Origin of the sequence: Pedobacter jamesrossensis (assembly GCF_042650905.1) — a bacterium.
In the GTDB taxonomy this organism is placed as follows: Bacteria; Bacteroidota; Bacteroidia; order Sphingobacteriales; family Sphingobacteriaceae; genus Pedobacter; species Pedobacter jamesrossensis.
Map to the genome: position 1 here is coordinate 1 of NZ_JBHSBY010000018.1, position 47485 is coordinate 47485.

At 36.1% G+C, this 47485-nt stretch carries 37 protein-coding genes; 20 read left to right on the forward strand and 17 right to left on the reverse strand.

Annotated features, from left to right (window positions below; genetic code table 11):
* The first annotated feature begins 564 nt into the window (after positions 1-564).
* A complete protein-coding gene (locus tag ACFOUY_RS02745; RefSeq protein ID WP_378958919.1) occupies positions 565-930 on the forward strand; it encodes a helix-turn-helix domain-containing protein in 366 nt (121 codons plus the stop codon).
* The gene (locus tag ACFOUY_RS02750) at positions 930-1850 is read left to right on the forward strand and encodes an IS3 family transposase (RefSeq protein WP_378958920.1); all 921 of its coding nucleotides are present in this window, start codon (positions 930-932) and stop codon (positions 1848-1850) included. Before ACFOUY_RS02745 ends, ACFOUY_RS02750 begins: the two co-directional genes overlap by 1 nt.
* 299 nt (positions 1851-2149) lie before the next feature.
* Here ACFOUY_RS02750 and ACFOUY_RS02755 read toward each other — a convergent pair whose 3' ends face one another.
* Positions 2150-3439, reverse strand: coding sequence for an aminopeptidase P family protein (locus tag ACFOUY_RS02755; protein ID WP_378958921.1), 1290 nt, complete (start codon positions 3437-3439; stop codon positions 2150-2152).
* Between the two features lie 172 nt (positions 3440-3611).
* Between ACFOUY_RS02755 and ACFOUY_RS02760 the strand changes: the two genes are divergently transcribed.
* The 6 genes from ACFOUY_RS02760 (at position 3612) to ACFOUY_RS02785 (ending at position 9981) form a co-directional block, all read left to right on the forward strand.
* Positions 3612-4973 (forward strand): OmpA family protein, encoded by a 1362-nt coding sequence (locus tag ACFOUY_RS02760; protein ID WP_378958922.1) that lies wholly within the window; start codon positions 3612-3614, stop codon positions 4971-4973.
* 75 nt (positions 4974-5048) lie between these two features.
* Complete coding sequence (locus tag ACFOUY_RS02765; protein ID WP_378958923.1) at positions 5049-5189, forward strand: DUF6728 family protein; 141 nt, start codon at positions 5049-5051, stop codon at positions 5187-5189.
* Between the two features lie 19 nt (positions 5190-5208).
* Positions 5209-5589, forward strand: coding sequence for a RidA family protein (locus ACFOUY_RS02770; RefSeq protein ID WP_378958924.1), 381 nt, complete (start codon positions 5209-5211; stop codon positions 5587-5589).
* Positions 5590-5591: 2 nt separating this feature from the next.
* Positions 5592-6494: an EamA family transporter gene (locus ACFOUY_RS02775; protein ID WP_378958925.1), complete on the forward strand. Its 903-nt coding sequence runs from the start codon at positions 5592-5594 to the stop codon at positions 6492-6494.
* 5 nt (positions 6495-6499) lie between these two features.
* Entirely contained in the window at positions 6500-8605 is a 2106-nt protein-coding gene (gene recG / locus ACFOUY_RS02780; RefSeq protein WP_378958926.1) for an ATP-dependent DNA helicase RecG, read from the forward strand.
* Between the two features lie 89 nt (positions 8606-8694).
* The gene (locus ACFOUY_RS02785) at positions 8695-9981 is read left to right on the forward strand and encodes an MFS transporter (protein WP_452431341.1); all 1287 of its coding nucleotides are present in this window, start codon (positions 8695-8697) and stop codon (positions 9979-9981) included.
* A 526-nt stretch (positions 9982-10507) separates the two neighbouring features.
* Here ACFOUY_RS02785 and ACFOUY_RS02795 read toward each other — a convergent pair.
* The 5 genes from ACFOUY_RS02795 to ACFOUY_RS02815 form a co-directional block, all read right to left on the reverse strand.
* Positions 10508-10723 carry a PLDc N-terminal domain-containing protein gene (locus ACFOUY_RS02795; protein ID WP_378958927.1) on the reverse strand — a complete coding sequence of 72 codons (216 nt, stop codon included), beginning with the start codon at positions 10721-10723 and terminating at the stop codon, positions 10508-10510.
* 15 nt (positions 10724-10738) lie between these two features.
* Positions 10739-12493 (reverse strand): ABC transporter ATP-binding protein, encoded by a 1755-nt coding sequence (locus tag ACFOUY_RS02800; RefSeq protein WP_378958928.1) that lies wholly within the window; start codon positions 12491-12493, stop codon positions 10739-10741.
* 104 nt (positions 12494-12597) lie between these two features.
* Positions 12598-15753, reverse strand: a complete 3156-nt coding sequence (locus ACFOUY_RS02805; protein WP_378958929.1) for a TonB-dependent receptor — start codon at positions 15751-15753, stop codon at positions 12598-12600.
* Between the two features lie 164 nt (positions 15754-15917).
* A complete protein-coding gene (locus ACFOUY_RS02810) occupies positions 15918-17228 on the reverse strand; it encodes an amidohydrolase family protein (RefSeq protein ID WP_378958931.1) in 1311 nt (436 codons plus the stop codon).
* Position 17229: 1 nt separating this feature from the next.
* Positions 17230-20265 (reverse strand): amidohydrolase family protein, encoded by a 3036-nt coding sequence (locus tag ACFOUY_RS02815; RefSeq protein WP_378958932.1) that lies wholly within the window; start codon positions 20263-20265, stop codon positions 17230-17232.
* Positions 20266-20379: 114 nt separating this feature from the next.
* Between ACFOUY_RS02815 and ACFOUY_RS02820 the strand changes: the two genes are divergently transcribed.
* The 4 genes from ACFOUY_RS02820 (at position 20380) to trpC (ending at position 24553) form a co-directional block, all read left to right on the forward strand.
* Positions 20380-20826: a cytochrome B gene (locus ACFOUY_RS02820; RefSeq protein ID WP_378958933.1), complete on the forward strand. Its 447-nt coding sequence runs from the start codon at positions 20380-20382 to the stop codon at positions 20824-20826.
* A 718-nt stretch (positions 20827-21544) separates the two neighbouring features.
* Positions 21545-22942 carry an anthranilate synthase component I family protein gene (locus ACFOUY_RS02825; protein ID WP_378958934.1) on the forward strand — a complete coding sequence of 466 codons (1398 nt, stop codon included), beginning with the start codon at positions 21545-21547 and terminating at the stop codon, positions 22940-22942.
* A gap of 111 nt (positions 22943-23053) precedes the next feature.
* Positions 23054-23662, forward strand: coding sequence for an anthranilate synthase component II (locus ACFOUY_RS02830; RefSeq protein WP_378958935.1), 609 nt, complete (start codon positions 23054-23056; stop codon positions 23660-23662).
* Positions 23663-23731: 69 nt separating this feature from the next.
* A complete protein-coding gene (trpC, locus tag ACFOUY_RS02835; protein ID WP_378958936.1) occupies positions 23732-24553 on the forward strand; it encodes an indole-3-glycerol phosphate synthase TrpC in 822 nt (273 codons plus the stop codon).
* A gap of 161 nt (positions 24554-24714) precedes the next feature.
* Here trpC and ACFOUY_RS02840 read toward each other — a convergent pair whose 3' ends face one another.
* On the reverse strand, positions 24715-26208 hold the full coding sequence (locus ACFOUY_RS02840) for an IS1634 family transposase (protein WP_378958937.1): 1494 nt from the start codon (positions 26206-26208) through the stop codon (positions 24715-24717).
* 357 nt (positions 26209-26565) lie between these two features.
* Here ACFOUY_RS02840 and hflX point away from each other — a divergent pair, with 357 nt between their 5' ends.
* From hflX to ACFOUY_RS02865, 5 genes are all read left to right on the forward strand, one after another.
* Complete coding sequence (gene hflX, locus ACFOUY_RS02845) at positions 26566-27756, forward strand: GTPase HflX (RefSeq protein ID WP_378958938.1); 1191 nt, start codon at positions 26566-26568, stop codon at positions 27754-27756.
* Between the two features lie 86 nt (positions 27757-27842).
* Entirely contained in the window at positions 27843-28220 is a 378-nt protein-coding gene (rbfA, locus tag ACFOUY_RS02850; protein ID WP_378958939.1) for a 30S ribosome-binding factor RbfA, read from the forward strand.
* A gap of 4 nt (positions 28221-28224) precedes the next feature.
* On the forward strand, positions 28225-28911 hold the full coding sequence (locus tag ACFOUY_RS02855; RefSeq protein ID WP_378958940.1) for a peptidoglycan DD-metalloendopeptidase family protein: 687 nt from the start codon (positions 28225-28227) through the stop codon (positions 28909-28911).
* A 52-nt stretch (positions 28912-28963) separates the two neighbouring features.
* Complete coding sequence (locus ACFOUY_RS02860) at positions 28964-29617, forward strand: TonB family protein (RefSeq protein WP_378958941.1); 654 nt, start codon at positions 28964-28966, stop codon at positions 29615-29617.
* Positions 29617-30006, forward strand: a complete 390-nt coding sequence (locus ACFOUY_RS02865; protein ID WP_378958942.1) for a hypothetical protein — start codon at positions 29617-29619, stop codon at positions 30004-30006. The genes ACFOUY_RS02860 and ACFOUY_RS02865 overlap by 1 nt, the downstream gene beginning before the upstream one ends.
* On the opposite strand, the gene ACFOUY_RS02870 is transcribed toward ACFOUY_RS02865, so the two are convergent.
* Positions 30003-30857 carry a diacylglycerol/lipid kinase family protein gene (locus ACFOUY_RS02870; RefSeq protein WP_378958943.1) on the reverse strand — a complete coding sequence of 285 codons (855 nt, stop codon included), beginning with the start codon at positions 30855-30857 and terminating at the stop codon, positions 30003-30005. The two genes, ACFOUY_RS02865 and ACFOUY_RS02870, sit on opposite strands and share 4 nt — an antisense overlap.
* 60 nt (positions 30858-30917) lie before the next feature.
* On the opposite strand from ACFOUY_RS02870, the gene ACFOUY_RS02875 reads away from it, so the two are divergent.
* A complete protein-coding gene (locus ACFOUY_RS02875) occupies positions 30918-31892 on the forward strand; it encodes an App1 family protein (RefSeq protein WP_378958944.1) in 975 nt (324 codons plus the stop codon).
* A gap of 242 nt (positions 31893-32134) precedes the next feature.
* Here the strand turns inward: ACFOUY_RS02875 and ACFOUY_RS02880 are convergent, their stop codons facing one another.
* Complete coding sequence (locus ACFOUY_RS02880; protein WP_378958945.1) at positions 32135-32503, reverse strand: YccF domain-containing protein; 369 nt, start codon at positions 32501-32503, stop codon at positions 32135-32137.
* 110 nt (positions 32504-32613) lie between these two features.
* Between ACFOUY_RS02880 and ACFOUY_RS02885 the strand changes: the two genes are divergently transcribed.
* The gene (locus ACFOUY_RS02885) at positions 32614-32967 is read left to right on the forward strand and encodes a hypothetical protein (protein WP_378958946.1); all 354 of its coding nucleotides are present in this window, start codon (positions 32614-32616) and stop codon (positions 32965-32967) included.
* 155 nt (positions 32968-33122) lie between these two features.
* Here the strand turns inward: ACFOUY_RS02885 and ACFOUY_RS02890 are convergent, their stop codons facing one another.
* Both ACFOUY_RS02890 and ACFOUY_RS02895 read right to left on the reverse strand, forming a co-directional pair.
* Positions 33123-34322, reverse strand: coding sequence for a DUF1501 domain-containing protein (locus tag ACFOUY_RS02890; protein WP_378958947.1), 1200 nt, complete (start codon positions 34320-34322; stop codon positions 33123-33125).
* Between the two features lie 12 nt (positions 34323-34334).
* Positions 34335-35777 (reverse strand): DUF1800 domain-containing protein, encoded by a 1443-nt coding sequence (locus tag ACFOUY_RS02895; protein ID WP_378958948.1) that lies wholly within the window; start codon positions 35775-35777, stop codon positions 34335-34337.
* Positions 35778-35851: 74 nt separating this feature from the next.
* Here ACFOUY_RS02895 and aat point away from each other — a divergent pair, with 74 nt between their 5' ends.
* On the forward strand, positions 35852-36496 hold the full coding sequence (gene aat / locus ACFOUY_RS02900) for a leucyl/phenylalanyl-tRNA--protein transferase (protein ID WP_378958949.1): 645 nt from the start codon (positions 35852-35854) through the stop codon (positions 36494-36496).
* Between the two features lie 70 nt (positions 36497-36566).
* Here the strand turns inward: aat and ACFOUY_RS02905 are convergent, their stop codons facing one another.
* From ACFOUY_RS02905 to ACFOUY_RS02930, 6 genes are all read right to left on the reverse strand, one after another.
* On the reverse strand, positions 36567-37349 hold the full coding sequence (locus ACFOUY_RS02905) for a 3-keto-disaccharide hydrolase (RefSeq protein WP_378958950.1): 783 nt from the start codon (positions 37347-37349) through the stop codon (positions 36567-36569).
* A gap of 65 nt (positions 37350-37414) precedes the next feature.
* Positions 37415-37732, reverse strand: coding sequence for a YgaP family membrane protein (locus ACFOUY_RS02910; protein WP_378958951.1), 318 nt, complete (start codon positions 37730-37732; stop codon positions 37415-37417).
* Between the two features lie 268 nt (positions 37733-38000).
* Positions 38001-40892 (reverse strand): DEAD/DEAH box helicase, encoded by a 2892-nt coding sequence (locus tag ACFOUY_RS02915; protein ID WP_378958952.1) that lies wholly within the window; start codon positions 40890-40892, stop codon positions 38001-38003.
* Between the two features lie 189 nt (positions 40893-41081).
* Positions 41082-42482, reverse strand: a complete 1401-nt coding sequence (locus ACFOUY_RS02920) for an efflux transporter outer membrane subunit (protein ID WP_378958953.1) — start codon at positions 42480-42482, stop codon at positions 41082-41084.
* Positions 42483-42494: 12 nt separating this feature from the next.
* Positions 42495-45677, reverse strand: coding sequence for an efflux RND transporter permease subunit (locus ACFOUY_RS02925; protein ID WP_378958954.1), 3183 nt, complete (start codon positions 45675-45677; stop codon positions 42495-42497).
* A 48-nt stretch (positions 45678-45725) separates the two neighbouring features.
* Complete coding sequence (locus tag ACFOUY_RS02930) at positions 45726-46895, reverse strand: efflux RND transporter periplasmic adaptor subunit (protein ID WP_378958955.1); 1170 nt, start codon at positions 46893-46895, stop codon at positions 45726-45728.
* Positions 46896-47485 lie beyond the last annotated feature (590 nt).

Genomic DNA, 47485 nt, shown 5'->3' on the forward strand with positions numbered 1-47485 from the left:
ATATATGAAAATCAACACTTTAAACCAAAAAAATAACATAAAAAAATATAAAAAATTTAAGCAAAATAAAAGGGCTGATCATTTTATTTATGATACAGCCCCTTTAAAAGAAAGTAATTTTAATATTTATCGTTTTGCAGAGCAGTTTACACAATCTGTATAATCATTGTCCATTCTGTATACTTGGTTAACCCTTGATATACTATTGGTTAACCTTTTGTTAACCCTTTTTTCCTGACTTCAGCAATGCGTCACCCAATTTGAACTTGAAGCTTTTTGAATTGGATAAAAGTATCATGATTTTTAAAAACAAGCATCTACACGATTCTCAGAGCGTCAAANTTTTTATATGCAGAAAAAGCATGGAAAATTATTCAACATTACAAAATGCAAAGCATAGATAAAAAAAAGCTTCGCGAAGCTATTCGCGAAGCTTTAAAAGAAAGTAATTTTAATATTTATCGTTTTGCAGAGCAGTTTACACAATCTGTATAATCATTGTCCATTCTGTGTCCATTCCTAAAAAAAGTTTACATAAAAAGTTTTTCAAAACAGAAAAACATTATGATAAGAGAAAAAGCACTTAAAGGTAAGGGTGGTCGTGAATCTATCCATTCTGATAGTTTCAGAATCCAGATTGCCTTAGAATATCTGGATGGAGCGTTCAGCCAATCGCAAATAGAAAAAAAATATGGACTTGCCGAAAAATCCGTATATCGTTTCGTAAATTGGTACAAGGAAAACCAGATCGCCACTATGGATCAACACCCACCTGAGCAGGAATTGTGCACCAACAGTTCCGCAGATCAACGAGCACTTGAGAAAAAACTAGCGCTAGCAGAGCTGAAGATTGCCGCACTTGAAAAAGTTATTGCGATGGCCAACCAGGAGTATAATACTGACCTTAAAAAAAAAGCTGCTACCAAGTGATGGCTGAACTACGCGGAACACGCCGATATTACAGTATTGACAATCTATGCTGGGCATTTGGCTATACCAGACAGGCCTGGTACAACTATGTTAAAAGATCAGAACTTCATTCCTTTCAGGAACATATCGTACTTCAAAGAATAAAGGAGATCAGAAATGATCTGCCAAAAACAGGTTGCATCAAGCTGTATAAAGAACTCAATAATGGGTTCTTGCAGACCTTAGGGATAGCTATGGGCAGAGATGCTGTATTTGAACTTGTCCGTGAAAATGGTATGCTAATAAAGTCTAGAAAACGGTACGCGGTGACAACCAATTCATTCCACCGCTACAGAATACATCCAGATCTGGTGCAGCGCAGGCATGCGGAACGGGCGGAAGAAATATGGGTGAGCGATATTACCTACATCACTACGATGACCGGTTTTACCTATCTGTCCCTAATTACAGATGCCTACTCAAGAAAAATAGTTGGCCATTACCTATCCACAAACCTGAAAGCTTCGGGATGCTTAAAAGCACTCGATAAGGCAGTAATGTCCAGAATATATCCAGAAAGCAAATTGATACACCATTCTGACAGGGGAACGCAGTATTGTTGTGATGATTATGTTGGACAACTCAAAAAAAAGGAAATCAGGATCAGTATGACCCAGAATGGTAGCCCTTATGATAATGCCATCGCTGAGCGGGTTAATGGAATACTTAAAACAGAATTTGAGCTCTACCAAACCTTTAAGTCACATAGCCATGCTAGTGCCGCAATAGAAAATGCAGTCTATAAATATAATAACCTAAGGCTACATACAAGTTGCAACTATATGACCCCAGAAAACACACACAATAAGGAAAAAGTAAATCAAAATAAAATAAATCAAACCCATGTAAACAAATATCAGGAAGAAATAATAACATTGTAAACCCAATACAGTAAAAACAAATTCTATAGTAAACACAAATCAGTAATAAGACTTTTTACTGTAAACTTATTCCAGTATAGGACAAGTATAGGACACTGTATACTTGGTTAACCCTTGATATACTATTGGTTAACCTTTTGTTAACCCTTTTCTTACCCTCAGTTAACCCATTCTTTACCCTTTGTTAACCCATTAGGTAAAGAAATACTAAAGCTAGGGTTAACAAAAGGTGTGTGGTATTGCCTGGTTGTATAATCGAAGTGCATCAATCAAATGCAAATGGAGTGCATCAGTTTATACTATCCATTCATAATATCTTCAATTTCTGCTACTTCTAATGGGATATCGGCCATTAAATCTAGATTCCCGTTCGAAGTAATTAAAATATTGTTCTCTAAACGAATACCTAAACCTTCTTCGGGGATGTAAATGCCAGGTTCTACCGTTAATATATTTCCTGTTGCAAAAGGAGTATATCTTCCTGCAAAATCATGAACATCGATACCTAAGTGGTGCGAAGTGCCGTGCATAAAATATTTTTTATAGGCAGGATATGCCGGATTTTGGTTTTTAACATCTGCTGTAGATAGCAAACCAAGATTAACGAGTTGCTCTGTCATGATTTCCCCAACCTCCTCATGATAAATATTCCATACCGCACCGCTTACAATGAGTTTTGTTGCTTCTTTCATTACATGCAGAACGGCATTATATACATCTTTTTGCCTCTGGGTAAATTTGCCGCTTACTGGTACCGAACGACTCATGTCTGCGTTGTAGTTTGCATATTCTGCCCCAAAATCAAAAAGTATTACATCTCCGGCTTTACATTCTTGATTGTTATCGTTGTAATGCAGAATGTTTGCATTGTGTCCTGATGCTATTATTGGAGTATATGCATGCCCGGTTCCGCCCTGTTTTATAAACTCGTGTATAATTTCGGCTTCAATTTCATATTCCTTAACGCCAGGCTTAATAAACTTTAGAACCCTCACGAAAGCATCACGGGTAATTGCGCAAGCTTTTTTAGTTATCTCTACTTCAAAATCAGATTTAACTGCCCTTAAACCACGCATTATTGGAGCAGCACGTTCGTAATGATGCAAAGGATATTTAGAACGCATTTGTTCTATAAAACGAATATCACGATAAGGTACAATGTGAGCATACCTGTCATTTTCATTTGTGTTCAGATAAATGTTGTCAGCATAATTTACAATACCATGCAAGATATTATCGAAATCCTCTAGCCAAAAGATACTTTCTATGCCAGATGCAGCCTTTGCCTGTTCTTTTGTGTATTTATAACCTTCCCAAACTTTAATATGGTCGTTTGTCTGTCTTAAAAACAGGACTTGTCTGTACAAAGGATTAGGACAATCAGGGTAAAGTAGCAATATTGTCTGCTCTTGATCAATTCCCGATAAATAAAATAAATCTGGATTTTGCTTAAAAACGAAGTTTTGATCGCCGCTTCTAGGAAATTCATCTTGCGATTGAAATATTGCTAATGAGTTCTTTTTAAGCTCTTTAATAAAATTTTTTCTGTTTAAAACGAATAAATCCTGATTGATTTGTTGGTATTTCATAATGATTATGTGGTAATACAGGTAATGGCCAAATGTAAGAAAATCATTAATTATAGTGAAGTTTGGAACAGAGTTTGTATAAAAGTTTGAAAATTTAATATTTTGTTTAATTTTGCAGTTACTAAAAAATTAATCAATTAAATTGTTTAACCCTTAAAAAAGAAAAAAGATTATGAATTATTCTACTTTAAAGAAAAGTGTTGCACTTTCTTTAGTGGCATTAACAGGAGTTGCTACTCTTGCTGTCGCTCAAGATGCACCTGCAACAACTTCTTCAACCAAAGTGTTTGGTGGAAGAGGACAGTACAGAACTTGGTCAATCGGTGTTAACGGTGGTGTATTAGCACCAGTTGTTGCTATCGGTGGTTCTAATGACTACAACTCATGGGATGTTAACTTAGGTTACGGTTTAAATATCCGTAAACAATTAGGTCACTCTTTCGCTTTAGAATTAGCGGGTGTTCGTGGTAAAGTTTCAGGTTCAAACGTTTCTACAAACGGTCCTATCGCTCCTGGTAGTGCGACTGCTAAAGAATACGAAACTCAATTACAGTATGCTGTAGATTTACGTGGTGTTGTTAACGTTGGTTCTATTGATTTCTTACGTCGTGAGAACTCTGTAGGTTTCTTCGTTACTGCAGGTGCTGGTTACATGGCTTATGCTCCGAAAGTAACTTATACTAACGGAACTGTTGTTGATTGGAAAGGTAAAGCTACAGGTCCTGTTGGCGATCCTCATGATGTAAAAGATTACGTAAAAGGAATGTACATTCCAGTTGGTGTTGGTGTTAAATTTAAAGTTTCTGAGCGTGTTAACTTCAACTTAGGTTACACAATGAACTTTATCGATGCTGATAACTTTGATGGTGTTTACGCACAAGGTACTACTAAAGATAAATTCTCTTACGGTTATGCTGGTTTAGAATTCTCTTTAGGTTCATCTGCTAAACCTAGCTTAGAGTGGACTAACCCATTAGCTACTATGTATGATGACTTAAAAGATCCAACTTTACGTCAAGAAGTTGAAGCTTTGAAAAACCGTGTATCTGCTGTTGAAAAATCTGTTGAAGATTTGAAAAAAGATACTGATGGTGATGGTGTTGCTGATCAATTCGACAAATGCCCAGGAACTCCTGCAGGTACTGCTGTTGATGGTTCAGGATGTCCACTTCCTAAATTTGAAGCTGCTAAAGATTCTTCAACTGTAACAGGTTTCGAAAAAATCGGTTTTGATTTCAACTCATCAGTTTTAAAAACTGAGTCTTATCCAACTTTAGATAAATTATCTTCAGTGTTACGTGAAAACGGTGGTAAAGTAACTGTAAACGGTTACGCTTCAAGCGAAGGTACTGCTGCATATAACTTGAAATTATCTAAAGACAGAGCTAACTCTGTTAAAACTTACTTAGTAAACTCTGGTGTTAACGCTAGTCAAGTTGCTACTAAAGGTAATGGTGAAGCTAATCCAATTGCTTCTAACGATACTGAAGAAGGTCGTATCCAAAACCGTCGTGTTGAAACTGCTAGAAACTAGTATTTCAATATAAAATTTTAAAAAAGGGTTTCGACATATTGTCGAGACCCTTTTTTTATTTCATACATTTGTGTTATGTACTTCTTTAGAAAAAAAGACCCAAATAGGCCAAATAATATAAACATAAAAATTATGCATTTTATTAATGCATTGGCAATATTAATTTTTCTAGCAGGCATAATTTATAAGCTTATCGAATGGCTCAGTAAACCTTAAAACTATACCAATAATCAATATGAAAAAAATTATTAAAACCACAAATGCGCCTGCACCAATCGGGCCATATAGCCAGGCTGTACAAGCAGGCAACTTTTTATTTGTATCTGGCCAGGTTGCCATTAATCCAGAAAATGGCGAATTAAATATGGCTAATATTGAAGAGGAAACTCATCAGGTTATGCGTAATTTAAAGGCAGTTTTACTAGAGGCAGGTCTTGATTTCGAAAACGTTGTTAAATCGACTATATTTTTAACTGACATGGGAACTTTTGCCCAAGTAAACGAAATTTATGGTAAATATTTTACTTCAGATTTTCCGGCACGTGAAACTGTACAAGTATCTGTATTACCAAAAAATGTTAATGTAGAAATTTCTGTAATTGCCATTGTGTCCTAATTTTGGTATCAGGTAAAAGCAAATATTTTTTAGCAGGCATTATTCCGTACATTATATGGGGAACAATGTCTGTTCCTTTAAGAAATATAAAACATTTCCCGCCTCAGGAAATTTTATATTACAGGATATTTATCTCCATAATAATGGTTTGGACAACTATTCTATTATTTAGACGACCCGCACTTAAAAGCGATATTGCACATGTTAAATCCCTGAAAAAGGGTGAAAAAACAAAATTGCTTCTGCTTACAATTTTATCAGCATTTTTAATTACAGGCAATTGGTTTACCTATATTTTTGCTGTAAATAACGTTAGTCTTAAGGCGGCAGCATTTGCCTATATGGTTTGCCCTATTATAACTGCATTATGCGGATTTATAATTTTAAAAGAACGTTTAACAAGAATTAAAATCATTGCGATAGTAATTGCATTTATAAGTATTATCTTACTGGCAACAGGCTCATTATACGAGGTAGCCTGGGCAGTTGTTATTGCCTCCTTTTATGCGCTGTATGTGATTGTGTTGAAAGTGATTAAACATGTAGATAAGTTTAATTTTTTAGGTGTACAACTTATATTATCAGGGTTTATCATGTTGCCAATGTATTTTATTAATTCAAATACCTTTCCAACCGAAACCTATTTCTGGGGTCATATTCTCTTAATTGCCATCGTTTTTACCATAATTCCTCTTTTTTTAAATTCTTATGCTTTACTTGGCATGCCATCTTCTGCATTAGGAATTTTGATTTATTTAAATCCTATTGTTGCTTTTGCAGTTGCATTTTTCTATTTTAAAGAGAAAATAGATATAAACCAGTTATTTGCCTATTTACTTTTACTGGTATCGATAATTATTTTTAATGCGCAGTTGCTTAAAAGTGTTGTTTACAAGAAAGACTAGTTACTTTGTTTAATTCGGTTTTAGATACTCCTGTAGAATTTATTAAAGGTGTTGGCCCAAGTCGTGCCGATGTTTTAAAAAAAGATCTTGGTCTTTTTACCTTTCAGGATATGCTTGCGCATTACCCTTTCAGGTATATAGACAGAACAAAATATTTCAAAATCAATCAAATCAATCTCGATTCTCAATATATCCAAATTATTGGGCGGGTTATTAGTAAAAAGGTAATAGGCGAAAAAAGAACTAAACGAATCGTTGCCGTTTTTAAAGATGAAACAGGAATAATGGAATTGGTTTGGTTCCAGAGTTTGAAATGGGTTGAAGATAATATTATTGTGGGCACAGCTTATGTTGCTTTTGGGAAACCTACGCTTTTTAACGGTACCTTCAGTATTTCTCATCCAGAGATGGAACTTTACCAAAATAAACCTGTTGGTCGCGGAAATTTAACTCTACAACCCGTTTACAATTCAACTGAAAAGCTAAAAAAATTCAATCTAGATTCTAAAGGATTGCAGCGATTAATAGCAGGGTTACTAGATCAGGTTATTCCGCAAGTTCCGGAAAATTTACCTGCATATATTATCAATAAGTATCAGCTGCCAGATAAAAAAATGGCTTTGCTAAATATTCATTTCCCTAAAAACCAGAAAGATTTAAACGATGCGGAGCGAAGATTAAAATTTGAAGAGTTATTTTTTATCCAGTTGCAACTGTTGCATAATAAACAATTAAGGCAGCTAAAATTTAAAGGCGTAACCTTCGAAAAAGTTGGCGAAAAGGTTAACCGCTTTTATAAAGAATTTTTGCCATTTGAGTTAACTAATGCCCAGAAACGTGTTGTTAAAGAAATTCGGATTGACACACAACGGGGTGTGCAAATGAACAGGCTTGTACAGGGCGACGTAGGAAGCGGCAAAACCGCTGTTGCTTTGATGAGTATGCTCTTAGCAAACGACAACGGCTATCAGGCTTGTATGATGGCTCCGACAGAAATCCTGGCTCGGCAACACTATGCGTCCATAATTGAATTGGTTAGTGATGATTTGGTTAAGGTTGCTATTCTTACCGGAAATACGAAGAAGAAAGAAAGAACCATTTTACATCAGCAATTGGAGAATGGCGAAATCGATATTTTAATTGGAACCCATGCTTTAATCGAAGATAAAGTTCAATTTAAAAATTTAGGCTTAGTTGTTATTGATGAACAGCATCGTTTTGGCGTAGAACAACGTGCTAAACTATGGCGCAAGAATATTATTCCGCCACATATCTTAGTCATGACCGCCACCCCAATTCCCCGAACCTTGGCCATGACTTTATACGGCGATTTAGATGTTTCGATAATTGATGAATTGCCTGCCGGAAGAAAGCCAATTGAAACCAGACATTTATTTGAAGGACAAAGGTTAAGAATGTTCGGTTTTATGAAGCAGGAAATTGCCAAAGGCAGGCAAGTTTACATTGTTTATCCATTGATAAAAGAAAGCGAAAAATTAGATTTATTGCATCTTGAAGCTGGTGTAGAACAATTAAGTTATCAATTTCCCAGGCCAGATTATCAAATCAGCATTGTACACGGACAAATGCCAAATGCTGATAAGCAATTCGAAATGCAACAGTTTATTGATGGCAAGAGTCAGATTATGGTTGCTACTACTGTTATTGAGGTTGGCGTAAACGTGCCAAATGCATCGGTAATGGTTATCGAAAATGCGGAGCGATTCGGGCTTTCTCAACTGCATCAGTTAAGAGGAAGAGTTGGGCGAGGTTCGGAACATTCTTTTTGTATTTTAATGAGTGGAAACAAGCTAAGCAAAGAAGGTAAGGTTCGCTTAGAAACCATGGTGAGAACAAATAATGGTTTCGAAATTTCTGAAATAGATTTGCAACTTCGCGGGCCCGGCGATATTACGGGAACACAACAGAGTGGAGTACTCGATTTGAAACTTGCAGATTTAGCCAAAGATCAGGTTATCCTTTCTGAAGCACGAAATACTGTGATTGAGCTTTTCGAAAATGACCCTCAATTAGAAAAACCTGAAAACGCTTTGCTTAAGGCGCACCTTACAAAATTGGAACGTGGAATTTCTTTTGATAAGATTTCCTAGTATCATTTATTGGTAACGTTTCTAACTAGTTTTAGTTCAGTTTTCGATTTTTGTTTTTCAACACGTAGTTTTGCTGTAAATAATTTTCTGTGGCAGATTCAGACCCAAATTCCGTTTTAGTTAAACCAGATCCTTTCGCGGCTTTGCGTTATAAAGAGTTTCGTTCTTTTTTAGGTATGCGCTTTTTCTTTACACTTGCTTACCAAATGCAGGCCGTAGTTATTGGGTATCATATTTATGATTTAACACACGATCCGTTAAAATTAGGTTTAGTTGGTTTGTGTGAAGCTATTCCGGCAATAGGCATTGCCTTATATGGCGGTTACATTGCCGATAAGAGTGAGAAAAGGGGCTTGCTCATCAAAATTTTCTCAGGCGTATGGTTAGCCTCTGTATTAATGTTAATTATAACCAGTAAATATCTTCACCTCAAAGAAGATGTTATTGTACTAATTATGTACGGTTTGGTGTTTTGTATAGGTTTAGCCCGCGGCTTTTTCGGACCTGCAACATTCTCGCTGATGGCTAAAATTGTTCCCAAAGAGTTGTACCCAAATTCGAGCACATGGAATAGTAGCAGCTGGCAAATGGCAACTATTATTGGCCCGTTGGTTGGTGGTTTGGTAAACTGGCTTTGGGGAATTACTGCTGCTTACAGTGTAATTGTTTTGTTAGTTTCAATTTCTTTGATATGCATTTTCACCTTCAAAAAGCATCCATCTACTTATGTTCCAAAAGAGAATATATTTCACAGCTTAAAAGAAGGAATTCAATTTGTGTTTAAAACCAAAATGATGGTTTGGGCAATGAGCTTAGATCTGTTTTCTGTTTTTTTCGGAGGTGCTGTTGCTTTGCTACCTATGTTTGCAAAAGATGTATTTCACCTCGGTTCATTCGGTTTAGGTATGATGCGTGGTGCAGCATCGTCGGGTGCGGTAATTACCATGCTGGCTATGACACGTTTCTCGCCAATGGGCAAACCCTGGCGAAACCTCCTTATTGCCGTAACTGGTTTTGGTTTAAGTATTATTTGTTATGGTTTATCAAAAAACTTTTACCTAACGCTATTTTTTCTGTTCTTAGAGGGCTCTTTCGATAGTGTAAGTGTAATTATCCGCCAAACCATTATGCAATTGCTTACGCCCGATGATATGCGTGGTCGTGTGTCTGCCGTAAATAGTATGTTTATTGGTTCTTCAAACGAGATAGGAGAGTTTGAATCTGGTTTGTCAGCTAAATTATTAACCCTGGTTCCTGCAGTTGTATTTGGTGGCAGTATGACAATTGGTATTGCATTTATAACCTGGTTAAAAACAAAGTCGCTAACTAAGTTAAGTTTGCAAGATATAAATGAGCAAACAAATAAAACTTCCTGATAGGATAAATTAAATAATTTTATTAGAAAAGCTAATTTCTGCTAAAAACTAAGGTACTTCCTGCCTATCCTCCAATCTTTTTGTTAACGTTAGAAGAATACTCAAAAACATTGCTACAAAAAGTATTTCCGTACAGTCAGGTTTATTTTACGCAGGTTGGTGCTGCTGTTTGAGTTTGCCACCCAAAGCTTTAATTTTAATGGTTTTTTAAAACGATTGAATCGTTTAGCTATTTATGCGCTCGTTAGAAACGAGCGCAGGCATGTACTAATGCTGGTTTTCATTGGCAGGAAGAACAGCGGGACAGAACCGAATTTAAGAACTGCTGGCATTGCTTTTCAAAACTTAATTTTAATGGTTTTTTAAAACGATTGAATCGTTTAGCTATTTATGCGCTCGTTAAAAACGAGCGCAAGCATGTACAAATGTCGGTTTTCATTGTCAGGAGAAACAGCGAGGCAGAACCTATCATAAGCAATAGTTGCCATTGCTTTCCAAATCGTTGTTTATATAACCAATTCTTCGTTTAAAACTTCTTGTTTTTACCCCATACTAAATAAATAATCGAACCTAAAAAAGGTGCCAAAAGAATGATAATAAACCATAATACTTTTACCGGGAAAACCATTGACGAGTTTTTTGAAATATGATATAAGGCCGCTAAAATTAACGCCAGCCAAAGTATGGCAGCAATGATTATTATGATTGCGATTTGATTACTTTCTACTTGTGCTAATAACATGGCGATGAAGTTTTATTATGCTTCAACAATTCTTTCGCCAATTTGTTGGCGCCACATAGCTTGATATAAACCGTTTTGAGCAATTAATTCTTCGTGATTGCCTTGCTCAATAATTTGACCTTTTTCTAAAACATAGATTACATCAGCATGCTTAATAGTTGATAAACGGTGCGCAATTAGTATCGTGATGTGATCTGTTAAGTTAGATACGTTTCTGATGGTTTTAGTAATTTCTTCTTCTGTGATAGAATCTAGTGAAGAAGTTGCCTCATCAAAAACCAAGATATCTGGCTGACGTAGAAGTGCTCTCGCAATAGATAAACGTTGTTTTTCGCCCCCCGAAACTTTTACACCACCTTCACCTATTAACGAATCTAAGCCTTTATCAGCTCTTGCTAGTAAGGTTTGGCAAGCCGCCTGATTTAAAACTTTGAAACATTCTTCGTCTGTAGCATTTGGATTTACAAACAATAAATTTTCTCTTATAGTACCCGAAAACAATTGAGTATCTTGAGTAACAAAACCAATTTTTTCTCGTAAGGCATCTAAATCTATATCGTGGCTCGTTGTTCCGTTATATAAAATTTCACCGTCTTTAGCAGGGTATAAACCAACTAATAGTTTTACAAGAGTAGATTTTCCTGCTCCAGATGGACCAACAAATGCAATGGTTTGGCCGTTATGTGTACTAAATGAAATATTTTCTAAAGCATTTCTGTTTGCTGTTAAATGTTTAAAGCTTACCGATTTAAATGTAAGATTCTTAATTTTTCCAATCGAAATTGGGTTGGCTGGTTTTTTATCAATAGGGGTACTTAAAATTCTTTTAAAGTTTCCTAATGATACTTCCGATTCACGCCATGCTAAAATTACGTTACCTAATTCCTGCAGCGGGCCAAATAAGAAGAATGAATAAAATAAAAACGAAAAGTATTGCCCTGGCGAAATTGTATTATCGAAAATTAAAAGCAAGAGTACTACAATCATAGAGCTTCTAACCAAGTTTACGGTTGTGCCCTGAACGAAACTCATGCTTCGAACATATTTAACTTTCTTAAGTTCTAAGCCTAAAATTTTGTATGTCGTTTTATTTAACCGCTCAATTTCCTGATCAGCTAAGCCTAAACTTTTAACCAATTCTATGTTTCTTAAAGATTCTGTAGTAGAACCTGCAAGTGCCGTAGTTTCGCCAACAATGGAACGTTGAATGGTTTTAATTTTACGACTTAAAAACCAGCTCACAAAACTAATAATCGGAATTGCCGCAAAGTAAACTAAGGTTACTTTATAACTTATCGAAACCGAATAAACAATTACAAAAATCATCCCGATTAAGCTTACAAAAAGTACGCTGATAAATGAGGTGATAAACTTTTCAGAGTCTAATCTTACTTTTTGTAAAATGCCCAAAGTTTCTCCACTTCGTTGGTCTTCAAAAACCTGATAAGGGAGTTTTAAAGAATGCTGCAAACCATCGGCATACATTTTTGCACCAACTTTTTGGACAATAACGCTGGTAAAGTAATCTTGAAAGTTTTTAGCGATACGCGAAACCATAGCAGCGCCAATAGCCAGTCCGATAAAGCCTAAAGCGCCCCAAATGTATGTGCTTTTGCTTGTGAAAGAAGCTCTTTTGTTAATGTATAAATCTAAAATCCTACCGGTAAAGTAAGGATCCATTAAAGAAAAACCAATATTTATACCTGCAAGTATGAGCGCCAAAGCCACAATCCACTTGTGCCCTTTAAGGTAGTTAAGCAATAATCCCATTAAGTTTTGTTGTTTGTAACTGCAAACATAAAAAAAGGGAATGGATAAAAATCCATTCCCTTTTTTTATGACTTTTTAGATAGATACTTAGTATCCGCTGATGACTAAAATCCGTATCTCAAACCAATTTGGAATTGGTAAGGGTTACCAGAAGGGTTAACGATACCCGTATTATTGACACGGTAAGAATATGCTTTTGCTGTATTATCGAAACCTGTTACAGCATATAATGCTTGTGTACCCAATGTTTCATTAACACCCCATTTCTTATTCAATAAGTTACCAAGGTTAAAGATGTCTCCTGATACTTCTATGTTGTGTGTTTTATAAATTTTGAATTTCTTTGCTAGTCTTAAATCAACAATTCCGAAGAATTTATTAATACCACCGTTACGTTCTGCGATTTGACCCGAATATTTAATTATATAATCTTTTAAACTCTGACTAGCATCTGGATTATCCAATAATGTTTGTAAACCAGTGCGAATAGCTTGTGGAACGCTTGGATTGTTTCTATCAAAAACAAAAGCTAAATCATTTGTTGCCACAAAATCGCCGTTAATGTTACCGCCAGCTAATAAGCTATAGCGTGTACCACCAATGCCAGAATACCGTACACCTACAGTTATGCCATAAAATGTTGGTAAAGTTCCATAGATAACGATTTTATTGCGGAAGTGACCATCTGAATAAGACATTTTACTTAAGTCTCTTGGGTCATCTTTTACAGGTAGTGATAAAGTTGCTGTATTGGCTACGTTACCATTGTAAGATGTGTTGTCTTTAGTGTCGTTTAATGTATAACTCGCTGAGATTTCTCCGTCTTTAAAGTAGTTCCAGGTCGCATCTAAAACAACTGCAAATTGGTTTACTTTTCCTTGACTGTTCATTTCTAGCACGCGACCAAATTGATTAGTTAAGCGACCAAGTTTCCAATCGGCAACGCCATTACTTGCATTAACAGTTGATACAAAAACACCTCTGTTTGCCTCGTTTGCTAAAGTGAAAAATGGATTAGCCACCATGTTTCTGTCTACATACATATAGTTGTTGCGACCTAAGGTTGCATAACCTGTTATACCTACTTTGAATTTATCGGTAATTAATTTACTGTATGATAAGTTTGCTTTGTAAACTACGGGAACTTTAGCGTCAGATGCATAAGTATTTATAGTAGGGACTTGTTGGGCAACTACTGTAGGCGCAGCAACGGTACCATTTCTATATCCGATAAAATTTGGAGTTGGAACTTGCTCGTTAAATACATCAACTGTAGCAAAATGCTTTCCATCGAATGTAAGGTTGTTTATCGTCATGTAGTTATTGATATCCGAACCGAAAATACCTGCACCAAAACGAACGAAGTCCGTTCTGTTTTCGTTAACATCCCAATTGAATTGAATTCTTGGCTGAACTAAGAATTGTTTTAACTCATTATCAGTTCTTACACCAATCGCATCAAATAATTGTTGGTTCAGTGGAGATTTTGGATAAGAACTATAATCAATACGTAAACCTCCAACAAACTCTAATCCTTTGGCCAGTTTTGTTTGCATTTGTCCATAAAGAGCAGTATTCCAGATACCCGCCTTTACTGTTGGGTCTGCAACTAAAGGTACTTCACGGTAGTATCTGTTTGGAATTAGGTTATCGAAGTTTTGTAAAGAGGTTATTGTTGCTCCTGTATTACGAAATTCAAAGCGACCATTTACCTCACTGCCATAAAGTGATTTTGCGTTTGTATATTGTAAATCAACACCGAAAGTATATTTGATTTTATCTGTGTTGTAGTAGAAGTTATCTACTAATTGAAAAACATTGTTTGTAAAGCCTTCCTGGCCAAATCTGTGTCCACCTATCTGAATATCAGTTCCAACTGAAGCGCCAGTAGAAAGCGTAGATGGTACATTATAAACTTGCGCTCTTGGAATTGCACCATTTAATTCGCTATTCTGCGTACTTGCCTGGAAAGTATATAAGTGTTGTACCTTCAATTCATTAGTAACCTTGCTGTTAATTGTTGAACGTAAGGTTGCTAACAAACTGTTGTCAACGTTTTTATCAGTACCATAACTTTCGAAAAAAGTTATCGCTGTATTATCGGCTAAGCCAAGCGGATTTCTATCGTTTGTGTAGTTATCACGAATGGTTAATAAATTCCTATCGTTAATTTGCCAGTCTAAACGGGCAAATGCCGCATCAGAACCTCGCTTTTTATCGAAAGTGCCATATTGAGGCGTATTTGCAACACCATATTTTGTTCGGGCAATACCAAGAAATTGTTCTAAAGTACTGTTGGTAATTCTAAACCTAGCTTCATCCGCAGGGCCATTAACATCAGCAATAATTAAAGGACGAGCATCTTTTTGATGGTCTAATCCTACAAAATAATGCAATTTATCTTTAATAATTGGGCCACCTAAGGTAAAACCGTATTGATAAGTTGAGAAATCATTATCACGTTTTATACCTCTGATATCGTAAGGGCTTGCTAACCAATCTGCACGACCGTAAACGAAAGCGCTACCGGTAATGTCATTTGTGCCCGATTTAGTTACAGCTGTAACAGTACCACCACCGGCTCTGCCTAAAGTTACATCATATTGGTTGGTAACTACTTTAAACTCACGAACAGCTTCAATTGAAATTGAATAGGGTGCACCACTTCTGCTGGTTGTACTTCCTGCTGATGTAGGGTTTTTAGCATTCATACCATCAATAGTATAATTTGTAGAAGAACCTAACTGACCAGCAATACCTCCACCACGACTCAAAGGAGATAAATCCATTAAGTTAGAAAAGTTACGACCGTTTACAGGTAATTGATTCATTGTTTTTGCCGAAATCTCAGTAGATGCGCCAAAATTCTGAACCTTGTTTTTTAAGCCAAAAGCAACAACTTGAACGGCTTCAAGGTTTTGAGATGCTTCTTGCATGGTGATGGAAACTTTTACCACATCACCAAGGTTTAACATATAGCCACTTCTGGTTTGTTCGCCGTAGCCAACAAATACCGCTTTTACAGAGTAAGGGCCGCCTAATGGAAGTTCTTTAAAAGTATACTCACCTTGTGCATTTGTCGATGTTCTGGTGGTAAAACCAGTAGAGTTGTTTCTAACCTGAACCGATACACCAGGGATGGACTGTTTTTTTTCGTCGGTAATAATACCGGAAATTGATGCTTGTGTGGTTTGTGCTCTTAGCGAACTGGAAACACACAAACACAGCATTAACACTGCGAATAGTAAATTTTTAACCATGATTAGTTTTCTGATTTGATGGTGCAAAGTTGTTGTTCCAGTATTAACTAAATTTGGTTTTAGGATTAAGAAATGGTTTACAAATTGTTCGATTTTATGGTTTATGTTAAAATAAAAAACGGCCAGTAAATTAATACTGACCGTTCCCGTTAAGATAATGTTAGCTATTTCTTCTCAGCTGTGTATTTGTCGCTGAATTTTTTATCAAGCTGTTTGTGTAAATTATCCAGGTTGATATCTCTTCCCTGAATAAATGCCTGTTCAACTCGGTTAGTTCTCATATCCAAAGCATCGCCAGTAGAAATAAAGAAAGTAGCATCTTTACCTGTTTCTATACTTCCGGTCGTTTTATCAACCCCCATAGCCTTTGCTGCATTTAGGGTAATTGTAGATAATGCCTTTTCTTTATCTAACCCCCATGCCGTAACGGTTCCAGCCATAAATGGAAGGTTACGTTGTTGCCAGTAACCATCTATACTTAGTACCACGTTTAAGCCTGCATTAGCTAGAATAGCTGCATTTTTATATGGCATATTCACATCATCATCATTGTTATTTGGCAGTGCGTGAGGTTGCTTAACTACGACAGAAACATTATTGTCTTTTAAGAAATCGATAACTAAATAAGCCTCATCAGCGCCTGTAATTACAGGAACGATTCCGAATTTTTTGGCAAAGTTAACCGCGGCAACAATATCTTTTTGGCTTTCTGCTGCAATAAACAATTTTTCTTTACCAGCGAAAACAGGTTTCATCGCTTCGAAACGAGTATTAATAACTTCTGGCTTACCCATTTCCGAATAAGCTTTAGCTTCTGCAAAGAAAGAGTTTAACTGATTTATAGCTGCAAGCGTACGTTCATTCAGCATTTCTGGCGAAGCTGCTGGTCTGCCAAAGCCTCCGAAACCGCCTCTAAAACGTGGCGTAACTGGCCAGGTCATATGCATGGCATCATCCGTTTTAATAGACGCGTCTTCCCAGTTCCATGCATCTAACTGCACAACTGAAGAACTTCCTGAAACTGTTCCACCTTGCGGGGTTGGTTGTGCCATTAAAACGCCATTGCTGCGTAAAGTTGCCGGCACTTTCGAATCAGTATTATACGCAACAATAGAACGGATGTGAGAATTGAAATCGCCAATTTCCTGAAAATCTAGCGTTGCTTTTATCGATTCTGTTTCTATTAATCCCAAATTTGTTGTTGCTGCAATTAGGCCAGGGTAAATGTGTTTGCCAGAAGCGTTAATACTCATAACATCACCTTGTGGCACTTGTCCGCCGGCGGTAACAGAAATAATTTTTCCGTTGCCAAAAAGAATGGTTCCGTTTTCGATTACAGTTCCGTTACCCACGTGTACAGTTGCACCCGTTATTGCAATGGTTTTGCTTTGTTTTTTTGCAGGCGATATGTTGGCTTGGGCAAAGCATATCAGGCTCGATGCCGATAATGCCAAACTAAATATATATGTTTTCATATTAGTGCGCATGTTCTGTTTCGTTTAATTCTGCTGAATAATCTTCCAATGTTTCGCAATTGTAAAGGCGTGGTGCATTACCAAATGGACGTTGTGTACGAACGCCACTGGTTTTGCTTTCTAACATCTTTTGAATTAAACGAGCTTTTTCTGCTTGCTGCGATTTAATCGTTTGAGCATCTTTCTCCATATCCCAATAAGAAATACCATCAACAAATGTCTTTTCTGCTTTAGCATAAATTGATAATGGATTAGCCGACCAGATTACAACATCAGCATCTTTGCCTGGTTTTAAACTGCCAACTTTATCATCGATGTGAAGCATTTTAGCTGGGTTAAGCGTCACAAATTTTAAAGCATCTTCTTCAGGTACGTTACCGTAAAGTAGAGATTTTCCTGCTTCCTGGTTTAAGTGACGAGCCATTTCGGCATCATCAGAGTTGAAAGCTGTTGTTACGCCAACATTATGCATAATTTTTCCGTTGTATGGGATGGCTTCTGCAACCTCGTTTTTGTAAGCCCACCAATCTGAGAAAGTAGAGCCTGCAATGCCATGCGCCTTCATTTTATCGGCCACTTTATAACCTTCTAAAATGTGTGTGAAAGTGTTAATTTTAAAACCTAAACTATCTGCAACATGAATAAGCATATTAATTTCACTTTGTACATAAGAGTGACAGGTAATGAAACGTTTATTATTCAGAATTTCTACAATTGCATCTAATTCTAAATCTCTGCGAACGCTACTGCCTTTTACCGACATTGCTTTTTCGTATTCTTTTGCACGGGTAAATTCATCAACAAAAGTTTGCTCAACACCCATACGTGTTACCGGGAAACGAGCGCCTGTACCAAAATTACTTTGCTTAACGTTTTCGCCTAAAGCAAATTTGATGAAACCATCTGCACCAGCAAATTTCAATTCTTCTGGTGCTTTACCCCAACGTAATTTAATTAACTGAGATTGACCCCCAATTGGATTAGCCGAACCATGCAAAATTTGAGAAGTAGTAACACCACCAGCCAACTGGCGATAAATGTTTACATCTTCAGAATTGATAATATCAGCAATGCGAACTTCAGCCGAAACCGATTGCGCACCTTCATTAATACCGCCGCTACCAGCAATATGCGAGTGCTCATCGATAATACCAGCCGTTACGTGTTTGCCTGTACCATCAATTACTTTTGCATTTCCTGCTGATAAATTTTTACCGACAGCCTTAATTTTACCGTTTTCTAAAAGTACATCTGCATTTTGAAGTACACCTTCTTTTTCGTTTGTCCAAACGGTCGCATTTTTAATTAAAACATTTTCTTGTTTTGGTAATTCTGCATTTCCGAAAGCGCCAAAAGGATAAAGTAAAGTACCTACGGCTAAAGTTGGTTTTGGCTCATCGCGTTTAGGCATTTCTTTAGCGGCCTCTTTATAAGTCGCTGTAAATTTTCCGAAAGTTCCATCAGGTAAAGCCACTTCTCCTTTAAAAGTTAAAGGACTGGCCGAAGTTAAATAACCGCTTAAACGAACGTCGCCTTTAGGGTTTTTCTTTAAGTTAAAATTGATGCTAACCCAATCGCCATTTCTGGTAAACGTTGCGGTTGTTTTAACACTATCAATACCACTTCTTTCGATTGCCGCAGTTGAGCCACCAGTAGTTCCGGTAATTTTTAAAAGTAATGCACCTGCAATACCATCAATATTTAAATTGTAATTACCACGAACATCAGAAACATCCATTTTATTTACGATGAAACGTTTTCCCTGAACCCAGTTTTCGAAAATTATATTTTCTTTTTTGAATAAGTTATCAGATGAGATTAAGAAATTGGCAACTTTACCTTTTTCCAATGAACCAACTTTATCGCCAATACCTAATAATGATGCAGGGATTTCTGTCACAGACTGCAAAGCTTGTTTTTCGGTTAAACCATTCTCAATCGCCGTGCGGATGTTAGCCCAAAAATCGCGGGTGTTTTCCAATCCGAAAGAGGTTAGAGCGAACTTAATTCCAGCTTTTTCTAAGGCCGATGCATTAGTTGGAGCCATTTCCCAGGCCTTCATTTGTGTTAAAGTAATGTTCCTCGCTTCCGCAGGATCTTCAACATCATAAGCTTTAGGGAAGGCTAAAGGAATAATTAAACTTGCGCCTGTTGCTTTAACTTCTGCAATGCGTTGGTATTCATCGCCAGTAGATTTGATGATGTATTGCTTGCCAAATTCTTTTCCGATTTTATTAGCACGAAGGATATTAGCCCAGCCATCTACCTCGAAAATTTGAGGCATATTTTGTTGTTTTCCAAATTCTTCTAACGAGATGTTATATTCATCTTTCTGTTTGCCATACCATTGCGCATCGTAGTAAGTTTGACGAAGCAAAGCGATAGAACCCATTAAAGAGGTTGGGTAATCGTTTGATGATGTTCCTTTGTTAAAGGAATAGTTTGCTGCGGTTTGGTCTTTTAAGAAAACGTTGTTATCTGCACCATCATTTAGAGTTACCGCTGCAGAAACGCCACGGGCAATACCATCGCGACTGATTACATTAACACTACCGAAACCTGCTTTACGCAAATCATCGGCTTTTTTGCTATCAACCGTAAAAATATTTTTAACATAAGTTTCTGGTCTTATAGATTCGTTCCAACCATAAGCGCCTTTTTTAGTAGAAACAAAGATAGACTGGCGACCGCCACCACCTCCGCCACCAAAACCACGAGCCTGAACAGTTGCTTCAGGAACGCCGTAGCTTGTAAAAGCATCAACAAGAGATGGGTAAACAAATTTTCCTTTTAAATCTACAATAACATAACCTTTAGGTACAGCTAATCCGGCGCCTACGGCCTGAATCGTTGAGCCTTTAATTAATAGTGTAGCATTCGACAGAGTTTGACCGGCATTTACTACAATTGTTGCGTTTGTAAAAGCAAACATACCCGGTCTTGTATCAAAAGAGCCATTAACGGGGTAGGTAGTTTGCTGTGCAAACAGAATTGTAGAGGAAAATACCAGCGCAAAGGCGAGTAAAATTTTCTTCATAATATGTTTAGGGGGTTTATTTTGTTTAAAACTAATATAAATTAGTATTGAAATTGCTTCTTAACCTATTTTTTACAATTAATGCCTATTTTTGGTACGTATAAAACTATAATCATGAACGAAATTTTAAAAAGTGCGCACTCAGGATGGCGCTATGTTGTTTTTCTTTTGCTAATAATTGCAGTTATTAAAGCCTTATCAGGATGGTTAGGAAATAAAACATATACTGAAGGCGATAGAAAACTTAATGTTTTTACCTTGATAAGTGCACATATTCAATTGTTAATTGGTTTAGTGCTTTATTTTAGTGAAGGCTGGTACGCAATGAGTAGTAAAGGAGCGCCTGCAGTTCGTTATTTTAAAATGGAACACATTAGCATGATGATTATAGCCATCATTTTAATTACTGTTGGAAATGCAAAATCTAAAAAAGTTACCGAAGCTGTAGCTAAACATAGAACTATATCTGTTTTCTTTGGCTTAGCACTAATTTTAATTATCGTAACTATTTTATTAATGGTAAAGGAAGTTCCTGGAAGAAGTTTCTTTGGCGTATCTTAAGCTAATTGAGTTTGTAATAACCACACAAAGAGCAAGAAGTTGTTCTATAAATCATATTTAATCTCGCTTTATTAAAGAAGCGAGATTTTTTTTGGCAATTTTTATCGGTATCGTCATTCTTGCGTACGCGGGAATCTTAAAATTTATGTCTTTATAAAGTTGATCGAAGACTTTTATTTAATGTGCTTCTACAGGCACAGCATGACAAATGATTTTAAAGGTGCGTGCGGACACGCACCTTGGATATTGCCATGGAACGTGTCCTCACGTTCCATAAATTAAACTCGAGATTAAAAAATTGGTTTAAAATCATTGATTTCTACTATCTGTCAGTCTTAATTTATCAAAGACTTTTATTTAATTTGCTTAGACAGGTTCAGTATGACAAACTGTAAATTTATTTAGGGTTCTTGATTTTCTGATATTGTTGCCTATATTTTCTTGTTAACTTTTCAATAATAATAACCATTCACTCAATTATTTTCACAAAAGTTTCCATTTTTCAAAATTCTTTATATTTTTGTCGCTCATGATCAGCAATATACATACATGGCTTTGGCAAGGTAATTCAACTCAGAATTGCGCAGGCTGCGTATGCAAAATATAGTTTATCAACCTAAACCTTATTAATGAACCATTAAAGCCCTGCGTAGAACCACACGTAGGGTTTTTTATTTTAAAAATAACTCCGTCAGCGTTGACGAAAAATGATAGCATAATGTTTAAAATTAATACCACTTACAAAAAACTACTTGCCGATACTACCACACCGGTTAGTATATACCTTCGCTTACGCGATGTTTATCCAAATAGTATTTTACTCGAAAGTTCTGATTATCATAGTCGAGAAAATTCGATGAGTTTTGTTTGTGCAGATCCTGTTGCCGGTATTGTTTTAAGAGGCTCGAGATTGGAAACTTACTTTCCTGATGGTTCAGTAGAGATTAAAGAAGCCGAAAACTTAACTGAGCAGATTGCCGATTTTAAAGATAAATTTAAGGAAACAGAACTGCCAGAAATAAAATTTATCTCAAGTGGATTGTTTGGTTATTTTACCTGGAATGCAGTTCAGCATTTTGAAGACATCAAGTTTACTTCGCAAACGCCTGATGGAGAAGAAATACCCGAAATGCAATATCATCTTTACCGTTATATCATTGCAATCGACCATTTCAAGAATGAGATTACTTTATTCAAAAATACCTTCGAAGGTGAAGAAGAGGGTAGTTTGGAGAAAATGGAATACCTGATTCAAAACAAAAATTATCCTGAATATAAATTTCAAATTAAAGGCGAAGAAACATCCAATTTAACAGACGAAGGCTTTATGCAGCTGGTAGAGAAATTACAGAAGCATATTTATCGTGGCGATGTTTTTCAAATTGTTCCCTCAAGAGCATTTAAGCAAGCTTTTATGGGCGATGAATTTAATGTTTATCGCTGCCTTCGCTCTATAAATCCATCACCATATTTATTTTACTTCGATTATGGCGATTTTAAACTTTTTGGATCATCGCCCGAAGCGCAGATTACCATTAAAAACAATATGGCCAATATTTTTCCAATTGCTGGTACATTTAAAAGAAGCGGAAATGATATTGAAGATGCTGAACAAGCAAAAAAACTAGAACAAGATCCGAAAGAAAGTGCTGAACATGTAATGCTTGTCGATTTGGCCAGAAATGATTTAAGCAGACATTGTAATCGTGTGGAAGTTAAATCTTTCAAAGAAGTTCAATACTATTCTCATTTAATTCATTTAGTAAGTAAAGTAAGTGGTCATTTGCAGGAAAATGTAAGTGCTTTTAAAGTTGTTGCAGATACTTATCCTGCAGGAACATTAAGTGGCGCACCAAAATATAAAGCCATGCAATTAATAGATGAGAACGAAAAGCTTGGTCGTAATTTTTATGCAGGCGCAATAGGTTTTATGGGCTTCAACGAAGATTTTAATCATGCAATAATGATTAGAACTTTTATGAGTAAGAATAACGAATTACATTATCGTGCCGGAGCAGGGATTGTTGCAGATTCTGTTCCTGAAACAGAAATGCAGGAGGTGAATAATAAAATTGCTGCACTGCGTAAAGCAATAGAAATGGCAGTAGGGATTTAAACCCCAACCCCTAAAGGGGAGCTTAATAGTGCATTAATAAGAGGATAAATATAATTAGCATCACTTACTAATTATCAAAAAATAAGAATTCATATTTTAGAGATTGTAGAAATGGATAGTCATAATATTTCCCCTTCAGGGGACAAGGGGGTGGTTCTAGTAATTGATAATTACGATAGCTTTACCTACAATTTAGTTCATTTAATAAACGAAGTTGGATACGAAGCAGAGGTTTGGAGAAACGATAAATTTGATTTGGCCGATGTAGATAAATATGATAAAATTTTACTTTCGCCGGGGCCTGGAATACCAGAAGAAGCGGGATTATTATTGGATGTAATTAAAACCTATGCAACAACGAAAAGTATTTTTGGTGTTTGTTTAGGTCAGCAGGCAATTGCCCAGGTTTTTGGCGGAAAGCTGTTAAATCTTGGTCGCCCAATGCATGGTATTGCTACACCTGTCACAGTTGTAGATGGAGATGAATTTTTGTTCTGGGAATGCCCGCAAACCATAAATGTTGGTCGTTACCATAGTTGGGTGGTTAGTAAAGAAAATTTTCCATCGTGTTTAAAAATTACCGCCAGAGATCATAAAAGTGAAATAATGGCTTTAAGACATGAAACGCTTGATGTTCGTGGAGTTCAATTTCATCCAGAAAGTGTGCTTACGGAGTTTGGTAAGCAAATGATGGAAAATTGGTTAACTAATACCCCCTAGTCCTCTAAAGGTGAACTACAGGCGAGTTGCGAATTGAAATTGTAAGAACATTAGTTTTAGAGAAAAAACATGAATAATAGAACATCAAGCTCCCCTTTAGGGGTTGGGGGTAATATTTTAGATAAAATCGTATTACGGAAAAAGGAAGAGGTTGCTAATGCAAAACAACTTGTTTCGATCGCTGAATTGGAAAAGTCTGTCTACTTTAACCGGAAACCACATTCATTTAAAGATTTTCTTTTAGCTGAAGATAGGAACGGGATTATTGCCGAGTTTAAACGTCGGTCGCCATCCAAGGGCTTAATTAACGGTGTTGCAGATGCTGCAGAAGTCACACAAGCTTATAATAATGCTGGTGCATCGGCACTTTCAGTTTTAACTGATGTTGATTTTTTTGGAGGAAAAGCCGATGATTTATTGGCAGCAAGAGCGGCGAATAATATTCCGATACTGCGAAAAGATTTCATGATTGATGAATACCAGATTTTGGAGGCAAAAGCTTGGGGTGCTGATATTATTTTATTAATTGCAGCTATTTTAACACCACAGCAAATTTCTGATATGGGGAAATTTGCGCAAAATCTTGGTCTAAACGTGCTTTTAGAAGTTCACAATTTAGAAGAATTGGAAAGAAGTATTTGCCCAAATTTAAATGCTATTGGTGTAAATAACCGAAACTTGGCCGACTTTACAGTTGATATTCAAACTTCATTTGATTTAGTGAGCAAGATTCCGAACGAGTTTATGAAGATCTCTGAAAGTGCAATTAGTAACCCAGAAACGATTAGAGCGCTTAGAAGTGCAGGGTTTAATGGCTTTTTAATCGGAGAGAATTTCATGAAGACAGATAACCCAGGAGAAGCGATAAAAGATTTTGTAGCAAAGATTTAAATATCTTTTTTCTGTCGGTCTGTATTTAGCATAAGGAGCGGGGCTGAAACAACCAATCGTTTCTTGTTTTCAATTTCAAATAAAACTTTTATTGCACCCTCATGGTTTGTAAATGGAATTACACGTTTGCAAATTTCGTATATTTCCCGACTTGTCCGATTTTAGTGCGGTCTGATGATTTTGGCTATAATTTCTTGTAGTGCTGGCGCAACTGCCGCTCTCATTTTTATCTCTTGTTTGGTTATGGTGTTTAAGAGTCTGGCATCGGTTATCTTTTTGCAAAGGGCACTAAAAGCTCTTATTGATAATTCCCCTGTTATTTCAATATGTTTTGATACAGCTAAAGCCATAAAGCATACCAGCATATGTAGTTGTATAGGCTCTTCTTTAAAATGAAAAATGGGGCGGGTTTGTAAATCATTTTTTGACACCCTGAAGGCTTGTTCTATTTTGTACAAATCGTGATAATGATTGATTATGGTAGCATTATCGGCTACAGTTTCATCAATATCTGTGTAGTATCCTTTTATGCCCAGGAGCTTTGTTGTTTTTTCAATAAGTTTTTCATTCAGCTCTATTTTGCTGTCGGCCGATTTTAGGTATTTTATCTTCTTTACTTTCGAGGGTTGGCTCATTACCAACTTTGCCCTGTCTATCTGCTTTTGCATCTCGTATTTATCCTTGTTGTACCGCTTTTTTGAAAAGCTGCAAATCAAATACCCGCTGTCGGTTTTAATGCGTATTACACTTCCGTCTGTTCTTGAAAGATTTGCATCTATTGTTTCCAGCAGGCCGACTGCAACATTGCCCAGCCTTGCCCCAACGATATAATTTATTTTTTCGGCTCTCAATGCTGCTACGTTATCTGTACTTATCATAGCCGCATCTGCCACCACAGTAAAATGCGCTATCTTATGTTTTTTGATGAAAGATTTAATGGAAGGTATCAATGTGTGTCCTTCGAATGTATTGCCTGCATACACCTCATAGCCTACAGGAAAGCCTTCTGGTGTAACCATCAGTGCCACTACAATTTGTGGCTGTTGCGATTTGTTGTCTTTGGAAAACCCATTTTTGCGGAGTTCATCCTGGGTAAATGTTTCAAAGTACAATGTGGTAACGTCATAGAATAGCAATGAGAAATTGAAATTGTATTGTTTTTTGGCAAAAGCAAGGGTTAGCTTTTCTACACCTTCTTTTAGATCTAGCCATTTGCGTGCAGATTCGTAATACCGCTGACGGCGGTGTTTGATGCCAAAATAAGTTTCCATCAACTCAATAGACCGAAGCTTGGATGCTGGCTCAAAAATGCGCATCACCACCAAATCATTCAACAAGCTATCTACCGCCATCCCATAACCTATTTGATGCTGTACTGCCCTTAAAACATCAAAGAAATAAGTGTAATAAACACCAATGTAATCGCACTGGTTCACCAACACGGTATCCCGTTTTGGTTTAGTATCTTCAAACAAAAAAGATTGCTTGGTGAGGTCGGCAATAAACAGTCGTGCCATTTCTTGAAGAGCCGTAATTTGTTCATCGGTAGTTCCGGAACCGATATGTTTGATGATGACCCGCTTAGTATACCGATAGCGAAACACCTGTACCGAACGGGAGTTCCCCTTGGTTTTTATGACTCTAATATGTAGCATTTGACCCAGTTAGTGCGGTCAAACTACAAAAAAATCAGCGTAACTTATTGAAAATCAAAGATGATTTTTTCTGACTTTAGAAGGGCGGACAAGTCAGGAGCGCTTAGAAGTGCAGGGTTTAATGGCTTTTTAATCGGAGAGAATTTCATGAAGACAGATAACCCAGGAGAAGCGATAAAAGATTTTGTAGCAAAGATTTAAATATCTTTTTTCTGTCGGTCTGTATTTAGCATAAGGAGCGGGGCTGAAACAACCAATCGTTTCTTGTTTTCACTTTCAAATAAAACTTTTATTGCACCCTCATGGTTTGTAAATGGAATTACACGTTTGCAAATTTCGTATATTTGTACATATTACATGGGAAAACAAAAAACATATGATACTGCGATAGTGCAGGAACGAGCCATTTTAGTGGGTGTAATTACGCCTGGCGAAAAGGAAGAGCAAACAAAAGAATATTTAGACGAGTTGGCATTTTTGGTTGAAACAGCAGGAGGAAAGGTTGAAAAAAACTTTACTCAAAAGATGTTGAAGCCAGAGCGTGCAACTTTTGTAGGCACTGGAAAGCTGGAAGAAATTAAGGCTTATGTGAAATCGGAAGAGATTGATACTGTTGTGTTTGATGATGAATTATCGCCTTCGCAATTGCGTAACATCGACCGTGAATTAGGCGTTAAAGTATTGGATAGAAGTAATTTAATTCTAGATATTTTTGCAAGCAGAGCCCAAACTGCGCAAGCGAAAACTCAGGTAGAATTAGCACAATTGCAATACGTTTTGCCGCGTTTAACAGGTATGTGGACTCACTTAGAGCGCCAAAAAGGTGGTATCGGGATGCGTGGTCCAGGTGAAACGCAAATTGAAAGTGATAGAAGGATTATTTTAAATAAAATCTCTTTACTTAAAGAGCGTTTGCGTTTAATTGATAAACAGAACGAAACCCAACGCAAAAACCGAGGTCAGTTAATTCGAGTTGCGCTTGTTGGTTATACCAATGTTGGTAAATCTACAATTATGAACATGCTTTCGAAATCGGAAGTATTTGCAGAAAATAAACTATTTGCAACTTTGGATACTACGGTAAGAAAAGTTGTGATTGAAAATTTACCTTTCCTATTATCTGATACCGTTGGTTTTATTCGCAAACTTCCTCACCATTTAGTAGAGTGTTTTAAATCGACCTTAGATGAGGTTAGGGAAGCAGATTTACTAATTCATGTTGTTGATGTTTCACATCCTAACTTTGAAGACCAGATTCACATTGTTAACGAAACTTTAAAAGATATTGGTGCAATTGATAAAGACATGATTTTGGTTTTTAACAAGATTGATGCTTATGTTTCACCAGAGGTTGATGATGAAGAGGACGATGGAAAGCTAACGATTGAAGATTTTAAGAAAAGCTGGATGAGTCATGGAAAAGTTCCGGTTTTATTTATTTCGGCAACGCAAAAAGAGAATATAGAGGAGTTTAAAACACTATTATACGATATGGTAAAAGCAGCTCATGTTGCAAGATATCCGTATGATAGTAATTTATTATATTAATTTGTCACACTGAGTTTGTCGATTGCGATGATATATACATTCAAAACGGTCTTCGACAGGCTCAGACTGACATAAAGAAAAGAACTATGGAAAGTAAACGTCAGCAAAAATTTGCAGGAGTACTACAAGAGGAGTTAGCACAGGTTTTTCAGCGTGAGGGTGCTGCATTTTTGCCAAATACATTGGTAACCATTACCCGCGTTAGGGTATCGCCGGATTTGGCAGTTGCAAAAGTTTATTTAAGCTTTTTTAATACTAACAATACAACACTTTCAATTAATACAGTCAATGCCCATTCGGGTGAAATAAGATATAAACTGGGTTCGAGAATTCGCCACCAGGTTAGGGTTGTGCCAGAACTTACTTTCTTTGTAGATGATACAAATGAATATGTTGAGCGCATGGATCATCTTTTTGATAAGATTGCAAAGGAGCCAAGACAACCAGACGAGGAAGCGGAATAGTTTAATGAAAACCTTTGAGCAGTTAATTCGCGGTAATCAATCTTTAATGCAAAAAGTTATTGATTTCGATAAGGCTAACGATAAACTTTTAGTGTTGGATTTTACAGCCTCTAATGCGGAGCTGACGGATGAAATTTTAAATGATACCGATTTATTTTCTACTTGGGTAAACCAAAAGCTTGAAGCTGTGGGCGCCAGATACGGGATTGGTGGATACAATGAACACCGAACAATTTACTCAAGAAGCGAACACTTTAATGCAGCAGAAGAGCCACGAAGATTACACTTAGGTGTAGATATTTGGGCACCCGCTTTAACGCCAATTTATAATTTTTACGATGCTAAGGTGCACAGTTTTGCCAATAATAACAACTTTGGTGATTACGGTGCGACAATAATTTTGACCTACGAAATTGATGGTTATAAGTTTAATGCCCTATACGGACATTTAAGTCTGGCTTCTTTAGATGGCTTGAAAGAAGGGAATCTAATTCCTGGTGGAACATGCTTCGCAACTTTGGGCGTTAAAGGAGAAAATGGCTTTTGGCCACCTCATTTACACTTTCAACTTATTCAGAATATGGAAGGATTAAAAGGCGATTATCCTGGTGTTTGTAAATTCAGCGAAAGAGCTAAGTATTTAGCCAACTGCCCTAATCCAAATTTGATTTTAAATTGTAGTTTAACTTAGCTTCAACCTTTCTGCTTTAGTCTTTTAGCTTTTTTTAACGTAAATTAGATTGATGAAGAGGTTAATAATTCTGTTTTTTGTTTTTTGCAGCACTTTTGTTTTTGCACAAGTACAGTTTAAAAGTGGTCCTTCAGGATTTTCGAGCTTCATTAAAAACAACACGATTTATCCTCAGTTTTCTAAACAAAATTGTGTTCAGGGAACAGTTAATGTAAGTTTTAAACTAGACCAATCCGGTAAAGTTTATTCCTCTAAAATTACAAAAGGTATCCTCACTGATTTGAATGATGAAGCTTTGCGTTTGGTACGTATGAGCAGTGGTAAATGGCAGGTTCCTGTAGGTTACGACACCACAATTTCTGTAGTTGTTCCGGTAAGTTTTAAGCTTTCTGGTTACGATTGCGAAGGGAAAAGTAATGCAGAAATTAGAGCTTCGATTGTGGCTTACGAAGCTGAAGAAGGGTTAACTAATGCTGTTATTAATTTCTATAAAAATAAAAGTCAGGCAACGCCAGAGCAGGAAACTCAAATTCTTGCCATTAAAGCTCAGCTTGGAATTGATGATGAATACTTAGATGAGTTAATAAAAACTGCACTTAAAAAAATTAAACAAGGCGATAAACAAGGTGCCTGTGAAAATTTCAACTTAGTAAAAAACCTAGGTAGTGATAAAGCCGACGAATACCTTTCGAAATACTGTAAATAATGCGTTTAACGATTAGAATTTTTGCCATTTTAGATATTATCAGTATTATTTTACTAGCACAACCTTTTTGGAAAATTATTACACATTTAAATGAAATTCCTAATGAGTTTTTATCCCAGGCTAGAGTTGTTTTAACTTTGCCACTGTTTATTTTGCTTTTTGTTTCAGCAATTGGCTCGATGCTTTTTAAAAAATTTGGCTTTATTGCTTATTATATTCAGTTTCCGGTTCGGTTGGTAATTTGGGTTTTTTCAATTGGTTTTATAACCCTACTTCCAGAACTATTAAACCTGAAAGATATGTGGTTCGATATCTTTTTCAAGATTTGTGTCATTGCAGAGTTTTTCAGGCTGTATTTTACAATAAAAATTCATCGCGAAGAGCTTTAAACTATCACCGAAATAGCAGCAGGTAAAATTTTGGCTTCAACAGAGTTTATTTTTCCAATATATTCTCCGTCAACTTGAAAATGAGCTTTGTGTTTCGAGTAAATTTTAACTTCATCCGTTTGAAATACTTCTATCTTCTTCGGGTTAAAAGGCAATTTTGTTATCCATATTTTTAAAATTTCGAGATAAGAATAATCCTTAACTAATATGATTTCAAACAACTTGTCATCCAGTTTCCCATCAGGGTTTATTTTTAAACCAGAACCATACATAGTAGCATTGGCAATAGCAACCATAGCTGCTTTCGATTTTACAACTTCATCTTTAAGCTTTAATTCAACATCCATTCTTTTATGATTCCACAAGGCATGCCATGTCGCTTTTGCATAACCCCACATGCCACGTTCAGATAGCGCATCAAATCTCTTAACTAAATAGGCATTAAAACCCAAATCTGATAAGTGAATGCAGATTTCATCATTCATCTTAACAACATGAATCTTTTTTGCCTCGCCCGTTTCAAGCAAGCTTAAAGCATCCGGTATATCAGTTGGTATGCCTAATTCTTTAGCCATTCCATTCGCCGAACCAGCCGGAATTATACCAATAGGCGTTTCTGTATTTAGCAAACATTCTGCAACTAATTTCAGTGTTCCATCGCCACCTACGGCTACAACTTTATCTGCATTTGATTCAGAAATTTTAGCTTTTATTTTTTCTAGTGAACAATCTTTTGATAACTCAAAAAGGTCCGTTTCAATTTCTTTTTGTTCGAAATGTTTAGAAATTACATCCTTTAAATCGATGTCGTGACTTCCCGAACCGGGGTTGATAATGAATAGTAATTTCATAGATGTTAACCTCTTTTAGTATCATCAAAACAAGTTTATGCAAATCATGTTTTAACTATAATGAATAAATCTGCAAGTGTAAAAATATATCACGGATATGGTCACACCCACAATTTGGTTGTTTATGGTCATGTTTTTAAACGCAAAGCGAAAACAGAACAGATTTACAGCGATAATCTTTTCACTAATATTGTTCATCTTTTAAAATTATTCATTCTTAAACCTTTCGCTTTTATAGAAGTTCGCCTGCATTTTTTCGGACAAACAATTCACAATAAAACTGAAGCCGACGGTTTTTTTAAATTTGAATGGGAAGCCGAAAAAGATGTTGCTGCAGGCTGGCATGCCGTAAAAGTCGAAGTTTTAAATGAAAATGGAGTAGTTTTAACTTCGACAGAAGGTGAAATTTTTGTGCCGCATATTACCCAGTATGCATTTATTTCTGATGTAGACGATACGGTTATGATTTCGCATTCGGCAACCATCGGACGAAGGTTGAGGGAGCTTTTTATTAAGAACCCGCACACTAGGAAAACTTTTCCCGATGCTGCCAATCATTACCAGCAATTAGCTTTGTCGCATACAAATAAAGAGCAGCCAAATCCATTCTTTTATGTTAGCAGCAGCGAATGGAATTTGTACGATTATCTTGTAGAAACTTTCAGGTACAATAATTTGCCTGATGGCGCTTTCCTTTTAAATACCTTAAAGCGTTGGAAAGATTTAATCCGAACTGGTAAAACTGGCCATGAAGGGAAGCTGTTGCGGGTGATGAGGATTTTAGATGCTTTTCCTAATCAAAAATTTGTATTTTTTGGCGATAATTCTCAGCACGATCCGGAGATTTATACTTCCATTGCAGATAAATATCCTAAGAATATAGAAGCTATTTACATTCGAAATATCAGACCGGAAAAAGAAATTGAAACTAAAAATTTGCTTGCAAAAGTAGACTCAAAAGGTATAAAAACTTTTTTGTTTAAAAATAGCAGCGAAGCGATTGAGCATTCTAAATCTATAGGTTTAATTCAATAGATTTTGAAGCGCGATTTTGTGCTGGTCGGTTCTCACACTCCAGCTCTTTCATTTCGCTATGAAAAATGGCTTCTATCCTATCGGGGCTGTTTAACTAAATTTTATGGTACTATTTAGAAACTAGATGTAAATTCTAATTAACTTTATGGAACATGGAGACATGTTTCATGGCAAATAGCCAACATGCCTGTCTTCACCCATGTTTATAAAAAAATAGTTTCTTACAATTTACTGTGCAAATATTAAGAAATAGATTTTCCGAAAGGTGTAAAGGCCAAATTCATTAATTTAAAATGCTGTCTACCGAATGGAATACCAACAATGGTTATGCATAGCAATATGCCGAAGAAGAAGTGCGTTAAGGCGATCCAAAAACCACCACAAAATATCCAAATGATGTTCATAATTGTTGATAAGCAACCTGTATTTGAAGAAGTATCGGTTATTTTAACACCAAAAGGGGCAAGACCAACAATGGCAAATTTGAAACATTGAATACCGAAGGGAATGCCCACAATGGTTAAGCAAAGTATCAATCCGCCGATAATGTATTCGAAAAAGATGAATATACCTCCAAAAATAATCCAGATAATGTTGCCTATAAAATTCATTGCATACTTTTATTTTTAAGATGTGTGGAAATCAATTTTGTTACAATACAATTTAAAAACTCTTGCTTGTAATTATTTATTTTAGGGTACACACAAAATGAAACCTTATTATGAAAAAAATTATGACACTGGCAACGGTAGTTGCTTGCTTTGCACTAAAGGATGCAAAAGCTCAAAATGTAAATGGAGTTCGCTTAAGCGATATTCATGCAGACTATGTAGAACTTAGTCAAGATAGGCAGATTTTTAGCCGAAAAGTATATGTTATTTTTGAATACGGGCAAAAGGCTTCAAGAGAAAGTGAAGCATATGTAAAGGATGATAATGGAAAGGATATGGAGTTCAACTCTGCTATCGAATTAGTTAACAAAATGAAAGGATATGGATACGAACTTTTTCAAGCTTACGCAGAGCAAAATGGTAAAGAATCAAGTAAAACTAAATATATCTTAAAAAGAAAATAATATGCATCTGGTTTCGGGTAAGAATTTTTTTAATCAAACCGAAGTTAAATAAACCTGATGGCAATGAAAACGCCAACAATTTTTTTTATTGTTGGCGTTGTAATGTATAGCAGGGCTGATGCGGCCGATTAACAATAGGCTTTGCTTTGCAAATCTTAAATAAAATCTAAAGGATTAAACTTTTTATTTAAAATATCAGCATTGTTAACATCGAGCCACTTATCTAAAATGGTTCCATAAACTTGTCTAAAATCAAGTTGATATTTTAAATCGCCAGTATCTAAATCACCAAGATTTGGTGCCGCATTATAAATACCTTGCTTTTTTAAACGCCCGCCAAAAATGAACATATTATTTGCTGTTCCATGATCGGTACCATTACTTGCATTTTGCTCAACACGGCGGCCAAACTCCGAGAAAGTTACCACTAAAGTATCTTCTAATTTATTGTTGGCTTTCAAATCTTTTAAAAAAGCGGCCATGCCTTCACTGTATTGTTTTAGCAAATTTCCTTGCTGACCAATTTGGTTAACGTGCGTATCAAAACCACTTAATGATACATAATAAACTCTGGTTTTTAATCCTGAGGAAATGAATTTTGAAACTGTTTTTAACTGATTTGCAAAGCCAGATTGAGGATAAGTTGCTGTGTTTTTATATACTTTGGATGTGTTTTGAATGTAGCTTGCCGACGACGAAGTTTCTATCATGGTTTTGTATAGATAGCCTAAATTGTCTTCATCTAAATGTTCCTTGTCATTTTGCAACATCGCTTTAAAAAATGGGTCGTTAGTATTACGAAATAACGCAGCCGGGTCTTTTAGTGCAATTCCTTTCTTAGTCATACCTTTCATTGCAAGCGAAAGAGAGTCGTCAACTTCAATTGCAGTATATGGGAATTTACAGGTTTGGCAATTGCTGTCTAAATACCTTCCAATCCAGCCAGTTGATAAAAACTGATTACTATCGCTACCAGTTTGCCAAATATCCATAGATCGGAAATGTGAACGGTCGGGGTTTGGGTAACCAACATCGTTAATTACCGTCATCCAGCCCTGGTCGTGAATTTCTTGCAAAGCAGCCATATTTGGGTTTAAGCCCTGCATATCATTCAGTTTAATAACTTCTTCGGGTTTGATGGCAATGCTTTTACGTTTTTGATAGTAAATATCGTTTCCGAATGGGACAACTGTATTTAAACCATCGTTGCCACCAGACAGCTGTACCACAACTAAATTTTTGTAAAGGCTTAGCTCATCAAGCGCCATTGCCTCTAATGGTTTCATAAAAGCCGGAACAAATAACGAACCTGCTGCAACAAAACCTGTATTTCTTAAAAAATTTCTTCTGTTCATCTTCCTATTCTTTTAACAAAGTTGATATTCTGGCATACTTGCAAGTTCAACTGAGGTGCTTCGAAGACCTTTGTTGTCGCTAATCATACCTGTAATCTTATCATTTAACTTTGGCTGAAGTAAAAATTCTGCCAGTTCGAGTGGCGTTGTTCCTTTTGGTAAAGTATCTAAAAACTTGGGCCAATTTGCTTTTGCATCTACAAAAGATTTCGGTTTTGCTTTAGTGTTGGCATTAATAGTTGCTGTACGGCTTTGTGCAATTACAGCTTCATCTTCTGGGTCGGCTTTACCGCTAAAATCTATTTCTCCATCATTTAAAACTAAGGATGGGATTCGCATACGCAACATTAGAGACGAGCTATCAATCCAGTTTTGTCCCCCAGGCCAGCCAGCAACATTTGGTGGATTGAATAAATACTGCCCCAGACTGCTTTGCAATTGAATTAAAACCTGTGGCTTATTGTATGTAACATAAAATTCTCTACTTAAACCCACAATAAATTCTGCTGGCGATTTAATTTTTGTGCCCACATTTTCGGGACTGTAAAACCAATCTGATGTAAACATTTTTTTCATCAGCTCGGCAATATCATATTTCGAATTAAAGAAATGGTTAGCCAGTTCTTTAACATGAGTTTCATTCGGATTATCGTTTACAAAGAATTTATAAACTTTGCGTGATATGAATTCTGCTGTTTCGGGTTTATCTAAAATGATATCAATGATGTTTTCGCCATCAAAATTTCCAATTTTACCGAAAAATGTTTTCGTTCCTGTATCATGCAAATTTGGTCTGAAAATAAATGAGCCATCTTTATCGTACATCCAACCAGTAAAAGAACGAGCTGATTCTTTAATGTCTTGCTCGGTGTAATTTCCTCGTCCTAAGGTGAAAAGTTCCATCAATTCCCGGGCAAAATTTTCGTTTGGTTTGCCTTTTCTGTTTTGTTGGTTATTTAAGTATTGCAACATCGCAGGCGATTTAGAAACTTCGACTAACAAGGTTTTGAAGCTGCCTAAACCATTTGCTCTTTGTATATTGTTAAGTTGTTGGGCGAACATTGGATTATTGCTGCGGCATGCAAAGTGACCATGCCAAAAAAGGGTCATCTTCTCGCGGAGCGGATTGCTGGTATTAATCATTTTTTCGACCCAGGTAATATTTAAATCGCGGCTTTTTTCATTCTGCATGCGAACAATTTCCTGACGTTGTTTTTTCTCCTCGTCGGTTAAATCTTTTTTTGCATATAAACCTGCTTGCATTAAAAGTTGTTGCTTAGAGGCAACCGAGTCAATTAACGTAATGTCGTCGCTTTCTTTCGGTTCTTTAAGCAAGGTGCTTACCACCTTATCAATATTTTTTCTGCTTAGCTTATGTAAATCGGTAAATGAAATACCAAAGCCTGCACGGCTGTAAAGATGCTTTACTTTATAGAAATTATCTTTCGGACTCATAATCACAGTTTTGATAGTATGACTTATTTAAAACGCAGTGGTTTAATCTTTGTTTTGTTTCTTAATTTAGCAGCATGTTTTTTCAATTACTTGATGATGATATAAGTTTTCCTAATCCTGCGCTTGCAGAAGAAGATGGTTTACTTGCTATTGGCGGAGATTTAAGTTTGAAAAGATTGCTCTTAGCGTATTCTAATGGTGTATTTCCATGGTTTAGCGAAGGCGAACCGATTCTCTGGTATTCTCCTCATCAGCGTTGCGTAATTTATCCTGAAAGAATTAAAATTAGCAAAAGCATGAAGAAAATTTTAAGGGATGATATCTTTAAAATTACCATCAATCAAGCATTTTCTGACGTAATTAAAAACTGTGCATCAACTTTTAGGGTAGGGCAGAATGGTACCTGGATTACCAACGAAATGCAGCAAGCATACATAAATCTTCATAAAAACGGATACGCACACAGTGTTGAAGTTTGGCTCGAAGGCAAACTTGTTGGCGGCTTATACGGATTGATAATTAATGGTGTTTTTTGCGGCGAAAGTATGTTCAGCCTGGTTAGTAATGCATCCAAAGCAGCCTTGATTTTTTTGAGTAAAACTAATATCGGTTTAATAGATTGCCAGTTGCCAAATGATCATTTAATGAGCTTGGGTGCTGAAATGATAGATAGGGAATTGTATATGGCTGTTTTGAAACAGGATAATGTTAATGCCTAATTATAGGCTCAAACAAAAAACCTGTAACTTTTTAAAAATTACAGGTTTTTCGAGTATTTATTTTTTTAGATTAAAGTTCTCTAACCCAGATGTTTCTAAAGCTTATCGCCGGGCTTGGGTCGCCATGGTCTTGTAGTTTAATAGATGCCGGGCCATGTTTTTTATACTGTGGAGCACCGATATATCTGGTTTCACCTTTTAAAACGTAATTGTTCTGAAGCAATACACCATTTAAAAATAAAGTAACACTTGCTGGTTTTAAAACACTACCATCTTCATTAAATCGTGGTGCATTCCAAATAATATCGTAATACTGCCATTCACCAGGTTTTTTGTTAGCATTGGCTAACGGAATGGCTTGTTTATAAACACTTCCTGTTTGTCCGTTTACATAGGTTTTATTATTGTAAGCATCCATAATTTGGATTTCATAACCATCATCGCCGCCGCCTGTTGAAGCTAAAAATACACCACTATTTCCTCTAGCCTGGCCTTCGCCAGTAATATTTGCAGGAATTTTCCATTCCATGTGCAATTGGTAATCAGTAAATTTCTTATTCGTTTCGATATTACCTGTACCCTTTTTTACAGTGAAAAAACCATCATCAATAGTCCATGCAGCGGGCTTTGATGTATCTTTTACAGAATGCCAGGCATCCAAATTTCTTCCATTGAATAAAATAATTGCATCAGAGGGTGCCTCCTGAGGGAGGTTTCCTGGAGTTACAGATTTTGGAACGGGTTCCCAAACCTCAGTAGTTTTTGGATCTTTGGCAGGATCTATCTTTTTGTCTTGCGCCATTGCCTGAACTGTAAAAAATGCAGGTATTAATAATAATGCGTATTTGCTCATAACTATAAATTAACTTTCTAAAGTTAATCGATTTATTAATAAATAGAAATATACTGTCCGATTTATTATGTTAAATCATCAACAACATAAGTTTCACTAATGATAACTTCATCGGGTGCTATACTCTCCTTATTTTGTTCTGATAAGTCTCGCACGGGGCAATAACCTGTAATCCCTCTGTATAATAATCCTGCGCCAACTGCGGCGCCAGTTATTGCAATAACAGGATGAGAAAATATGCCAGTTAAACCTTTATAAAGCAAATAAGTTCCAGCTGCGCCTGATAACCAACGCTCAGATTTTGAAACATTCTGAAATAACTCCGGATATTTCCAAGCCTCCTTAATATTATTTATTGTGGTATTTAAATCTTCGTTTGTCATGATAATAGAATTTAGTTTCTATGACTATAACAAATTGAAACTGATTGAGTTTTAAATGATTTTTTTTGCCTCGGAAGCGTTGGTTAATACGGAATAATTAAAGTTCTCATCATTGCGAGGTACAAATCAATCTTAATGCTTTAAAGTCTGGCGATAATTGTAGGATTGCCTCGTGCCTCGCTGTAATGGGATGGCTATTCTAAAAACCAAGAAAATTAATTTAAGTGAAATTATTAATCCAATTCGGTTAATAATATAGAACAGCAGCTTACTTCAAAATATCTCTTATATCCTCTTTGCTTAAAGATTTAAAGAAGCTTTCCTCAGTAGTAATTAGAGAATTTGCTAACGATTTTTTTCGATTTTGCAGGGCCAGAATTTTCTCTTCTACAGTATCTTTTGCTATAAATTTATAGATAAAAACTTTTTTATCCTGACCAATTCGATGCGTCCTGTCAATGGCCTGTTGTTCTACAGCTGGATTCCACCATGGGTCTAAAATAAAAACATAATCAGCCTGAGTTAAGTTTAAACCAACACCGCCAGCTTTTATTGAAATTAGAAAAACCTTTAACGACTCATTTTGCTGAAATTCAGAAACAATTTCACCTCGATTTCGGGTTGCGCCATCTAAGTATGCAAAAGGTATATTTTCTGCTTCGAAATGTTTCTTGAAAATATCGAGGTGCTTTACAAATTGCGAGAAAACTAAAACTTTATGTCCGCCTTTTAAAACGTTATCTAAAGTATGAATTACGTTTTCAAACTTTCCAGAATCAGATTCATAACCAACATCAATCATTACCGGGTGGTTAGCCAATTGACGCAATGCGGTTAATCCTTGTAATAACTGAACTTGCTTTTGAGCAAAAGTTCCATCATCCATGCTTTGCAATAAATCGTTACGATAGGCTGATTTTGTTTTTTCGTAGTAAGCAGCCTGGTCTTCGCTCATATCACAATAAATAACCTGCTCTGTTTTTGGAGGTAATTCTGATGCTACCTGCTCTTTTGTGCGGCGAAGTACAAAGGGTTTTATAATCGATTGAAGTTTTCGTGCCTTTTCTTCGTCTTTTTTCTTTTCTATTGCCTGAACATATTCCTCATAAAAAAAAGCCTGTGTGCCTAATAAACCAGGGTTTAAAAACGTTAACTGCGACCATAAATCGCCGACAGAGTTTTCTACGGGAGTACCGCTTAGAATTAAGCGATGTCTCGATTTTAAACTTCTAACTGCTTTGAAAGATTTAGATGAAGGGTTTTTAATATTCTGACTTTCATCCAGGATAACATAGTTGAAATAGAAATTTTTAAGCTCATCAACATCAACTCTAGTAACGCCATAAGTGGTAATTACAATATCGTAATTGGCAAAATTGGCAATATCTTTATTTCTGTTTGTGCCGGTATGCGCTAAAATTTTAAGTTTAGGTGTAAACTTTTTTGCCTCTGTTAGCCAGTTATAAATTAATGAGGTTGGCATTATGATTAATGAAGTTGTTTGCATTGAAGAGAGTTGATCATCTTCTTTAACCTTTTGCAACATAGCCAAAGTTTGTATGGTTTTACCCAAACCCATATCATCTGCTAAACAACCACCAAAATTATATTCGCGTAAGAAACTAAACCAATTGTAACCTGCTTTTTGATAATCTCGTAAACTGCCTTTAAAATGTACGGGCATTTGTGTGTCGGCAATATCTTCAAAATCGTTAAGACGTTGCAGTTTGCGTTCTAATGTAACATTTGCTAGGCTATCTTCGGCCAAGTCGTTAATTAAACCAATGTGGTGTTTCTTTAATTTTAGGTTTTTACCTACTTCTGCAAGACTAAATAAACTCCCATATTGTGTAAACCACTTATCGGGAATAATGGCAACTTCGCCATCTGGCAAGGTAAATTCTCTTCTTTTATGAAGAATGTGTTGTTTTAAAGATAGAAATGGAATTTGGTATTTACCAAACCAAACTACGGCATTAATATCAAACCAATCATTACTTTCTTTAACTTCTAAATCTATTTTGCTGGCACCAAAAACAAAACGTTTCTGACCAGTTGCCTGCTCAATTTCAAAACCAGCCGCTTCTAAAATTTCGATATGTTCATTTACCCAATTTATCGCCGCATAACTTGGATTCTCGTCGGCAGAAATAACTTCTAAATTGCTAAATAAAGCACTTGTTTTTTTTAGCCCGAGTGATAATAATAAATTGAATTGCTTTTTCTCCCATTCTGCAGAACGTTTTATCCTGTGGAAAATATAGTTATCAGCAGTTTTTTCTAGTCGAACTGTAACTTTATGTGCATTTTCTACAGGAAAAATATACTCACCATATTTAAAATAAAGTTGAATTTGCGATAAACCACCATCAACATAAAAAACCTTTACAACCGGAATAGCTTCATATTGCTCAGTTTTAATTTCAAATCCTTCTGCATAAACATGATGCTTTTCTATTAATGGTGCTATAAATTTTTCAAAATAAGTTGCCTCTGTCGATTTTGGAATCGAAATAAATCGCTTTGCTAAAAAGGGTTGAAGTTTTTTGCCTTCAATATCCTGATCGAAAAAGTATAAAACATCACTTAGTAATAACCAAGCAGGTTTATTGCTAACAATTTGCGCTTCTTTAAACATAAATTCAATGCGCAAATTTTGATATTTTATTGTTGGAAAATAACGTGTTTCTGTTTCATTTCGGCGGAAATGGAAAAGTATAGATGCTGGTTCTGATGCTAATTCTATTTTGCGTTCTACTGGCCAGCCATCTTTATCCATTAAATACAGCTCATCCTTAACTTTTAATAATTCTAAAGCTTCGGCAAGTTTTTTTTCAATTTTCGGGCGAACACTATCGTAGAATTTATCGTCAAAAATCTTTGTAAAAAACTCAGTTGGTCTTATTAACTTCTTGTAGTATTTTTTGATGAGCGAATCCTGTTCAATATCATCTAAAATCTTAATCAACTTATAATCAATTTCGCTTAAATAAGCATGAAATTCTTCTGCGGTATGTGTGAAAATTCTTTGATACGTAAAGGAAAAGTCGCCTTGCGGATTAAGTTGAACTACGTGAGGCTCAATCAAATATCCTAAATACTCATGCTTGCACAAAGAGTACACAACTTTACATGTTTTGGAGCTATCGACGCGTAACATTAATGAGAATAAAAATTTTTATAAGCTAAGCGCTTAAAAAACTTTAAACTTACAATATTTTGGGGTTACATCAAAAAAAGTTAGCTGAAATTAGAATAAAAAATATTGATTATTCTTCTTTTAAAAGCTAACCAAAAAAGAAAAGGCATCCTAAAATTAGAATGCCTTTTCTGTGTGTTAATAATTTTATTATTTCCAACCGCCACCTAAAGCACGATATAAGTTTACTACAGATTGAAGTTTCTGCAATTTATCGTTTATACCACTTAACTGTGCTGCCAATAAACTTTGCTCTGAAGTTAAAACATCAGTATAATTTGTTGCCGAACTGTAGCGTAATAATTCCTTTGTAAAATCTACCGCTTTGGTTAAAGATGCAATTTGTTTCGCCCTGGTTTCTTCTTTTTCAGTTGCAGTTTGATAAGCATATAGAGCATTAGATACTTCCTGTCCGCCAGTTAAAAGCGTTTGTTGAAAGTTATAAAATGCAATTTGCTGATTAGCCTGAGCAGTTGTTAAACGGGCTTTGTTAGCCCCTTTAGCAAAAATTGGTTGTGTTAAACCACCAACTAAATTGTAGAAAATAGAATTATCGAAGAAATTACTTAATTGCAAACTCGTTAAACCACCAGATGCTGTTAAAGTTAAAGCCGGATAGAAATAAGTTTTAGCAACATTTGTGTTTTCAAATGCAGAGCGGAAACCAAATTCAGCCGCAATAACATCAGGGCGATTTTGTAGTAATTGTGCGGAAACGCCAGTTTGTAAATTGGTGTAAGGAGTTTGCTGGTCTATGGTTGTGCGATTAATACTTCCGGGAGCTTGAGCGATAATTACACCTAATGCATTTTCTGCCTCTTTTATACTTCTTTTTAAATCTGGAAGTGTAACCTGCGCCGCGTATAAATTCGCCTCACTCTGAACAACAGCTGCACCGTTCACAATGGCACCTTCTTTCAAAGCTTTCATGGTTTCCAAGTCCTGAGTTCTGATTTTAATCGTTTGCTCTGTAATCGCCAGTTGCTTATCTAAAGCCAAAAGGGTATAATAATTATTGGCTATGGTTGCAATTAGCTGTGTTTGAACGGCTCTTTTAGCAGCGTCACTTTGCAATAATGCAGCGTATGCTGCCTTTTTTGCACTACCTAATTTTCCCCAAATATCAGCCTCCCAAGCGGTACTTAGTGCAGCTCTGTAGGTTTGTGTTTCGAGATTGATATTAATCCCGGCAGGAAAGTTTAAGGCTGCTGCAGATTGTTTTGCATCAGTTACAGAAACATCAGCTTGTAAGCTTGGTAAAAATGCTGCACGACTTTGACGTAAAGTTGCCTCCGAAATTTTAATACGCTCGATTGCTTGTTTTAAGTCTAGGTTTTCGTTAATTCCTTGCTGAATCAACGATTGCAAAGTTGTATCAGAAAACAAGTTTTTCCAAGGCAAATCTGCTATGGTAACCGTATCTGTTGTGTTATTGTCACGGTATAAACCTTCGTTTTTAACTTGTGGGCGTTCGTATTTTTTAGTTACGCAGGCGCTTAAAGTAAGGATGGTAAAACCGATTAAAATGGAATATTTATATCTGAAATTCATATATTCTTGAAATTAATGTTTGCTATTACTCGTAGCCAACTTATATTCTTCAGGTGTTTGTTCATGATCAATGCCTTCATTAAATGGCGATTTATTACTCGCTTTCTCTTGTAAAGTTTGGAAAATAATAAACAATGCAGGGATAACAAATACACCGAAAATGGTACCGATTAGCATACCGCCAACAGCACCTGTACCAATTGATGTATTACCTGCAGCACCAACTCCCGATGATAACATCAGGGGAAGCAGCCCGAGGATAAAGGCAAATGAGGTCATCAAAATTGGGCGTAAACGAGCTGTTGCACCATCAATTGCTGCATTAACAATGCTCATTCCTTTTCTTCTTCTATCAACCGCATACTCTACAATTAGGATGGCATTTTTCGCCAACAGTCCAACAAGCATAATTAGCGTAATCTGTGTATAAATGTTATTATCAACACCGAATATTTTATCGAAAACAAATACGCCAGCTAAACCAATTGGTAGAGAAATTAATACTGCTAATGGTAAAATATAACTTTCGTATTGTGCCGCCAATAAGAAGTAAACAAAGATTATACAAAGTAAGAAGATAAATACAGTTTGACTTCCGCCGCTTATCTCCTCACGAGATAGACCAGAGAATTCATATCCATAACCTGTTGGTAAACTTTCTGCCGCAACTTCTTGTACTGCTTTTAATGCATCACCAGAACTGAAACCTGGGTTTGGATTACCTGTTACCGCAATTGAGGTAAATAAGTTGAAACGAGAGATAGCCTGTGGCCCGTAAACTTTTGTTAAGGTTATAAATTCCGAAACCGGAGCCATTTGTCCTTTGGAGTTACGAACGAAAATGCTGGTTAAACTTTCCTGATTAGCACGATATTTTGCATCTGCCTGATATAACACTCTAAACTGCTTTCCAAATTTATTAAAGTTAGAAGCATACACACCACCGTAATACCCTTGCATTACACCTAAAACATCACCAACAGTTATACCTGCTTGTTTTACCTTAGCCACATTTACATCAATTTGATATTGTGGAAAATTTGGGTTGAATGAAGTTGATGCATATTGAATTTCTGGGCGCTTAGCCAATGCAGCAAGAAACTTATTTCCTACATCATTAAACTTTTTAATATCTCCACCAGTTTTATCTTGCAATTGGAATTCGAAACCGCCACTGGTACCAAAACCTTGAATTGTAGGCGGAGCGAAGAAGATAATTTTTGCACCTTTAATATTAGCAGTCTTCGCGAAAAGTTCTCCAATAATTACTTTTACATCACGACCTTTACGTTCATCCCAAGGCGTTAAACGACCAATAACCATTCCGTAAGAGCTACCAGAACCACTAATTAAACTACGTCCCACTACCCTTAAGGAGTTTTTAATTTCGGGAATGGTGTGTGCAATGCTGTCAATTTTAGAAATTATGATACTGGTTTCTTCCTGTGATGTTCCTGCAGGTAGCGAAATATCTGAGAATACTGTCCCTAAATCCTCATTTGGTACAAAACCTTTAGGGGTTGTATTCATTGTCCAAACCAATACTGCTGTGAAGAATAGAATACCCAAACCAACTATCCACTTCTTTTTAGATAGAAAGCCTACAGATTTTTTATATTTTCCAGTTACTGCATCGAAAGATGTGTTGAATGCATCATAAAAACGATTGATGAAATTCTTTTTCTTCTCGTGATCCTCTTTGTGTGGTTTTAAGAAAATAGCACAAAGCGCAGGACTTAAAGTTAAAGCGTTAATTGCTGAAAGTATAATTGAAATAGCCAGTGTTAAACCGAATTGTTTGTAGAATACACCAGATGAACCTTGAATAAAGCTCACTGGAATAAATACCGCCGCCATTACTAAAGTGATGGAAATAATTGCACCGCTAATGTCCTCCATTGCATCTACTGTTGCTTTTCTGGCATCGGTATAACCTTCATCTAGCTTTGCGTGTACGGCCTCTACAACTACAATCGCATCATCTACCACAATACCAATGGCGAGCACGAGTGCAAATAGCGTTAATAAGTTTATCGTAAAGCCGAATAAACTCAGGAAGAAAAATGTACCAATAATGGCTACCGGAACACTAATTGCCGGAATTAAAGTAGAACGGAAATCTTGTAAGAAGATAAATACAACTAAGAATACTAATATAAAAGCCTCGATTAAGGTGTGAATTACCTTTTCAATTGATGCATCCAAGAAATCGTTTACGTTAACTAAAGTAGTATAATGAACTCCTTTTGGGAAAGATTTCTGAGCTTCATCTAAAGTTTTAATCGAGTTTTCGATTACTTCTTTTGCATTTGAACCTGCGGTTTGGTTAATGGCAATACCTAAAGCTTGTTTTCCATTAAATTTAACAGAACTGGCATAACTTAAAGCACCCAGTTCAATTCTGGCTACATCTTTTAAGCGAAGAATTTGTCCGTTGGCATCAGCTTTTATTATGATTTCACTAAACTGACTTTCATCTTTTAATCTACCCGAATATTTCAAAGTATATTGAAAAGCCTGGTCACCTTGTTCGCCAAATTGTCCTGGTGCCGCCTCAACATTTTGTTCAGCAAGTGCAACACTCACATCATTTGGCACTAATCCATATGTTGCCATAACATCTGGCTTTAACCAAATACGCATGGTATAATCCATCTGGCCGAATGCGCTTGCATCACCAACACCATTAATACGTTTAATTTGTGGGATGATGTTAATGTTAGCATAATTTTGTAGAAATGTCTGATCATAAGAAGGGTCATCGCTATAAATAGCAAAAATTAATACATTACTGGCTTGTCTTTTTGCAGTAATTACACCAGATTTTGTAACTTCTGCGGGAAGTAGGCTGGTTGCTCTAGCAACCCTGTTTTGTACGTTTACCGCAGCTAAATCGGGATTTGTGCCCAGTTTAAAGTTTACTGTAATGGTTGCGGTACCATCATTACTTGCAGAAGAGGTCATGTAAGTCATGTCTTCCACACCGTTAATTTGTTCTTCTAGCGGAACAACAACGCTACTCATTACCACATCGGCATTTGCACCCTGGTATGAGGTAGAAACCTGCACCGTTGGAGGGGCGATTTCAGGATATTGTGAAACCGGTAAAGTAGCTAAACCTAAAACACCGAGAATTACGATGATGATGGATATAACCGTTGATAGAACCGGTCTTTCTATAAATTTCTTAAACATAATTAATATTGATTACACTAAATAAGTGTGGTAGCACTGATTACATTGTTATTTTTTAATTTCAGCGTAAACCGCATCTGCACTTTGTTCTTCTGGTTTAATTTTAACACCATCTTTTAAAGATTGGAAACCTTCTAAAACAATTTTATCGCCAGCCTTTAAGCCTTTGGTTACTACATAGAACTTATCTTTGGCTAAATCCATTATCTGAATTTCGGTGCTGATAACCTTTGCAGAATCGCCCAATACATAAACAAATTTTTTACCCTGTAAATCGATTGTAGATTTTTGAGGAACAAGAATTGCATTATCAACGTGTTGAGGTATTCTAACTGATGCACTTCCGCCAGATTTTAATAGGAAAGTTGGGTTGGGGAAAGTTGCTCTTAAACTTGCAGAGCCCGTGGCTGTATTAATCTGGCCGTTAATTGATTCAATTTTACCATTTTGTGCATAAACATTTCCATCCGCTAATACCAAACTTACGGCTGGAATGTTTTTCATTTGCTGCGCAAGTGTATTGCCTTTGTATGTTTTAGAAAAATCTAAAAGTTGTTTTTCGTTTAAAGAAAAGTAAGCATAAACCTTTGATGTATTTGAAACCGTAGTTAATGGCTCCGTGCTTGAGCTGCTAACCAAACTTCCTGTTCTAAAAGGAAGACTTCCAACTATGCCATCTACAGGGCTTGTTATAGAAGTGTAGCCTAAGTTAACCTGCGCGTTTGCTAAGGCAGCCTTAGCTTGCGACAGCGCAGCTTTTCTACTTTGCAATGTTAATTGAGCAGCATCTAAATCATATTTACTAATGATATCTTTCTCTACTAAAGGTTTTGTTTTGTTAACCTGAAGTTGAGCTGCATTTACATCTGCTTCAGCGCTACTTATTGCAGCTCTTGCTGTTCTAACTTCTTGCTCGTATTGCGGTGCCATGATGGTAAAAAGTAATTGGCCTTTTTTAACAACGGCGCCTTCATCTACCAATATTTTCTGGATAAAACCATCCACTTTAGGTCTGATATCGATATTCTGAATACCTTCAATTGTAGCAGGATAATCTGAATTTAATTCGGTGTTTTGGGCGTTAACCGTAAAAACCGGATAGGCTTGTGGGCCGGCGGCTGCAGCTGCTGCTGCTTTTTTTGCTTCATCGTTATTTCCGCAAGATGCTAAAAGCATGCTAATGCTTATGCTGAAAAAGAGAGTTGTTACTTTTCTCATGGACTATTTTGGTGTGTTTAAATTTATTTTCCGGGATTAGGAACGCAATCAAAATTTGGGTTTTGAATTTTGCGAATCCAGCCCAAAAATAAAGCCTAAAAAAAAATAAATCTGTCCAAATTCTGTCATTTAATCAATCGATTGATTTATTTATCGTTAAAAAGCACTCTTCGAAGTATCTAAAAGGCTCTTGTGTAGTGTTTTGACACTGTTTTTTTATGTGAAAATCGTGTGTAATTAAATTGCGACAGATGTTAAAAGGTGTTAAATAGAACCTGTTTGTACTGTTTTTATATCAATTAATGTTGAGGATTTTAGTCGTTTTTTTTACCGATAGTGTAAAAATTACACCAGCGCATATTTCTTTTTGGATATTTTTAGTAGAAATTTTACTGAGTTTTCATTTAAAGGGAAATTGTTTCTGTTTGTAAACCTGACAGAAGTGAGAATACTTTTGATAAAAACTTTTAAGGTTTTTTAAAAAAAAATCATTGTTGTCCGATAAAAATAAACGGGATAGCCTAAGCCACCCCGTTTTTTATACCTTTAAGTTACGACACCAAAAAGTATGCTTAAAGGTACAACATTTT

Coding starts and splice junctions, on each gene's coding strand:
- ACFOUY_RS02745 (WP_378958919.1), top strand. CDS start 565: ATGATAAGAGAAAAAGCACTTAAAGGTAAGGGTGGTCGTGAATCTATC.
- ACFOUY_RS02750 (WP_378958920.1), top strand. CDS start 930: ATGGCTGAACTACGCGGAACACGCCGATATTACAGTATTGACAATCTA.
- ACFOUY_RS02755 (WP_378958921.1), bottom strand. CDS start 3,439: ATGAAATACCAACAAATCAATCAGGATTTATTCGTTTTAAACAGAAAA.
- ACFOUY_RS02760 (WP_378958922.1), top strand. CDS start 3,612: ATGAATTATTCTACTTTAAAGAAAAGTGTTGCACTTTCTTTAGTGGCA.
- ACFOUY_RS02765 (WP_378958923.1), top strand. CDS start 5,049: ATGTACTTCTTTAGAAAAAAAGACCCAAATAGGCCAAATAATATAAAC.
- ACFOUY_RS02770 (WP_378958924.1), top strand. CDS start 5,209: ATGAAAAAAATTATTAAAACCACAAATGCGCCTGCACCAATCGGGCCA.
- ACFOUY_RS02795 (WP_378958927.1), bottom strand. CDS start 10,723: ATGTTATTAGCACAAGTAGAAAGTAATCAAATCGCAATCATAATAATC.
- ACFOUY_RS02800 (WP_378958928.1), bottom strand. CDS start 12,493: ATGGGATTATTGCTTAACTACCTTAAAGGGCACAAGTGGATTGTGGCT.
- ACFOUY_RS02805 (WP_378958929.1), bottom strand. CDS start 15,753: ATGGTTAAAAATTTACTATTCGCAGTGTTAATGCTGTGTTTGTGTGTT.
- ACFOUY_RS02810 (WP_378958931.1), bottom strand. CDS start 17,228: ATGAAAACATATATATTTAGTTTGGCATTATCGGCATCGAGCCTGATA.
- ACFOUY_RS02815 (WP_378958932.1), bottom strand. CDS start 20,265: ATGAAGAAAATTTTACTCGCCTTTGCGCTGGTATTTTCCTCTACAATT.
- ACFOUY_RS02820 (WP_378958933.1), top strand. CDS start 20,380: ATGAACGAAATTTTAAAAAGTGCGCACTCAGGATGGCGCTATGTTGTT.
- ACFOUY_RS02825 (WP_378958934.1), top strand. CDS start 21,545: ATGTTTAAAATTAATACCACTTACAAAAAACTACTTGCCGATACTACC.
- ACFOUY_RS02830 (WP_378958935.1), top strand. CDS start 23,054: ATGGATAGTCATAATATTTCCCCTTCAGGGGACAAGGGGGTGGTTCTA.
- trpC (WP_378958936.1), top strand. CDS start 23,732: ATGAATAATAGAACATCAAGCTCCCCTTTAGGGGTTGGGGGTAATATT.
- ACFOUY_RS02840 (WP_378958937.1), bottom strand. CDS start 26,208: ATGCTACATATTAGAGTCATAAAAACCAAGGGGAACTCCCGTTCGGTA.
- hflX (WP_378958938.1), top strand. CDS start 26,566: ATGGGAAAACAAAAAACATATGATACTGCGATAGTGCAGGAACGAGCC.
- rbfA (WP_378958939.1), top strand. CDS start 27,843: ATGGAAAGTAAACGTCAGCAAAAATTTGCAGGAGTACTACAAGAGGAG.
- ACFOUY_RS02855 (WP_378958940.1), top strand. CDS start 28,225: ATGAAAACCTTTGAGCAGTTAATTCGCGGTAATCAATCTTTAATGCAA.
- ACFOUY_RS02860 (WP_378958941.1), top strand. CDS start 28,964: ATGAAGAGGTTAATAATTCTGTTTTTTGTTTTTTGCAGCACTTTTGTT.
- ACFOUY_RS02865 (WP_378958942.1), top strand. CDS start 29,617: ATGCGTTTAACGATTAGAATTTTTGCCATTTTAGATATTATCAGTATT.
- ACFOUY_RS02870 (WP_378958943.1), bottom strand. CDS start 30,857: ATGAAATTACTATTCATTATCAACCCCGGTTCGGGAAGTCACGACATC.
- ACFOUY_RS02875 (WP_378958944.1), top strand. CDS start 30,918: ATGAATAAATCTGCAAGTGTAAAAATATATCACGGATATGGTCACACC.
- ACFOUY_RS02880 (WP_378958945.1), bottom strand. CDS start 32,503: ATGAATTTTATAGGCAACATTATCTGGATTATTTTTGGAGGTATATTC.
- ACFOUY_RS02885 (WP_378958946.1), top strand. CDS start 32,614: ATGAAAAAAATTATGACACTGGCAACGGTAGTTGCTTGCTTTGCACTA.
- ACFOUY_RS02890 (WP_378958947.1), bottom strand. CDS start 34,322: ATGAACAGAAGAAATTTTTTAAGAAATACAGGTTTTGTTGCAGCAGGT.
- ACFOUY_RS02895 (WP_378958948.1), bottom strand. CDS start 35,777: ATGAGTCCGAAAGATAATTTCTATAAAGTAAAGCATCTTTACAGCCGT.
- aat (WP_378958949.1), top strand. CDS start 35,852: ATGTTTTTTCAATTACTTGATGATGATATAAGTTTTCCTAATCCTGCG.
- ACFOUY_RS02905 (WP_378958950.1), bottom strand. CDS start 37,349: ATGAGCAAATACGCATTATTATTAATACCTGCATTTTTTACAGTTCAG.
- ACFOUY_RS02910 (WP_378958951.1), bottom strand. CDS start 37,732: ATGACAAACGAAGATTTAAATACCACAATAAATAATATTAAGGAGGCT.
- ACFOUY_RS02915 (WP_378958952.1), bottom strand. CDS start 40,892: ATGTTACGCGTCGATAGCTCCAAAACATGTAAAGTTGTGTACTCTTTG.
- ACFOUY_RS02920 (WP_378958953.1), bottom strand. CDS start 42,482: ATGAATTTCAGATATAAATATTCCATTTTAATCGGTTTTACCATCCTT.
- ACFOUY_RS02925 (WP_378958954.1), bottom strand. CDS start 45,677: ATGTTTAAGAAATTTATAGAAAGACCGGTTCTATCAACGGTTATATCC.
- ACFOUY_RS02930 (WP_378958955.1), bottom strand. CDS start 46,895: ATGAGAAAAGTAACAACTCTCTTTTTCAGCATAAGCATTAGCATGCTT.